This is a genomic window from Achromobacter dolens, assembly GCF_902859745.1.
In the GTDB taxonomy this organism is placed as follows: Bacteria; Pseudomonadota; Gammaproteobacteria; order Burkholderiales; family Burkholderiaceae_B; genus Achromobacter; species Achromobacter dolens.
Map to the genome: position 1 here is coordinate 1 of NZ_CADIJW010000038.1, position 54894 is coordinate 54894.

Below are 54894 nucleotides of genomic sequence, written 5' to 3' on the forward strand. Positions count from 1 at the left end.
GGTCTGCCGGAATCGACGGCAACTCGCGCAGGGGAAGTCTCTTCTTTGTGGCCATACACATGCTCCTTGAGCGGTATGTTAGGCCTCAAACACAAAATTTATGACACTCCCGGAGGGCGCGTCATGCGTAACATGCCGCCGATTCAGCACGAGCAGCCTGGCGGCGTGGGCACATCGCAATCATGCGCCAATGAAACACCGCCCGCACCACGCCTGTTTGTGGTCGGCGCGAGAGGTCGTCACGCGCAACATGTCTGATGCCGCGCCGACCACCACCGCCCCTCCCCCCTGACGTGCGGAACCATTAGAAAACCGCCCGCCGCCAGCGCGCAGCGCACCCGCAACACGTTCAAATGAACAGACGCCAGTTGTGGCCGCCCGGGCGGCCGCAACTGGCAGCCCCGCAGATTCCATTCCCTGCACACAGGTCCAGCAGCGCGGCAAGCCCAGACGCACGCAGCCCCTCGGGCGGGCGGACCCGATGGCGGGCAACCTCGATGCGCCCGAGGGAATCCGAAGGCAGCCGCCGGCAGGCGGCAACGAGGATGACGAAGGGGCAGTCCGGAGCGAACGCTCCGGACCGCAATCGTGGGCGCCCGCCATCGGGTCCGCCCGCCCGAGGGGCGACCTACGAAGATCAAACTCACCCGCCAAAAAAAACCTAAGCCACCACCCGCCGATACTCCCCAGCAGCATGCCCCCCCGCCAGCAACGCCCGCCCCGCCCCAAACAGCTTCTCCCGCAACGTCCCCTCCGCATAAGCCGTCTTGTACACGCCTCGCTCCTGCAACTCCGGCACCACCAGATCGACGAAATCCGCGTAGCACTCCGGCGTCACCGTCCGCGCCAGGTTGAAGCCATCGATGTCCGTCTCTTCGACCCACGATGCCAGCTCATCGGCCACCTGCGACGCGCTGCCCACCAGCGCCGGATAGCGTCCGCCCAGCGCCATGTCGGCCAACAGATCCCGCACCGTGCGGTCGGTGCGCGCCACAGTCAGGTTTTTCACCGCCGACTCGATCGCGTTGTTCTTCACGTAGCGGATCGGTTCGTCCGCCGCATAGCGCGAGAAGTCGATGCCGGTGGAGCTGGCGTAGTGGGCCAGGCCGGCTTCCGGATTGGCATAGCGCAGGTACTCCGCGTGCTTCTCGCGCGCCTCGGCCTCGGTGCGGCCCACCACCGCCGTCACGCCCATGAAGAACTTGATGTCGCGCGGATCCCGGCCCTCGCGCGCCACCGACTCGCGCACGCCCGCCACCAGCTTGCGCAGGCCTTCCTTGGTCTGGCTCGACACGAACACGCATTCGGCGTGGCGGGCCGCGAAGGCCTGGCCGCGGCCCGAGGAGCCCGCCTGGTACAGCACCGGCGTGCGCTGGCGCGACGGTTCCGAAAGATGGTAGCCCTGGACCTTGTAGTACTTGCCTTCGTGATCGATGCGCCGCACGGCGGCCGGGTCCGCGTAGACACGCGCGCGCCGGTCGGCGCGCACCGCGTCGTCGTCCCAGCTCCCCTCCCACAGCTTGTAGGCCACTTCCAGGAACTCGTCGGCACGGTCGTAGCGCTCGTCGTGCGCGATCTGTTCGGACAGGCCCATGGCGCGCGCCGCGCTTTCCAGGTAGCCGGTGACGATGTTCCAGCCGATGCGGCCGTCGGTCAGGTGGTCCAGCGTCGAGAAGCGGCGCGCCAGGAGGTACGGCGCCTCGTAGGTCAGGTTCACCGTCACGCCGAAGCCCAGGTGGCGGGTCGCGGCGGCCATGGCGGAGACGGTCAGCAGCGGGTCGTTGACCGGCAGCTGGATCGACTCGCGCAGCGTCAGGTCGGCCGAGTCCTGGTACACGTCGTAGACGCCAACGATATCGGCCAGGAACAGGCCGTCGAACAGGCCGCGCTCCAGCAGGCGCGCCAGGTCGGTCCAGTAGTCCAGCGTCTTGTACTGCGTCGAGGTATCGCGCGGGTGGGTCCACAGGCCGTGGTTGATGTGGCCGACGCAGTTCATGTTGAACGCGTTCAGGAGGATCTGCTTTTTCGCCATGGCGTGCCGTTCCGAGGAAATCAAGTGGTGCCGACGCGGCCGGGCGCGGCGTCGTTCAGGTAGTAGTTGCCGACCGCGTGGCGCTTCCAGCGCACCGGATCGTGCAGCGTGTGGGTGCGGGCATTGCGCCAGTGGCGGTCAAGATTGAGTTGATCGAGCGTGGCTTGCGTGCCCGCCAGCTCGAACAGCTTGGTGCCGGCGGCCAGGGCCGATTCCGTGGTCAGGGCGCGGGCCTCGGCCACGGCGATGGCGGCGGCCGCCACCAGATGCGGCTGCGGATCGGCGGTGGCGACGTCGAGGATGCGGCCGGCGCGCGCTACCAACGCGCGGGCGGCGTCCAGGCGGATCGACAGGCGGCCGAACTCGCTGATGGTCAATGGATCATCGGCGGCGCGCTCGACGCCCGCGTCGATCCATGGCCGCGAACGCTCCCGCACGAAATCCAGCGCATCGGCCAGGGCGGCCTGGCCGATGCCCAGGTCAATGGCCGCATGGATGATCTGCGCCAGCGGCTTGATGGTGTTGGGCGGCGCGGAAGGGTCGACCAGCACCATCACGTCCTCGTCCGGCACCGCCACGTCCTGGAACAGCACCGTGCCGCTGCCGGTCACGCGTTGGCCGAAGCCCGACCAGTCGTCGATCACCTCCACCCCGGGGCTGTCGCGGCGCACGAAGGCGAGCCGCTGCAGGCCATCCTCGCCCACGGTCGCGGTGGGAATCCATTGCGCGTAAAGCGCGCCGGTGCAATAGAACTTGCTGCCGTTGATGCGCCAGCCGCCGCGGCCATCGGCCGACAATCTCGTGCGGCGCTCGGCGGCGGTGCGCGTGCCGATCTCGGCCAGCGCGTTGCCAAAGCGTTCGCCCGCCAGGGCGCGGGCGTAAAAGCGGCGCTGCTGGTCGGCATTGCCGTTGACCCGCAGCACCTCCAGCGCGTAGTAATGGTTCTGCGGGATCTGCCCGAGCGAGCCGTCGGCGCCCGAGATGATCGCGGTGACCTCGGCCAGCGTCACCCGCGACACGCCGGCGCCGCCGTGCTCGCGCGGCACCGTGATGCCCCACAGGCCGGACTGCGAATAGCGCTCCAGTTCGGGCAGCGGCAGGCGCCGCTCGCGGTCGCGCACGGCGGCGTCGCGGGCGAAGTCCGCGGCCAGTTCACGCGCGACCGCGATCGCTTGCGCGTCGCTGTCGATGATCGCGGCGCGCCGCGGCGCCAGGGTCGAGATGGCGAGTTCGGTCATGGCATCAGATCCAGGAATGGCGGTTGGGGCGGCGCCCGTTCAACAGGTAATTGCCGACCGCGTGGTATTTCCAGCGCACCGGATCGTGCAAGGTATGAGTCCGGGCGTTGCGCCAATGGCGGTCCAGGTTGAACTCCGCCAGCGAGGCTCGGGCGCCGGACAGTTCGAACAGCGTCTCGCTGGCCACCAGGGCGATTTCCGTGGTCAACGCCTTGGCCCGCGCCACCGCGATCGACGCGGCGGCCACGTCGTCGGCATCCAGCGCGCGCGGGGTGGCCTCGTCCAGGTGCGCCGCGGCTTCGGCCAGCACCGCCTGCGCCGCGTGCAGGTCGATGAACAGCCGGCCGACGTCGCCGATCACGTAGGGATCCTGCGTAGCGCGTTCGACGCCGGCCTCGGCCCAGGGCCGGGCGCGCTCGCGCAGGAACTTGACAGTGTCGTTCAGGGCCGCTTCGGCGATGCCGGCGTCGATGGCGGCCTGCATCAGTTGCGCGAACGGGCCCTGCAAGGCTGGCGCTTCCTGCACTCGCCAGGCGGGCAGCACGCTGTCCGCCTCGACCCGCACGTTGTCCAGCAGCACCGTGCCGCTGGCGGTGGTGCGCTGGCCAAAGCTGGACCAGTCGTCCACCACCGTCAGGCCGGCGGCGTCCCGTTCCAGCAACACCGTCACCAGGCGGCCTTCGGTGTCCAGCGCCTTGGTGGGAATCCAGTGCGCATACAGCGCGCCAGTGGAATAGAACTTGCGCCCGGACAGGCGATAGCCGTCGCCATCGGCCACCAGCCGCGCCTGCACGTCACGCGCATGGCGGGTGTGGCGCTCGGGCCCGGCATTGCCCAGCCTGCGGCCGGCCAGCACGCCCTCGTAGTAGCGCCGCTTCTGCCCCGGCGTGCCGACCTGCCGCAGCAGGTTGAGCGAGCCGAAATGGTTCTGCGGAATCTGGCCCAGCGACGGATCGGCCGCGCTGAGGATGCGGAACACGTCCGCCAGCGTCACGTGCGACACCTGGGCGCCACCGTACTCGCGCGGCACGGTGATGCCCCCCAGGCCGCTGGCCGAATAGCGCTCGATCTCGCGCCAAGGCAGGCTGCGGGTCTGGTCGCGGTGCGCCGCGCCCTGGGCGAAATCGGCGGCGAGGATGCGCGCGGCGTCGATGGCTTCGGCGTCATCGCGAATGCGGGCGGCGGGCACGACGCGCGGCGCGTCGTCATCATCGATGGGCTGGGAAGAACTCGCGGCTTGCGGCATGGAAGGGTGCGCACGAAGGGGAAAAGAACAGCCTATCGACGCGCCGCGACGCACGGAAGGACGGATTTCTCATGCGGATATTTGGAATCGGTATATGCGACGCGATCGCACCATGCGCCTCTATTAGCGATCCGCGAGCCGGCATATCCAAATCACGAAAGAGTGTTTGCGGCGCGCTTCGGCGCTTGCTTAGAGTCGAGCTTTTCCTCGAACGCCCCGCGCCGCCCCATGCCCGAACTGGATCTGCCCATTGCCCTGGACTACGACGGCGCCCTGGAAGCGCGCCTGTTCGACGACATCCGCCTGGCGGTGGCCCCCAACATTCCCGCCGCGCGCAACGACCCGCCGCGCGACCTGGCCAGCGCCGAGGAACGGCGCGCGGCCGGCGAGTACGCCGTCTGGAACACCGTGCACGACCTGTTCATCACGCAGGTCGCGGCGCACGCCATCGCCGGCCTGTTCCGCGACGACACCGAGTTCCAGTTCGCGCTGGCGCGCCAACTTGGCGATGACGCGGCCCATGCGGAGTTCTCGCTGGCGCGGGCCACCCTGCTGCTGGGCCGCGATGTCAGGCCCGAGGTCGAGCAGGGCGTGCGCGACGCCTGGGACCTGGTTGGCGGCTTCGCCCTGCGCAACTGGCAGAACTTCCTGGCCTGGCAGTTCCACTACGAGCACTACATCCTGGCACGGCTGTTCGTGAATCGCCGCACCGCGAAGGTGCTGGACTTCGGCCACCGCGAGTTCGGCGAAAACCGCATCCTGCCCGACGAGGAAGCCCACCGCATCCGCATCACGCAATGGTGGCTGCGCAAACTGGCCGGCGCCAGCGACAGCGAGCGCCACGACTGGACCGAAGGCCTGGTCCAGGCCGACGAGGACGTACAGCGCCTGCTCGGCCCCTACCTGCGCGACTCCTGGCAACTGAACCTGCGCGCCACCGGCCTGGACACGCGCAACCACGTGGCGCTGTACGACGCCTGGCGGCGCGAACTGCTCGCCACCCTGCTGCGCGTGGCGCCCGACGACCTGCCTTCCCTGACCAGCCTGGCCGCCTGACGCGGCCGCTCCCCTTACGACCGAAGGAATCCGCATGACCCAGCCCTTGCCCCCGGCGCACGAGACCGACGCGCCGCAGGATACCGTCAACCCCTTGCGCCGCTGGCTGATGGGCGCCGGCGCGCTGATGGGCGTCGGCGCCCTCTTTCCCAACGTGATCATGGCGCCCGCCCATGCCGACACGCAGAGCCTGCCGAACACGCTGGACGGCGCGGTCAAGGGCGGCGTGCTGAACGCGGTGGTGCACCCCGAGCCGCCCACGCTGGCTTTCTACCTGAACTCATCCACCCCTACCGGCGCGGTCGCGAGCAAGATCTTCGACGGCCTGGTGGAATACGGCCCCGACCTGAAGCCGCGTCCGGTCCTGGCGGAAAGCTGGAGCGTATCGGAAGACGGCAAGACCCTCACCTTCAAGCTGCGGCAGGGCGTGCTGTGGCACGACGGCAAGCCGTTCACTGCCGCCGACGTGAAATGGTCGGCCGAAGAGGTCTGGCTCAAGCACGCGCCCAGCGCGCGCCGCGTGTTCCAGTACCTGCAGCGGATCGAGACGCCCGACGACCACACCGTGGTGCTGCACCTGTCGCAGCCCACCCCGGTGGCGCTCAATGCCATCGACTCGCTGGGCGCGCCGATCCTGCCGCGCCACCTGTTAGAAGGCACCGACATCCAGAACAATCCGTACAACAACAAACCGGTGGGCACCGGGCCGTTCGTCTTCAAGGAATGGAATCGCGGCAACTACATCGTGCTCGAGCGCAACGAGCGCTATTGGCAGCCGGAGCGCCCGTTCCTGGACCGCATCGTCTGGAAGATCGTGCCCGACGTCTCCGGCCGCGCAACGGCGCTGGAGACGGGCGCGGTCTCGTATGGCGAGCGCAATCCGGTCGCCTTCACCGACGCCACCCGGCTCGCCAAACTGCCCAAGCTGGCGGTGGACACCGCCGGCTACAACGGCTTCGCGGCCTGGCTATGGCTGGAAGCCAACCTGCGCGACCCGATCCTGTCGAACCTCAAGGTGCGCCAGGCCATTGCGCACGCCGTCAACAAGCAGGCGCTGGTCAAGACCGTGTGGAACGGCTATGCCGAGCCCTTCGTCAGCCCGGTGCCGTCGCTGGTCAAGCCTTATCACAACCCAAACGTGCAGCAGTATCCCTACGACCCGGCGCTGGCCGAGAAACTGCTGGACGAGGCCGGCTACCCGCGCGGCGCCGGCGGCTGGCGCTTCGCGCTGACGCACGACTACATCCCGTTCGGCGACGACTATCGCCGCACCGGCGAATTCGTGCGGCAGGCGCTGCGCAAGATCGGCATCGACGTGACGCTGCGCGGCCTGGACCTGGCCACCTGGACGCGCAACGTCTTCACCGACTACAACTTCCAGCTCATCAGTTCGTGGGGCACGGTATTGATCGACCCGCAACTGGGCGTGGAGACGCGCTACTGGAGCAAGGCGGAGGCGCGCGGCACCCCCTGGTACAACGTGTCCGGCTACAAGGATCCCGACATGGACCGCGTCATCGAGGCGGCCCAGGTCGAGACCGATCCACAGAAGCGCATCGAACACTACAACGAGCTGCAACGGCTGGCGCAGCGCGACCTGCCGCTGATCGGCCTGTTCGAGTTCCGCTGGTTCGGCGTGTGGGACAAGCAGTTGCGCAACGTGACCGACGCCTCGTCGCACTCGCGCAACAACTTCGCCCACGTCTGGCTCGGCAAGGCCTGAGGGGCCGGCGATATGCTTGCGCGCCTGCCCCGTCCCGCCCGCTACCTGCTGCAGATCCTGTTCGTGGTGGCCGCCACGGGGGTCGCCAATTTCTTCCTGCTCAAGCTGGTGCCGGGCGACCTGGTGGACGTGATCGCCGCCGAGAACAGCGGCATCACTCCTGCCCACGTGGCCGAGCTGCGCCAGGCCTACGGCCTGGACCGGGGCCTGCTGGCGCAGCTCGGCTATTACCTTAAGAGCCTGGCTTCGCTGGACCTGGGCTATTCGTTCCGCTATGGCGAACCGGTGGCCGACCTGATCTTCGGCCGCCTGCCGGCCACCCTGGCGCTGATCGGCACCGGTCTGGCCTTGTCGGTGGCATTGGGGGTGCTGCTGGGCGTGCTGGCGGCGCGGCGGCCGCACGGGCTGCTGGACACGCTGCTGTCCGGCCTGGCCACGGCGGGTTATTCGGCGCCGATGTTCTGGACGGCGTTGATGCTGATCGTCGGCTTTGGCGTGCACCTGGACTGGCTGCCGGTCGGCGGCATCCGCGACGTCGGCGCCGCCCATACCGGCGGCGCGCTGTGGCTGGACTACGCGCGGCACCTGGTGCTGCCGGTGGCCACGGTGGCGATCTACTACGTCGCCATCTACGCGCGGCTGTCGCGCGCGTCCATGATCGAGACGCTGCAGGAAGACTACATCCGCACCGCCCGCGCCCGCGGCAATGGGGAGGGCCGGGTGATCTGGCGCCACGCGCTGCGCAACGCCATCCTGCCGGTGGTCACCATGCTCGGCCTGCAGAGCAGCGCGCTGCTGGGCGGCAGCATCGTGGTCGAGACCGTGTTTGCCTGGCCCGGCCTGGGCCAGCTTTCGTTCGAGGCCATCGCCAGCCGCGACGTCAACCTGCTGCTGGGCATCCTGCTGATGAGCGCGGCGTTGGTGGCGGTGATGAACATCGCCGTGGATGCCTGCTACGGCCTGCTCGACCCGCGCGTGAGGAAAGCATGAAGCACGCCTTGACGTTCCTGGCGCGCCTGTTGCGGGCGCCTTCCGCCGCCATCGGCGCGGCTGTGCTGGTGTTGCTGGTGGCCGCCGCCGCCACGGCCGGCTGGCTGTATCCGGACGACCCGCTGGAAATGGTGGGCGCGCCCTTCACCTGGCCCGGCACCGACGCGGAATTTCCGGCCGGCACCGACCTGATGGGCCGCGACATCCTGGCCGGCCTGTTCCACGGCGCCCGAGTCTCGCTGCTGGTGGGCGGCGCCTCCGCCGCCATCGCGCTGGCGCTGGGGCTGCTGGTGGGCGCCATCGCCGGCTACGCCGGGCCGCGCGTGGACGCGGTGCTGATGCGCCTGACCGAGCTGTTCCAGACGGTGCCCTCGTTCCTGCTGGCGATCGTGCTGGTGGCGATCCTCGGGCCTTCGCTGTCGACCATCATCTTCGCGCTGGGCGTGACTTCCTGGACCGGCATCGCGCGCCTGACGCGCGGCGAGTTCATCTCCCTGCGCCAACGCGAATTCGTGCGCGCCGCGCAGGCGCTCGGCGCCAGCCACGCCCGCATCATCTTCCGCGAGATCCTGCCCAACGCCCTGCCGCCCATCATCGTGACCACCGCCGTTCTGGTGGCCAACGCCATCCTGTCCGAAGCCGGCCTGTCGTTCCTCGGCCTGGGCGACCCCAACGTAGTCAGTTGGGGCAGCATGGTGGGCGCCGGGCGCGAGGCGCTGCGCACCGCCTGGTACATGACCGCCCTGCCGGGCCTGACCATCATGGCGGCCGTGCTGGCCCTGAACCTGCTGAGCGACGCCGTCAACGACGCGCTCAATCCCAAGCTGCGGCGGCGCGCCGCCGTGGCGCCCGCCGCCCCGCTACCGACTGCCTCCCCATGAGCACACTGATCGACATCCAAGGGCTGAACGTGGCCTTCCCCGGCCATCAGGCCGTCAACGGACTGGACCTGCGCATCGCCGCCGGCGAGACCCTGGCGCTGGTGGGCGAATCCGGTTGCGGCAAGTCCACCACCGCGTTGGCGCTGCTGGGCCTGCTGCCGCGCCACGCCCGCGCCAGCGGCCGCATCCTGTTCGAGGGCCGCGACCTGCTGGCGCTGCCCGAGCGCCAGCGCTGCGCCCTGCGCGGCGACCGCATCGCCATGATCTTCCAGGAGCCGATGACCAGCCTGAACCCGGTGCTGACGCTGGGCCAGCAGATCGGCGAGGCCCTGCGCCTGCATCGCGGCGCCTCGGCCCGGGCCGCGCGCCAACGCGCGATAGAACTGCTGGACCTGGTGCGCGTGCCCGAGCCGCAGCGGCGCGTCGACGACTACCCCCACCTGCTGTCGGGCGGCCAGCGCCAGCGCGCCATGATCGCCGCCGCCATCGCCTGCGAGCCCGCGCTGCTGGTGGCCGACGAGCCCACCACCGCACTCGACGTGACGGTGCAGGCGCAGATATTGCGGCTGCTGGACGACCTGCGCTCGGAACTCGGCATGGGCCTGCTGCTGATTACTCACGACCTGGCGGTGGTGGGCGACTGGGCCGACCGCGTGGCGGTGATGGTGGGCGGCGAGAAAGTCGAGGAAGGCGCCGCCGCCACGCTGCTGTCGCGGCCGCGCCACCCCTATACCCAGGGTCTGCTGGGCGCTTCGCTGCGGCTGGATGACGCCACCCACTATCGCCAGCGACGCCTGCCGGAAATCCGCTCGCGGCTCGATCCGGCCTCGGGCCGGCCCATATTTGGCCTGGTGACGCCCCCGCGCGTGGCCGCGGCCAATGACGCGACCGCCGGCGATCCTCATCCCCTGCCCTTGATGCAGGTGCGCGACCTGCGTGTCGACTACGCCACGCCCCAGGGCGCCAAGCACGCGGTGGACGGTGTGTCGTTCCAGATCGCCCATGGCGAAACGCTGGGCCTGGTGGGGGAATCCGGCTGCGGAAAATCGACCCTGTCGCGCACCCTGGTGCGGTTGCTGGCGCCCGCCGGCGGGGCAGATCCTGCTGCGCGGACAGGACACCGCCCGCCTGGACCGGCGCGGGTTGGCAGCCTATCGCCAGAGCGTGCAGATGATCTTCCAGGACCCCTACGCCTCGCTCAACCCGCGCCACACCGTCGGCGACATCCTGGAATCGGCGCTGCGCATCCATCGCGTGGCCGAACGCCCGGAACGGCGCCGCCGCATCGCCCACATGCTGGACGCGGTCGGCCTGCCCAGCGGCGCCCTGGCGCGCTACCCCAGCGAATTCTCGGGCGGCCAGCGCCAGCGCATCGGCATCGCGCGCGCCCTGGTGCTGCGGCCGTCGCTGGTGATCTGCGATGAACCGGTGTCGGCGCTGGACGTGTCGGTGCAGGCGCAGATCCTGAACCTGCTGGTCGACCTGAAGGCCGAGTTCAACCTGTCGTACCTGTTCATCTCGCACGACCTGTCGGTGGTGCACTACCTGGCCGACCGGGTGCTGGTGATGCACGGCGGCCGCATCGTCGAGGAAGGCCCCAACGCCACCCTGTGGCGCGAGGCCCGCCACCCCTACACGCGCAGCCTGATCGAGGCGCTGCCGCGCGGCCTGGAGGGGGAAGGGGAAACCCTGCGTCGTCGCGCCTGACGGGGCGGCGCGCCGCGCTCATCCGAATGCGGTACTGGATTGCGGGCAGGGGCGGGCCTATACTGGATTCGCCCTTGCTGGACGTTCCTTTTCTCAAAGGAGACGCAACATGTACAGGCATCTGCTCATCGCCGTGGACGGCTCCCTGCTGTCCGAGTCGGCCTTCAAGAAGGCGCTCGTTTTCGCCAAGGAAATGAACGCCACCATCACCCTGCTGCGCGCCATCCCGGAGGATCACCTGACCGTCTACCAGGCGGAAATGCTGGGCGCCCACCAGCCGCAGCATACCGACCAGGCACGCAAGAACGCCACCGGCTACCTGGAAGGCCTGGAGGCCGAGGCGCGCCACGCCCTGGTGCCTTGCGAGACCGCCGTGGTGGTCAACGACCATCCGCACGAAGCCATCGTCGACACGGCGCAGCAACGGGGCTGCGACCTGATCGTGATGGGGTCGCACGGCCGCCACGGCATGACCGGCTTCCTGCTCGGCAGCGAGACCCAGCGTGTGCTGGCGCGCACCAAGCTGCCGGTGCTGGTGTTCCGCTAGGGATCGCCGCGCGAGCCCGCCCTACGGCATCGCCGCCGTGGCCGGCGCATGCTGGAAGGTGAAGCTGTCGGCGTACACGTGGTCGAGGCTGGCGCCGCGCCCCGCCAGCAGCGTGGTCGCCTCGCTGATCATCGCCGGCGCGCCGCACAGGTAGAAGGCGTGTTCGGACAGGTCGCCGTGGTCCGCCAGCACCGCCTGCTGCACGTGGCCGCGCCGGCCCTGCCAATCGGCGCCCGCGCGCGACAGCACCGGCACGAAATTGAACTCGTACAGGCGCCCGGCCCAGCCCGCGATCTGGTCGCGCAGATACAGGTCGGCCTCGGTCCGCATGCCCCAGTAGAGCGTCACCGGCGGGCAGTCGTCGTTGTCCAGCAACGATTCCAGGATCGCCTTGATCGGCGCGATGCCGGTGCCGGTGGCCATCATGATCATCGGCCGCCAATCTTCCTCGTGATAGCTGAACACGCCCAGCGGCGCCTCGATCTCGAGCGCCGCGCCCGGCCGCGCCTGCCCCAGCCACTGGTCGGTGTAGCGGCCGCCCGGAATGCGGCGCACGTGGAAATCCACCAGGTTGCCGGCGGGCGCCGAGGCCATCGAGAAGCTGCGGGTGGCGCCGTCGGGCAACACCACGTTCATGTACTGGCCCGGCGCGTAATCGAGCGGCGTGTCCGGCGGCAGCGCCAGCGTCAGGTGGATGACGTCGTCGCACAGCGCGGCGATGCGGTGCACGGTGGCGTCCAGGCGCCGCGGCTCGGCGAATTGGCGCGGGTTGGCGACGCTGATGCACAGATCGCTGCGCGGCCGCGCCTGGCAGGCCAGCGCATAGCCCTGGGCCGCCTCTTCCGGCGTCAGCGCCATCGGGAATTCTTCGTAGTCGACCGACCCTTCGGCCAGCTTGATGCGGCAGGTGCCGCAGCCTCCGAAGGTGCATTCGTGCGGCAGCCGCACCGAGGCGCGCTCGGCCGCCTGCAACACGGATTCATCCGGCGCGACCATGAAGGCCTGCCCGGTCTCGAGGATCTGGACACGGTATGCCATGACGACAGCGCCTATTTCTTGATGTCCGCCTGCACCAGCACCTTCAGGCCGCGCGGCTCCAGCATTTCGGCCAACGCCCCCAGCGCGGCCAGGCCGGCCTGGGTGTCCTGCTCGCCGTTGCCGCCGCTCAGGCCCACGCCGCCGATGACCTCATCGTTGACCACGATGGGAAAGCCGCCCACGAACGCGGCGAACCTGCCTTCGAAGCTCCATTGGATGCCGAAGGCTTCGTTGCCGGGCAGCGCCGGCCCGTTGGGGGGGGTGGTGAACAGGTGCGTCGAGCGCTTGTGGCCGGCGGCGGTGAAGGCCTTGTTCCAGGCGATCTGCGGGCCGGTGATGCGGGCGCCGTCCATGCGCTCCAGCGCGATCGGATAGCCGCCGTCATCAACGATGCACACCGATTCCAGCACGCCGATCTGTTCCGAGCGAGCGATGGCGGCGCGCACCATGAGGCGCGCTTCTTCGAGTTCCAGCCGATAGATCTGCTTCATGTTGCTTGACTCCAGGTAGGGCCGTCAGCCTGCGCGGTAGACGGTCTTGATCTGCGTGTAGAACTCCAGCCCGACCCGGCCCGATTCACGGAAGGTCGAGGTGCTGGAACTTTTCAGGCCGCCGAACGGCGCGTTGATGAGATTGCCGGTGGTGGTGCGGTTGATCTTGACGGTGCCGGCCTGGATGTCGCGCGCGAAGCGATGGGCGTAGCGCGCGTCGCTGGTGGCGATGGCGGCGGACAGGCCGTATTCGGTGTCGTTGGCGCAGGCGATGGCCTCGTCGTAGCCGTCCACCGCGATCAGCGCCAGCACCGGTCCGAAAATCTCCTCGCGCGCGATCCGCATCTGCTGCGTCACGTCGGTGAACAGGGCCGGCGTCACGTAATAGCCGCGCTCGAAGCCGGGACCGTCCAGGCGCTCGCCGCCGATCAGATGGGTGGCTTCCTGCTTGCCCAGCACGATGTAGCTCAGCACCGTGTCGAGTTGTTTACGGGTGGCCAGCGGACCCAGGTCGAAATTGCCCTCCAGGCCATTGCCGATGGTCAGCTTGGCCATGCGCGCCAGCAGCTTCTCGGTGAACGCCGCCAGCACCTTGCGGTCGACCAGCAGCCGGCTGGTGCCGGTGCAGGCCTGGCCGCTGAGCGAGAACCCGCCCTTGACCGCCAGGTCCACCGCGCGATCCAGGTCGGCGTCGGCCAGCACGATCAGCGGGTTCTTGCCGCCCAGCTCCATCTGCGTGCGCGTGGTCAGGCCGGCGCCGCGGTGGATCTGCTCGCCAGCGGCGGTCGAGCCGGTGAAGGAAATGGCGCGCACCGCCGGCGCCGTGGTGATGGCCTGGCCCACCTTCGAGGCCGGTCCCGTCACGAAATTCAGCACGCCCGGCGGCAGGCCCGCCTCGACCAGCGCCTGCGCCAGCCGGTAGCCGGACAGCGGCGCGTCCGACGACGGCTTGAACACCACGGTGTTGCCGGTGATCAGCGCGGGCGCGATCTTGCGCGCCGGAATCGAGATTGGGAAGTTCCACGGCGAGATCACCGTCACCACCCCCAGCGGCTCGCGCTGGCTGTAGACCACCATGTCCGGATCGTCGTTGACGAAGGTCTCGCCGGTGAACGACTGCCCTTCCACCGCGTAGAAACGCAGGGTCTGGGCCGAGCGCAGCACTTCGTCGCGCGCCAGCGCCAGCCCCTTGCCTTCCTCGCGGGTCAGTTCGCGCGCCACGCTGTCGGCGCGGTCCTCCAGCAGTTGCGCGGCGCGGAACAGGATGGCGGCGCGCTTGGAGATCGGCGTGTCGCGCCAGGCGGGAAAGGCGGTGGCGGCCGCCGCCACGGCGCGGGCGCCATCGGTGGCGTCCGATTGCTGGAACCGTCCCACCACGTCGGCGCTGTCGGCCGGGTTCAGGTTCGGCACTGTCGCGCCCGAGGCGCAGGCGACCCATTCGCCCCCGATGTGATTCAGAAATTCCTGCTGCGAAAGCTCGTCCACGGAAGTCCTTCCTTTGCCGGGCTGGCCGGGATGCCCGGAAATTGGCCGTCTGAGGTAATTTCTGAACATTGTATACTTTAATCTAAATGATTCGATCCACGTAAACCCGAACCGGCCTCAATGCCAGATCAGCACGGCGCAGATCGTGGACACGAACAGCGCCAGCAGCACGGGCAGCAGCAGCGCCCGCACCAGCGACAGCACGTGGACCCGCGCGAACCCCGCCACCGCGATCAGCGACGACCAGGCGATCAGGGTGCCGCCCCCGGTCCACACCGCGCCCATCTGGCCCACCGCCGCCAGCGTCGCCGGATCCACCCCGACCACCGGCCCCAGCGCGCCCGACAGCGTGCCGGTCAACGGCAGGCCGGCGAAACCCGAACCGTCGATGCCGGTGATCATCCCCACCAGCAGCACGCCGAACGCCACCAGGAAATGGTTCTCCGGGATCAGGTGCTGGCCCGCCGAGATCACTTCGAACAACAGCCCGGGAGCCTGGGCCTGCGGCATGCCCAGGATCTGCGCGGCCGTCTCGTTGGCGCCGACGAAGAAGAAGCCGGCGATCGGCAGCACCGAGCCCATCGCCTTGAAGGCGAACACGAAGCCGTCGGTGACGTGCTCGGGGCAGACGTCCAGCATCTTGCGCGGCCCTTCGGCCGCCAGCGTCACCAGCATCATCACCACGAACGCCACGCCGCCCACCAGCGCCGCCGCGTCGCCGCCGCGCAGCGCAGGCAGCGACGGGAACAGCCGCGGCAGCACCATCACCGCGATCACGCCCAGGAAGGCCAGCGGCGTCACCACCGCGAACACGCGCGACCAGCGCACCCGGCGCCGTTCCTCATCGTTCAGCCCCGGGCCGCGCGGCAGCGCCGGGTTCGCACCCATGGTGCCGCGCGCGAGTTCGGCCTTGTCGAACGATCCTGAGTGCTCGATCTCGGCCAGGCTGCCGTCCTGGGCGCGCGCCTGCCAGGCCGACAACAGGCCCGGGTCGGCCGGCACGATGTGCTTGCGCACCAGCAGGTACGCGACGGTCAACGCCACCGCGCCGGTGATCAGCGACAGCACCAGCGCGCGGTCCGCCACCACCGCGGCGCTGACCGCGGCGCCCGCGGCCTTGGCGCTGATGCCGGGCGCCACGCCAATCACGTAGTCGGACGACAGCGCCATGCCCTGACCGGCGATGGCGATCGCCATGGCCCCCGCCAGCGGCGGCAGCCCGGCCGCGATGGCCGCCGGCAGCAGGATCGCCGAGACCAGGGGCACCGCCGGCGTCGGCCAGAAGAACAGCGAGATCACATAGGTACAGAGGGCGATGATGAGGAACGACGAATGGCCGCCGCGCATCACCCGCCGGAACGGCTGCACCATGCGCACGTCCGCCTGCAGCGTCTTGAGCGCATTGAGCAGGGCGGTCATGAAGGTGATGACCAGGAAGATGTTGAAAAGCTCTTTGGCGGCCACGAAGCTGGCCGAGAAGATGCCGATCAGCGCGCTGATCGGGTTGCCGGTGATGGCCAGCACCACCAGAAAGGTGCCGATGACCGACGGCACCACCACATTGGCCCGCAGGATCATCGTCAGGATGATGGCGGCGACGCTGACCAGGTACATCCAGTGAGCGGCGTTGAGGACGACGTCCGATTGCATGCGCTATTCCCCTTGTGACGTGGCTGTTGAATCGCCACTTCGGTATACTATATTTCGTCATGCGTCATACCAACCGAAATATGCATCGCCTAGGGAAACCGATAATTCTGAAATTTCGATGAATATTCGAGGAAAATCAGTGCATTAAGTTGGCGCATAAGCCCAATCTTGGTGCATGGGCGGTTTTTATTCAGACTACGGTATACAAAAAGAGACTGCTACATGCCCATCGCCGTTCCCGATCTCTGGCATTTCGCCGCCATGGCCGCGGTCGTCTTCGGCGCCGCGCTGGCGCAGGGCGTGGGCGGCATCGGCTTTGCCATGTTCGCCGCGCCGGTGGCGGCGCTGTGCTTTCCGCAGTTGGCGCCCGGCCCGCTGCTGACGCTGGGCGGCTTCATCTCGCTGCTGACCGCGCTGCGCGAACGCGGCGCGATCGACTGGCCGGCGGTCGGCTATGCCCTGACCGGGCGCGCCGCCGGCACCCTGATCGCCATCTACGCCATGGCGCGCTTCGCGCCGCAGGCGCTGGGCCTGCTGTTCGCCGCCATGATCCTGGCCGCCGTCGGACTCAGCGCCGCCGGCCTGCGCTTTGCCGCCACCCCCGGCCGGGTCTCGGGCGCCGGCGTGGCCTCGGGCATCATGGGCACCATGACCTCGGTGGGCGCCCCGCCGATTGCCCTGGTGTTGCAGCACGCCGAGCCGCCGCGGCTGCGCGCCACGCTGGGCATGGTGCTGTTCCTGGGGTCAATCTTCTCGCTGGCGATGCTGGCGCTGGCCGACCGCTACACCGGTTACCACGCCGCGCTGGCGCTCAGCCTGGCGCCGTTCCTGCTGGCCGGCTTCGCGGTTTCCGGCCGGCTGCGCTCGCGGCTGCCGCCGCGCGCGGTGCGCGCCGTGCTGCTGGCCGCCTGCGCCATCGGCGCGCTCGGGGTGATCGCCAAGGCCCTGTGGCTCGGCTGACGCCACTCGCCAACACCGTCGACGCGCCGCCCGGTAATACAATGAAGACTGTATCCATTCCGCCAGACCCGCTCGCCATGACCACTTCGCCCGTCAGCTCGCAAGCCGTAGACATGCAGCAATCTGCTCCGCTGAAGATCGGCGAGCAGCACCCGCAGTTGTTCGCGGTCATCCGCGACAAGCTGCGCGAGCGCATCCTCAGCGGCGAATTCACGCCGGGCGACCGCCTGGTCGAAGGACGCCTGTCGGAGGAAATGGGCGTGTCGCGCATCCCGGTGCGCGAAGCGCTGCGGGCGCTGGCCGCCGAAGGGCTGGTCACCATCGAGCCGCGCCGCGGCGCGTCGGTGTCGGTGCTGTCGGACGCGGTGGCCTACGACATGGTGGAAGTGCGCGCCACGCTGGAAGGCCTGAACGCCAAGCTGGCCGCGCAACGCCGCGACGACAAGACCGTCGAACGCCTGCAGGCGTTCCTGCGCGAAGGCACCGAGGCCGCGCGCAGCGAGCAGTTGGACAAGTTCCTGGCGCTGAATTCGCAGTTCCACGAAATGCTGGCCACCATCGGCGGCAACGTGGTGCTGACCGACCTGATGCGTTCGCTGCGCGACCGCACCGCGCTCTTGTTCGCCCCCAGCAACATGCACCGCGCCAAGCAGAACTGGGACGAGCACTCGCAGATCCTGAACGCCGTCATCGCCGGCAACGGCGACCTGGCAGCGCTGCTGGCCAGCCAGCACGTGCACAACGCCGCCAAGGCCTACACCGAGACGCGCCAGGCGCACTCGTCGGCCGCCTGAGCGCGGGCGCGGCACCCCGGCGCGTTCGCCGCCGCCCGACCGTTGCGATGTGGCGGCCAGCGCGCGACCGTCATGGCGCGGCGGGCGCCGCTTGCGCCGCCGCGTCCGTCACCACGCCCTTGCCGTCGCGCACCACCCACGACACGGCCACATCGCCCAGCACAAAGGTCTGGCAAGCCATGCGATAGCCGGCCTCGAAGTCCTCGGGCCGCAGGTGCTTGCGTTCCTTGGGCTTGATGGCGTCGGTGTTCTCGATCCCCTGCTCGATGCGGCACTTGCAGGTGCCGCACAGGCCGCCGCCGCACTTGAAAGGAATGCCACCTTTTTCCTTCAGCGACACGCGCAGCAGATTGCTGTTCTCCGGGGCCTCGGCCACCTTGCCGCCATTCGATATAAACGTGATCTTGACCATGCTGCTCATTGCTCCGCGGCGACGCGGTCGGGATGCCGCGTCAGGGTGGTATCGATGCTGCCGAAGCGGGTCAGGTGGATAAGCTCCTGGCGCGCGGCGTCCAGCGACGCGAAGGCCTCCAGGAACTTGGACGGCACCCGGTTCACCACATAGGGCGGCGTTTCCTCGGTGACCACCAGCCGGCTCGGTCCGCGCAGCCGCGCGATGCTGAAGACGGCGCGCAGGCGGCCATCGCAGGCGTAGTCGTAGGTCTCGACGATCTCGGCCAGCGCGTCCGCCTCGGTGCGGTACACGCCCGGCTTGGACGTCAGAATCACGAACACGGCGTCATTCGCGTCGCGGGTCATGCGGGGTTCCTTTGCGGATTGTGTTCGGGGAGGGCCTGGCGGCTGCCGCCGTGGACGACGGCTAGCGCTGCTCGGCGGCGGCAACGACCTCGCGCGGCGGCGCCGTCTCGACGTCCTGCCCCAGTTCGATATCGTGGTCGAGCCATAGCTGGCAGGCCAGCCGGTAACCCGCGTCGATGCGCTCGCCCAACTGCTTCTTTTCCTTCCAGTTCACCGGCGGCAGGTGTTCCCCCCCCGACAGCACGCGGCAGGCGCATTTGGCGCATTTGCCCATGCCGCATTCGTAACGCAGGTGCGGAAAGGGAAACTGCCGGATGCCGGCGCGCACCACCAGGTTGGCGTTGTCCGGCACCACCCCGGTATGGGTCTGGCCGTCTTTGTGGAATACGACGGTAGGCATGGATCAGGTATCCGGTAGCGCCCGCCGCCGCCCGCGCGGGCGGACGGCGGCGGGCTGGGGACTCAGGCGGCCAGGCCGAGCTCGGGCAGCGCGATTTCCTGCTGCACGTAGTCGGTATAGAGCGCGGTGGTGTAAAGCAGCCGCATCTGCGCGCCGATCTCGCAGATCTTCAGGCAGCGCTGCTGCAGCTCCACCGTGTTGGCGTGCTCCAGCACGATCTGGTAGCCGCGCTCGCCATGGATCTCGTCGGACACGATGTGCAGATCGAAGAACTCGACTTCCTCGTCGGTGAAGCCATATTTCTCGCGCAGGGTCGGCGTCTGCTTGCGGTAGATCGACGGCACCTGCGATTCCAGTCCCACCACCAGGCCGGCCACGGCCACGATCGGGTCTTCGCGCATCGCCACGGCGTAGCACCAGCTTTGCAGCGCTCGCGTGGTGGGCGACATGTTGTCCGGATTGGTGACCCGTTCGCGGGTGGTGCCGCAGGCCTCGGCGAAGCGGATCAGCAGGTCGGTATGGCGGTCGCCGCCAATTTCCTCTTCATACATGTTGGCCAGCAGAAAATCCTTGGCCTCGGTGTAGGTGTCAGGCGTGCGGGCGTACAGGTAGCCCAGGTAGTCGGCGAACGGGCCGACGTAGTGGTAGTGGTTCTCGGCCCAGCGCGACAGGTGTTCGCGGCTGAGCTTGCCTTCGGCCCAGGCGATCGAGAACGGCGAGGCATTGGCGCTCTTGCCCTTGATTGCGTTTTCCAACGCGGTACGGAATTCATCTCGGTTCATCAGTTCAGCCATGACACGCTCCAGGTCTGGTGAGGGAGGGGCGGCCGAAGTCTTCGACCGATTATGAACATTGTATACCGTCTACCGTTTTGATCGACTAGGGTATTCCCGTTGCGGGTCGCCCATAAAAGGGACGGCCTCCTCTGGTATCAAGGACTTGGCGCCGGTTGCCACGGTTGGCGGCGAGGGCGACCGACTGGTACAATGAATACACTTTCAATGCAATACGGAAATACCATGACCACCCGCCATCCCCTGGGAGACGCCCCCATCGGCCAGCAGTTGCTGGCGCACTACGCCGGCCGCGATGCCGTGCGCCATGCCACGCCCCTGTTCCCCTCGTCGTGGTCGGAATGCCTGGCGCCGTTCCGCAACGCCCGGCTGCGGCCGCAAGCCGCGCCGTCGGCCCAGGCCGACAAGCGCACCCCGGCCATCCAGCCGGGCTGACGCCGGCCGCCTCCGTTCCCGTCACGACGGGCGCGATCCATCCGGGGCGCCTCGCGCGCCCCGTCGCCTGAAAATTGATTGCTCGAGGCCCGACGGGCTAGGTCCCGGCGACCCGGGAGCCGACCGATTGGCGACCCGACTGCCACCGCCGCCGCGCCCCGGCCAGCAGTAGCACCAGGAAGAACCCCAGCGTGTAGGCCAGCACATCCCACCAGTCCGGCACGCTGCCCAGCAGGATGCGCAGCACCGGCTGTTCCAGGCGCCAGCCGAACAGCCGCGCCAGGTACTGTCCGAACTCCACCGCGTAGCCGGTCAACAGCGCGGCGATGGCCAGCGGCAGCACGCCGGCACGGATGAAGCTGCGATACACCAGATAGGCCCACCCCACCGCCACCACATCGCCCACGAACCCGCGCAACAGTGGGTAGGGCTTGCCCAGGGTGGCGATCAGCGCCTCCACCACGGTCACGGCAAGCAGGGCGGCGAACGCCGATCGGTCGAAGGTCAGTCGCATCGGGAGGTCAGGCGCGCGGGGCGCGGAAAACGCGGTTATTGGAACGGCCGACGCAACTGTTAACGCATTTGTCAGGCCGGCGGGCGTAGCCTGATTCGACCACGCCGCAGGCGAGGGTACTAGAAAAACACGAGGAGACATGCATGAGCGCATTCGATACGGATGGGCGCAGGCGCTTCCTGCGCCAAGCCTGTACCCTGGGCGCGACCGGCACACTCGCCGGCCACGCCCTCGCCAGCCTGGCGGCCCCCGCCACCGTCACCCTGCCATTCGCCAATGGCGAACGCGACCTGATCGCCTACCCCCAGAAACGCCCCCTGATCCGCCAGACATCGCGGCCGCCGCAGTTGGAAACGCCGTTCGCGGTCTTCAACGACAGCGTGATCACGCCCAATGACGCCTTCTTCGTGCGCTATCACCTGGGCAACATCCCCACCGCCATCGATGCCGCCGCCTACCGGCTGCGCATCGGCGGGCGGGTAAACACACCGCTGGAACTGTCGCTGGCGGACCTGAAGCAGCAATTCGGCCAGCCGGTCGAGCTGGTGGCCGTAACCCAGTGTTCCGGCAACAGCCGCGGCTTCTTCGAGCCGCGCGTGGGCGGCGGCCAGCTCGGCAATGGCGCCATGGGCAACGCCCGCTGGCTCGGCATCCCGCTCAAGCGCGTGCTGGAGAAGGCCGGCATCCAGGCCGGCGCGCGCCAGGTCACGTTCCAGGGGCTCGACCGCCCGGTGCTGCAGGGCACGCCCGCCTTCGTCAAGGCGCTGGACGCGGCCCATGCGCTGGACGGCGAGGTGATGCTGGCCTACGCCATGAACGGCGCCGACCTGCCGATGCTCAATGGCTATCCCGTGCGGCTGGTGGTGCCCGGCTATTACGGCACGTACTGGGTCAAGCACCTGGCGGACATCCAGGTGCTTGACCAGGAGTTCGACGGCTTCTGGATGCAGAAGGCCTATCGCATCCCCGACAACGACTGCGCCTGTACGCCCGCGGGCAAGGCGCCGGAGAAGACCCGCCCCATCGGCCGCTACAACGTGCGCAGCTTCATCACCAGCCTGGCCGATGGCGCCCGCGTCGCCAAGGGCGCACGGATGCAGGTGCGCGGCATCGCCTTCGACGGCGGCCGCGGCATCCGCGAGGTGCAGTTCTCGGCCGACGACGGCAAGACCTGGAGCGCCGCCACGCTGGGCCCGGATCTGGGACGCTATTCCTTCCGCGAATGGCATGCCGACTTCACGCCGGCCCGGGCCGGCCGCTACGCGCTCAAGGCGCGCGCCACCAACCAGGCCGGCGACACCCAACCGCTGGAACCGCTGTGGAATCCGGCCGGCTACATGCGCAACGTGGTCGAAACCGTGCGCATCGACGCCGCCTGAGCCAGGAGCCCGCCATGATCCCCTTCGCCCGCCTTGCCCTGGCGCTGGCCGCCGCCGGCGCCGTCGCGCCCGCGTACGCCCTGGACATCCAGTTGCCCCAGGAAACCGCCACGCTGCATCCCGGCGCCGGCCCCGGCGCCCAGGCCGCCACCCTGTGCCTGATGTGCCATTCGGTCGATTACCTGTCCTCTCAGCCGCCCATGCCCCTGGGGTTCTGGGATGCCGAGGTCAGAAAGATGGTCGGCACCTACGGGGCGCCGATTCCGGCCGAACAGGTCCCCCTGATCGTCGAGTACCTGAACCAGGCCTACCCCGGCCCGGCCCCCGCCAAACCCTGATCGCGTCCGCCGCGCCGCGCTCGACGGGCGCGCGGCGTCTTGCCTTAACCCGGACCCTCAATAGGCGTACCATTGGACAGCCCCCGCCCGCCGTCGCCGGGCGATCACCGAGGCTTCCATGCTCCAGCCCGTTTCGGCCAACAACGATCTGCCTCCTTCCTCGCCGGGCGCGGCCGCCGCCGCCCCCAAACCCGTCCTGCGGGTCAGCACGCTATCCCCCTTCGCCTTCCCGGCGTTCCGCATCATCTGGATCGCCAACCTGTTCGCCAACCTGGGCACCTGGGCGCAATCGGTCGCCGCGGCCTGGGTCATCACCACAGAGCAGAGCAGCCCGCTGATGGTCGCCATGATCCAGGTGGCCGCCGCCTTCCCGCTGGTGGCGCTGTCGATCCTGACCGGCGTGCTGGCCGACAACTACGACCGCCGCAAGGTCATGCTGGTCGGCATGCTCCTCGAGCTGGCCGGCGGCATCTTCATCACCGTGCTGGCGTTCATCGGCCTGCTGCACCCCATCACCCTGATCGTGTCGGTCTTCTGCATCGCCATCGGCAGCGCCATCGTCACCCCCGCCTGGCAGGCGGCGGTGGGCGAGCAGGTGCCGCGCGAGCACATCGGCAGCGCGGTGCTGCTCAACAGCGTCAACTACAACGTGGCGCGCGCGGTGGGGCCGGCCATCGGCGGCCTGCTGCTGGGCGCCGCTGGCGCGCCTGTCGTGTTCCTGCTGAACTGCGTCTGCTACGGCAGCCTGATCTGGGCCATCTGGCGCTGGCGCCGCGATGTGCCGCCACGGCGGCTGCCGCCCGAACGGCTGCTCGAAGGCGTGGTCGCCGCCCTGCGCTACACCCAGCATTCCACCGTGACGCGCGTGGTGATGCTGCGCGCCTTCGCCTTCGGCCTGTCGGCCAGCGCGCTGTGGGCGCTGCTGCCGCTGCTGGCGTACGCCCACGAAAACGGCAACGCGTTGCTGTACGGCTACATGCTGGGCGCGCTCGGCGTCGGCGCCATCCTCGGCAGCGCCGTGGTGCGTCGCCTGCAGGCGGCCTGGGGCGCCAGCGGGCTGGTGACGGTCGCCGCGGGACTGCTGGCCGCCTGCCTGCTGATGCTGGGCCTGACCAGCACGCTGTGGCTGGCGTTTCCGGCGCTGCTGGTGTCCGGCGCCTGCTGGATCGGCGTGCTGGCCACCTACAACACCACCGTGCAGATGCTGGTGCCCGACTGGGTCAAGGCGCGCTCGCTGGCGCTCTATCAGACGGCGATCTTCGGCGGGCTCGCGGCGGGCTCGTTCATGTGGGGCCACTTCGCCGGCACCATGGGCGTGTCCGGCGCGCTGTCGGCGGCGGGCGTGATGCTGGCCATCACCGTCGCGCTGCTGTACCGCTCGCGGCTGCCGGAGCAGGTCAACACGCAATCGCTGGCGCGCGCCGACGCCACCGAACCGGCGCTCTCCGCCGCCGGCTTCGACACCCGGCACGGCGCCGTGCTGGTGGCGGTGCAATACCTGATCCCCAGGGAAAAGCTGTCGGCCCTGATCGACGCGGCGCGGCCGTTGCGCCTGTTGCGGCTGCGCAATGGCGCGCAGCAATGGCAGTTGTTCCGCGACCTGGAGCGCGACGGCGTCTGGCGGGAAGTGTTCCTGGTGGAAAGCTGGATGCAATACCTGCGCATGATCGACCGCATGACGCTGGCAGACAAAATGGTGCTGGACGGCCTGCTGGCGCTGCATGAGGGCGACACGCCGCCAGTGGTGTCGCGCAACGTCAGCTATCTGGCAATGAACGAGGCGCAGGGCTTCTCGCTGCGCCGGGAACCCGAATCCCTCTGACCCGCGAGGTCCGACCATGGCGATCTCCCTCTGGCGTAAATGGCGCGCAGCGCGCCATGGCGGCCCGCAACTGGACACCCTGCTGGCGAGCGCCGACCCGGACGCGCCCCTGGCGCAGCGCAACCTCTGGATGGTCGACCTGTGCCGCTGGATCGACCGCCCCGCGCGCGACCCGGCCGAGGACGGACGCCATCCGCAACACGCCCGCCTGCGCTACGTGCTGCAGGTGCTCGAGAATAATCCGGCGCTGGCGGCGCCGGTGGCCGCCACGCTGCGCTCGCTCATCACCGACAACGACCCCACTTCGCTGCTGTGCGATACCGGCGTGGCCTCGCACCCCGGTTTCTGGGGCGAGTTCTGGGAACGGGCGCAAGCGCGGCTGCTGCCGCCCCCGCCCAATCGCAGCGACATGTTCGGCCTGTTCTCGCTGATCTTCCGCAAGGCCCACGACGCCGCCTGGATCGAAGCCCTGGACGAGGAGACCCGCGCCCGCCTGCGCCGGCTGCTGCGGCAGGGCGACGGCCTTGCCCACGCCGACCCGATGGCGCCCGAGCCACCGCCGCAGCACCTGGTCGAGGCCCTGACCAGCAGCATCCAGGTCCTGGCCAGCCAGGTGCGCGCCACCGGCCTGAGCCAGGACATCCGCAGCCGCCTGCCGGGCCGGGTGCGCGAGAGTCCATTCTTCGCGTTGGCCGGCGCCGCGGCGGAACTCTGCGACAGCGGCCCGGATACGCCGCGCGACGTCTTCGGCAGGCGGCTGAACGTGTTCCGGGCGCTGCTGGACAGTTGCCGCGACGCCACCCGCGACGTCTACGCCGAGCTGGAACAGAACGGCGTATCGGTCGAAGTGGTGTTCCAGATCGAGCGCATGAAGCTGCGGCTGGCCCGCATCGAACTGCTTCTGGGCGTGTGGGTCGATCCCACCCAGCGCAACAAGTATGCCCACCTGATCGCCGAGCTGGTCCGTTCGACCCAGGCGCGCAGCAGCATCCGTCACCTGGCGGCGTCGTCGTTCGCGCAACTGGCGCGGCGCGTCATGGACCGCACCGCCGAGACCGGCGAGCACTACATCGCCCGCGACGCCGCCGAATACCTGTCGATGCTGAAGGCATCGGCGGGCGGCGGCCTGGTGATGGTGCTGACCGTCTACCTGAAGTTCTTCATCGTCTCGCTGCACCTGGACAAGTTCATCGAGGGCCTGCTGGCCTCGCTCAACTATGCCGGCGGCTTCCTGGCGATCCATTTCGCGCATTTCACGCTGGCCACCAAGCAGCCGGCCATGACCGGCCCGGCGCTGGCGCACCGGCTCGACGAGGCCAACACCCCCGAAGGTCGCGAGGCCTTCCTGGACGACACCCTGTCGATGATCCGCTCGAACGCGGCGGCCATCCTGGGCAACCTGGCCGTGGTGTTCCCGCTGGCGTGGGCCGTGCAGTGGGTGGCGCAGCATTGGCTGCAACGGCCCCTGATCGATGCCGAGAAGGCTCAGGCCACGCTGGACTCGTTTTCCCTGTGGGGACCGACGCCGATCTACGCCGCCGCCACCGCCGTGCTGCTGTGGCTGTCCAGCCTGATCGCGGGCTGGGCCGACAACTGGTTCGCCCTGCATCGCGTGCACGACGTCATGGCCTATGACCGCCGCATCCGCCATCTGTTCGGCGCGCGCGGCGCGGCGCGCTGGGCCGGCTTCTGGCAGCGCAACATCTCGGGCATCGCCGGCAACGTGTCGCTCGGGCTGATGCTGGGCCTGGGACCGGCCATCGTCAGCTTCTTCGGTCCCCACGTCGAAGTCCGCCACGTCACGCTCAGCGCCGGCCAGATCGGTTCGGCCATCGGCGCGCTGGGATGGGAAGTCGTGCACACGCATGCGTTCTGGATGGCGGTGGCGGGCACCGCCGTGACCGGGCTGTTGAATGTCGGGGTGAGTTTCGCGCTGGCCTTCAATGTCGCGCTGCGCTCGCGCAACCTGCGCCGCGGCGATCGGCAGGCGCTGGCGCTGGGAGTGCGCCAACGCATCTGGCAACGGCCGGCCACGCTGTTCTGGCCGGTCAAGCCGCGCGTCGCGCCGCCCGCGGCCTGATGCCGGGCGCGGCGCCACTCAGAAAGTGATGGTGACCAGCACGGTGTCCTTGTAATTGCCGGGGCGAGGCGTCGTCTGCGCGGGCACCCGCCCATACACGGTGAACACCTGATTGGCGCCGGTGCCTGTGCGGTTGAGCGTGGTGCCTCCGGTCACGCCGTCGCCCCAGACCGTCGCATAGTTCGCATCCTGGTAAAGCTGATAGCCGACCGTATCGGCCTGTGTCTCATGCTTCATCTTGCGCGCCGACACATTGTTGGCCACCGAGCCGCCATTGAGCGCGACCGCAAACGCATTGCTGTTGGTGCATCGCACCGTGACCTGCGCATTCCCGGTGACGGCCTGATTGAGCAGACCCTGCGGCGGAAACGCCAGATCGGTGGTGTTGATCGTGCAGTTCTTCTGCACCGTGGCCTGCACGGTCAGCGGGATGGACAGCCGCTGGGTCGGCGCGGCGATCGGGCAATTCACCAGCAGGGAGGCCAGCAACCCGATGGCGATATCCACATAGCCGGTGGTGGTGTAGCTCTCGCTGTAGAGCGTATTGGCGTTGCCGACGGTCGAGACCGTGTTCTGGCCGCCGGGCAGCTTGGCATAATAGGAAAACGTCGCCGACGCGTTGCCCCCCAGCGCGGGCCCGCTCAGCAGCACCGAGGTCGGCGCCGTCGTGCCCGCAGTGCTCCACACCTGAGTGTGGCCGCTGTCCGTGTATAGGTTGTAATTCATGCGCAAGGCGCCCGCGCCCAGGGCCCTTGCCGCGGTGCTGGGGCTGGTGTTGCCCACGCCCATGTAGAAGCACAGCCGCGCGCCCAGCGCCAGCGCGGTGAAATTGCAATTGACGACGACGCTGTTGGCATCCGCGAAGGTATCGGTGGCCAACAGCGGATTGACCGAGCCGAAGTTGATCGTTGACGTCGTGCCCGCCCCCAACGAGCATGAACTGGCCCGCGCATCGACGGTCGCGCCCAGCCCGAGCAAGGCACCCAGAACGAACAAGGCGGATTTCATTGGCCGGGCTCCTTCAACGGCTGGCATACGAACGGCCCCAGCGTGGGCAGCGGGCGCGCCGGATCGTGACGGTACGGAAATTCCGCCACGCACGACACGCCGCTGCCTTTCACGCGCAAATGATTCTCGACCTGCAGGTCTTCGACAAAAGCGATGCCGTCGTAGCCCACCACCGACTGCTTGCCGCTTTCGACGTGCGCGACCCGCGCCCCCACCGGCAACACCGAGCCGTCCGGCAGGTGCAGGATGACCGACGCCGCGGCATAGCGCTGCAACTGGAACTTGACCAGCACGCCGGACCCCGCCTGCGGCACCGCCACCGCCTTGGTCGACTCCAGTTTCATGTCGACCGGCAGTTCGTCCGGATCGATGGACAGGCGGTTGATCTGATAGGAATTCAGGTCCGGCACCAGCAGGTGGCCCGCGCTGTTGGTGCGGCCCAGTTTGCGGTTCTCGTGCAGCACCGCCACGTCCGGCGTGCCGTCGGTGCTGACCAGCGCGAAGCCGTCGTTGATCCGGCGCGACGGCGTCAGCGAACCATCCATCAGCACCACCGCGCCGACGGCCTGCAGCGCCGCCTGATTCTTGCCGCCGTAGTCCTGCCCCAGCGCGGTCAACTGGCCATAGCGGCCCAGGAACTGCAGCTTGCCCTGGTTGTACTGCCTGCCGCCGCTGCGGCCATTCTCCACGCCCCAGCCCCAGCCGCCGTCGTAATCCACATTGCGCTGCGCGCCGACGCTATAGGTATCCTGCTCACCCTGACGGCCGACCGAGGCGTTGAACTGCGTGTTGTCGCCCAGCAGGATGGAAAAGCCGAGATAGACGCCGTGTGAATTGGTCTGCGCGAAATCGTTGTACGCGCTGAGGTTCATGGATACGCGGCTGTGCAGATTGGCGGTGTACGAGGCCGACCCGATCTTGGCGGCCGGCACCTGCGGCATGCGAAAGCCGATGTAGCTCAGCGACACGCTCTGCGACTGGGTCAGCGGCAGCGAGAACGTGACGCGGTCGGTCTGCCGCGGCACCGGCGCGTCCTCGCGCGAGCCCAGGTCGCCGTAATTGCCCAGGGCGCGCACCGTTTGCAATTCGACGCTGAAGGCCGGCTCGACGTATTGGTAGCCCAGGCTGACCTGGCCGCCGTCGTAGTGGCCCGCGCTGCCGGACAGCGCGCCATTGACCACGCCCGCCTGTCCCAGCCTGACGAGCGCGCCCGCGCCGACGTTGTAGACGCCGGCGCTCATTTCACTGTGGCCCTCCAGGGTCAGCGCATCGTCCAGGCCATAACGCCCCGACGCCGTGACGGCGGGCCGCTTGTCGTAGTCGAACGAGCGCACGCTGAACTGGCGCCGCGCGAAGCCGGCCTCGACGGAATAGCTGGACAGGCCGGCCGCCAGCATGCGCGTATCGATGTAGAGCGGCACCGAGGTGCTGACGCTGCGTCCCAGCGCGTCGCGCGTGACCAGCGTGGCCTGGCCCGATCCCGTGACGCCGGGAATCTGGTTGACCACGAAAGGGCCGGCCGGGACGTTGCCCGAATACTGCTGCACGCCATTGACGTACAGGGACACGGAGGAGGGCACCACCGATGAAGCGCTCAGGGACGACACCGGGAATGTCACCAGATCCGGACGCAAGGCGAAATTGCGGCCCCACTGGATTCCGGCCACCCGCACCGAGCGCGACCAGTTCAACGACGAGGTGATGGTGTCGCCGACCCGCAGGGTGCGCAACGTGTCCTGGTCGGAATGGGTCCAGTAGGTGTCATAGCGGATGTAGCGGTCGGCCCGACCGCCGAGGTAGGCCGTGCCGGTGTTGTTGAACGTGCCGCGCGGATCGAAGTAGCGCTGCTCGGTGTACATCGACACCTTGTTGTAGGCATCGGTCTGCGCATAGGCCTCGTAGTTCAGGACCAGCCCGCGGCCCGAGGTGGCGCGCGGCGTCTGCGGCAAGCCGCGGGTATCCACCTGGAATGGGAGGCGCAACGCGTCGGGCACCACCAGATTCACCGTCTGCATGGCGGCGTTGTAGGTGTAGCGCAGGCCGGCAATGTCATCGAGCGGGATCTCGCTGTCGCGGGGCGCGCCGAGCTTGCTCACGTCCACCCCGACGGACCCCAGCGCGCCCGGGCTGGCGGACAGCCGGCCCTGCGCATCCCGGAAACGCAATAGCTGCGCGGTATTCACGCCGTTGATACTTACCTCCAAATACACATCGCGCTCGGCGATATTGCCGAACGACACCAGTTGGATGGGCAAATCCGCCGCCGCCGACGTCGCGCCGGACAGTGCGAGCGCGAGGCGGCAGGCGCAGCGCCCGCAAGCACGGATCGCGCGTACTGCCATGGGCTGCCTTCTCTTACCCCAACGGCCGCCAAAAGGGCGGCGCGGGACGCAATCAGTCAGTCGACTCGCGGCGTGACGGTGACGGTGCTGCCGTTCACCATGGCCCGGATCCTGATCTGGCCGGCCGCGTCCTGTTTGGCGGGAAAGCGCCAGAGCCGCTCGCGGCGGGCCAGCGCATATCCCAGCAGGCCGTCCACTTTCGCCAGCGGCGCGTCGGCGCCGGACAGCAGTTGCAGCGACGCCACCTGCGCATAACGGGTGCCGGAGTTGTCGAGCCGCAGCACCCATTCCTTGCCCTGGCGCGACAGGTGCCAGGCCAGCTCGGGCACCGGCTCGGGCGTGGCACCGGCCACGAAGACCGGCACGGAGTAGCGCATGCGCAGCACCACGCCATTGACCATTGGCGTGGACGGATCGGGAATCTCGTCGATCACCAGCCGGTAACTCTGTTCCAGCGCCGCCAGTTCCTTGCCGGCACGCACCAGACGCACCAGTTGTTCACCTTTGGGCGGCACCTGGATGATCGGCGGGCTGGCCAGGATCTCCTGCGTCGGCGTCAGCACGTCTTCACCCTGCGCCTGGTCCCAGGCGTAGACGCGCACCTGGCCGTAGACGGGCGTCACGCCCGGATTGCGCAGCATGATGCCGGTGGCGCTCTGCTGCGGCTGCAAGTCCACCAGCACGGGGGATATCTGCAGCGTCGCCGCCCGCGCCGGCACGGCCAGGACGCTCCAGGCGAAAACCGCGCCGACCAGTATGCGGAAGATACGACCCACGAATGGGCGGCCCGCGAATGGGCGGCCCACTAGAAATACACCGTCGCGGTCACGGTCGAGGAATAGGTATCGGGCGCCGGCGTACTCTGCACGGGCACCGTGCCGTTCACGGTGAGCGCCTGCGATGAGCCATTGCCGACGCCGCCGACGCGATCGCTGGAGCCGGTATCGCCCCAGACCACCGTCTGGTTGGGCGCGGGCTGGTACAACTGATATCGCACCGTGCTGGCGGTATTGCCCGTCGCGGTCCCGTTCATATAACGGGTGGCGAAGGTGGATCCCGAACCGGTCCCGGCACTCAGGCCGACGGTATAGGGCGTGGTATTGGTGCAGGTCACGTTGACCGTGGTATTGCCCGTGACCGCGGTGGTGAGCAGGCCGTGACTGCCGAAGCTCAGGTTATTCGCGGCGATGGTGCAATTGGCGGTAATGGTCAGCGTCACCGTCATGTTGGCCGTGGTCTGGGCCAGCGCCGCCTGGGGCAGGGAGCCGGCCGCCGCAAGCGTCAAAGTCAGAGTCGTCGCGCACAAGGACAAGCGTTTCATGAATCACTCCCACGAAATACTGCTGCACTGTCAGACCTGCATAACAACCATGGTACGGCGAATAAAGTGGCCGGGCACAATTTGGTTAAATTCAAACTCGCATCGCTTACCACTTCTCACCAGACGGATTAAGAATCCCGGACAACGAATTGAATTATCTCTATGAAAACACGATTAATCCGGGATGGGATATTTTGTTGTAATTCAGCACACAGGACAATTTCAATTAGTAACCGGCGTTCCCAAAAACGAGAGAAATCCCGGCCGCGGGATTATTCATTGATGATTATTCCGACGCCGCCGCGTGACCGCCCGGTCGCATTAATGCCGAGCGGCCGATAATCACCGCGCGTCCGCCATTGCGCGTGCCGTCCCGGCGCGCTGGCCGCCCGGGCGCCCACGGCACGGCCACGTCCGCCCGGCTGACGAAGCGTTGAATCGACATGTCGCACTAGAATCAACGCTCACCCACAGCCGTCGGCCCCGGCGTTTCGCCGCGCGTCTCCTCATGTTCTCCTTCTCAAGCAACACCATCCATCCGGCGGGCCGCGGCCTGCCCGCGTCCGAACGCCTGGGCGCGCTGCTGGCCGTCATGCTGGCGGTCTGCATGGCCAGCCTCGACACCGCCATCGCCAACACCGCGCTGCCCACCATCGCTCGCGACCTGCAGGCCAGCGACGCGGGTTCCATCTGGGTCATCAGCGGCTACCAACTGGCGATGGTCGCGGGTCTCTTGCCGGCGGCGGCGCTGGGCGAGATCCTGGGGCACCGGCGCGTCTACATGGTCGGCATCGTGGTGTTCACCCTGGCCTCGCTGGCCTGTGGGCTGGCGCCCTCCCTGCCGGTGCTGGTGGCGGCCCGCATCCTGCAGGGCCTGGGCGCGGCCGGCGTCATGAGCGTGAACGCGGCCTTGCTGCGCTTCATCTATCCGGCCCCGGTGCTCGGGCGCGGCATGGGCCTGAACGCGATGGTGGTGGGCCTGTCGTTCGCCGCAGGGCCGACCGCGGCCTCCACCATCCTGCTGCTGGGGTCATGGCACTGGCTGTTCCTGATCAACGTGCCGATCGGCCTGCTGGCGGTGGCGCTGGGCCTGCGCGGCCTGCCCCTGACCACGCGCGCGCCGCACGGCTTCGACGGCCTGGCCGCGGCGCTGTGCGCCATGACGCTGGGGCTGTTCGTGCTCGGCTCGAACGAACTGGCGCATAGCGCGCCGTGGCCGCGCGTCACCCTGGAATGGGGCCTGGCGGCGGCCAGCCTGTGGCTGCTGATGCGGCGCCAGGCCGGCCACCCGGCGCCGATCCTGGCGGTGGACCTGTTGCGCCGACCGCTGTTCGCACTGTCCGCCGCCACCGCGGTGTGCGCGTTCGCGGCGCAGGCGCTGGCGTTCGTGTCGCTGCCGTTCCTGTTCCAGACGGTGCTCGGCTACACCCAGGTGCATACCGGCTTTCTCATCACGCCGTGGCCGGTGGTGGTGGCGATCATGGCGCCCATCGCCGGGCGCATGTCCGACCGCTATCCGGCCGGCATGCTGGGCGGCGTGGGGCTGGCGCTCCTGGCCCTGGGCATGGCGTCGCTGGCGCTGCTGCCGGCCGCGCCCTCGGCCTGGGACATCTCTTGGCGCATGGCACTGTGCGGCGCCGGCTTCGGTTTCTTCCAGTCGCCCAACCTGCGCGCCATCATGACCTCCGCGCCGCCCTCGCGCGCGGGCGGGGCCAGCGGCATGATCGGCACGGTGAGGCTGCTGGGCCAGGCCACCGGCGCGGCGCTGGTGGCCGCCTGCTTCAACGTGTCAACCACCCACGGCGCCGTGATCGCGCTGTGGCTGGGCGGCCTGTGCGCCGCGCTGGCCAGCCTGGCAAGCTTCGCGCGGCTGCGCTTTGGCGCGATCGAGCCGGCCGAAACGCCCGCCACGCGATGAAAAGACGCTTTTATTGCGGTTAATGTCGTTATATATCGCTGACAGGCCGACACATACGTAAGATGTGCAACACGCGCTAAATATCAAAGGGGCCGGGCCGTTGTCCGGGGTGAGGCAGTCTCCTACCCCCAAGAAAGACGCGTATGACACAGTTCCTGAAAGACATCACCATCCGCCGCATGATCCTGAGCACGTTGCTCCTGATCAGTGTCCTGTTCGCCGGCCAGGCAGCCATCAGCGTGAACGGGTTGCGCCACGCCAGCGACGCCCTCGAAGCCAGCAACGACCTGCTGAACGAAGTTTCCTCGCTTTCCCTCATCAACGACCAGATCATGCGCGCCCGCCTGCGGCTGGCGCGGCAGCTTGAATACGCCCGCGACGGCCTGGCCGCGCCCGCCGCCGAAGAAGGCCGCGCGATCGACGCGGCGCTGGAGGAAGCCCGCAAGAACCAGCAGGCATTCCTAGAGTCGGCCAAGAACGATACGCCCGCGTCGATCCTCGACCCATTGCGCAACGACTTCGATGCGCTGGTCAATGGCGGCATCGCGGTGCAGCGCAACTTCCTGGCGCAGGACGACATCGAGAAGGCGCGCGCCCACGCCGCCGGACCGGTCGTCACCGCCAGCCGCGCCTTCGGCAAAAGCATCGAAAACTACCAGGCCTACGCCAGGCAGCGCCAGGAGGCCCTGATCGAACGGTCCATGACCGAGCGCCGCGAAGCGTTCGCGGGCATCGGCATCGTGCTGGGCGTCAGCCTGCTGCTGCTGGTGCTGGGCGACCGCTATGTCGTGCACTTCATGCAGCGGCCATTGAACGTGGTCAAGCGCCACTTCCAGCATATCGCCGCGGGCGACCTGACCGCGCCCATTGCCCCGTTTGGCAACAACTGCGTCGGCCAGTTGATCCCTTACCTGCAGGAAATGCAGGCCAGCCTGGTGCGGACGGTGCATTCGGTGCGCGACGGCGTGGCTGAAATCAACACCGGCTCCAGCGAGATCGCCGCCGGCAACCAGGACCTGTCCAGCCGCACCGAGCAACAGGCCGCCGCGCTCGAGGAAACCGCGGCCAGCATGGAACAGTTGCTGTCGACCGTCACCAGCAACGCCGACAACGCGCGCCAGGCCAACGCCATGGCCGCCGAGGCGTCGGAAGTGGCCCGCCGTGGCGGCGCCGCGGTGCAGAGCGCAGTCGCCACGATGCGAGAAATCGCGCAGGACTCGGGGCGCATCGAAGACATCGTCGGCGTGATCGACGGCATCGCCTTCCAGACCAACATCCTGGCGCTGAACGCGGCGGTCGAAGCCGCGCGCGCCGGCGAGCAGGGCAAGGGCTTCGCCGTGGTGGCGGGCGAAGTGCGCTCATTGGCGCAACGCAGCGCCAGCGCCGCCAAGGAAATCAAGCAGTTGCTGGGCGCCTCGGGCGCGACGGTGCAGGCCGGCGCGGCCCAGGTCGAGACCGCCGGCCGCACCATGGAGGAAATCCAGGCGGCGATCGAGCGGCTGACCACGCTGGTCGGCGACATCGCCAGCGCCTCGCACGAACAGGTCACCGGCATCGATCAGGTCAACACCGCGGTGACCCAGATGGACCAGGTGACGCAGCAGAACGCCGCGCTGGTCGAACAGGCCGCCGCCGCCGCGGCCTCGCTGGAATCGCAGGCGCAGCGCCTGCAGCATTCGGTCAGCACCTTCCGGCTGCCGGCTGGCCAGCAGGAATACGCGCCGCCGGCCCTGCCGGCGCGTGAGCGCCTGGCGCTGTCGGCCTGATCCGCGCGCGCGGCGCCGGCCGCGGACCGGCGCCGCCGCGTCAGTCCAGCGCGGTCGCGCAGACCGGCTCGCCGTGGCGGATGACCCGCTTGGGCAGTTCGCCGCCGATCCAGTACGCCAGCTCGGCCGGATGGGCGATGTCCCACGCCACGAAGTCGGCGACCTTGCCCGGCGCCAGCACGCCGTGGCTGGCCTGCAGGCCCAGCGCGCGCGCCGCGTGGACCGTAGCGCCGGCCAGCGCCTCCTGCGGCGTCAAGCGGAACAGGGCGCATGCCATGCTCAACATCAGCCGCAGAGACAACGCAGGCGAGGTGCCCGGGTTGAGGTCGCTGGAGATCGCGATCGGCACGCCGTGCCGCCGCAGCAGGTCGATCGGCGGCAGTTGCGTTTCACGCAGCGCGTAGAACGCACCCGGCAACAGCACCGCCACCGTGCCGGCCGCCGCCATGGCGCGGACGTCGGCCTCGGTCAGGTATTCCAGATGGTCGGCGGACAATGCGCCGTAGCGCGCCGCCAGGCTGGCGCCGTGCAGCGACGACAATTGCTCGGCGTGCAGCTTCACCGGCAGGCCCAACTGGGCCGCGGCCTGGAATACCCGCTCGACCTGCGCCGGCGAGAAGGCCAGGTGCTCGCAGAAAGCGTCCACCGCGTCCACCAGCCCTTCGGCCGCCAGCACCGGCAGCATGCGACGCGCGACCTCGTCGATATAGTCATCGGCGCGGCCGGCGAATTCAGGCGGCAGCGCATGCGCCGCCAGACAGGTGGCGCGCACCGTCAACGGCAGCGTCTGCCCCAGGTGGCGCGCCACCCGCAGCATCTTGCGCTCATTGGGCAGGTCCAGGCCGTAGCCGGACTTGATCTCCAGCGTGGTGACGCCATCGCGCAGCAGATGCAGCGCGCGTCGCCGAGCGCTGGCGTACAACTGCGCCTCGGTGGCGGCGCGGGTGGCGCGCACCGTGCTGGCGATGCCGCCGCCCTGGGCCGCGATCACCGCGTAGTCCACGCCCTGCAGGCGCTGTTCGAACTCCTGGCTGCGGTCGCCGCCGAACACCAGATGCGTGTGACAGTCGATCAGTCCCGGCGTCACCCAGGCGCCGCCCAGGTCGTGCTCGGCCGCCTCGTCGCCGCGCGGCAGGTCAGCTTCCGGGCCGACCCACTCGATGTGCTGGCCGCGCGTCACCAGCGCGGCGCGCTCGACGGCCGCATATTCGCCGCCGGCCATCGTCGCCACGTGGCAGTTGCGCCAGATCTGTTTCATGCGCGTACTCCCCTTATCGTCGATGCGCTCAAAGGCTGGGCAACAGGCCAGCCGGCATCAGCGCGTTCAGGTGACGGCCGGCGATCAACCGACTGGCGGCCTCGATGTCGGGCGCGAAGAAGCGGTCCTTTTCGTAGTGCGCGACCTGCTCGCGCAGCAGGCCGCGGGCGCGTTCCAGCTTGGGAGAGGTCTTCAACCCGGCGCGGAAGTCCAGCCCCTGGCAGGCGCCCAGCCACTCGATCGCCAGGATGTCGCGCACGTTGTCGGCCATCGGCCAGAGCCGCTTGCCGGCATTCGGCGCCATCGACACGTGGTCTTCCTGGTTGGCCGAGGTCGGCAGGCTGTCGACGCTGGCAGGATGCGCCAGCGCCTTATTGTCGCTGGCCAGCGCGGCCGCCGTGACCTGCGCGATCATGAACCCCGAATTGACGCCGCCGTTGCTCACCAGGAACGGCGGCAGTTGCGACATGTGCTTGTCCATCATCAACGAAATGCGGCGCTCGGACAGCGCGCCGATCTCGGCCAGCGCCAGGGCCAGGTTATCGGCCGCCAGCGCCACCGGCTCGGCATGGAAGTTGCCGCCCGACAGCACGTCGCCCTGTTCGGCGAACACCAGCGGGTTGTCGGACACGGCGTTGGCCTCGATCTGCAGCACCTGCGCCACGTGGCGGATCTGCGTCAGGCAGGCCCCCATCACCTGCGGCTGGCAGCGCAGCGAGTAGGGGTCCTGGACCTTGTCGCAGTCCACGTGCGAATGGCCGACCTCGCTGTCTTCGGTCAGCAGGTCGCGGTAGACGGCGGCCACGTCGATCTGGCCTGGCTGGCCGCGCGCCTCGTGGATGCGGGCGTCGAACGGCACGCGCGAGCCGAGCATCGCTTCCACGCTCAGGCTGCCGCAGACCAGGCCCGCGGCGAGCAGGTCCTCGGTCTCGAACAGGCCGCGCAGCGCGTAGGCCGTGGACACCTGGGTGCCGTTCAGCAGCGCCAGGCCCTCCTTGGCCGCCAGCGTCAGGGGCCCCAGTCCGGCGCGGGCCAGCGCCGCCCTGGCCGGCAGCCACTCGCCGTCGCAGCGGGCGCGGCTCTCGCCCAGCAAAAGCAGCGACATGTGCGCCAGCGGCGCCAGGTCGCCGGAAGCGCCCACCGAGCCTTTCAGCGGGATATGCGGATACACGCCGGCATTGACCAGCGCGATCAGGCTGTCGATGACCTGGCGGCGGATGCCCGAGCGGCCGCGCGCCAGGCTGTTGATCTTGAGCACCATGATGAGCCGCACCATGGCGTCGTCGAGCGGCTCGCCCACCCCGGCGGCATGCGACAGCACCAGCGAGCTCTGCAGCGCCTGCAGGTCTTCGCGGGCGATCTTGGTCGAGGCCAGCAGGCCGAAGCCGGTGTTGATGCCATAGGCCGTGCGGCCTTCGGCAATGATGCGCTCGACGCAGGCGACGCTGGCGTCGATCGGGCCGTAGGCGGCCGGATCCAGCGTCACGCGGCCCGCTTGCTGGTACACCTGGCGCAGTTGCGCCAGCGTCAGGTGGCCAGGATTCAAGTGCAGATCCATTTCTTATTCTCCAGGACGGATATCCGATGTCATGCGATGTCGTGTCCGCGCAGGGTCGGGTGGGGCGCAGGCGTGTGCCCGCGGCGGGCGAACACGTAATAGAGCAGGCCTGGCACGATCAGCCCGATGATCCACGAGATGTCCACGCCGCCCAGGCGCGCGACCATCGGACCGGTGTAGAGCCTGGTCGAGATGAAGGGCATCTGCACCAGCACGCCCGCCACGTAGACCAGGATGCCGGGCCAGTTCCAGCGCCCGTAGCGGCCATCGGGATCCGACAGCGCGGCGACGTCGTAGCGCTCGCGGTTGATGAAATAGTAGTCAACCAGGTTGACGGCGCTCCAGGGCGTGAAGAAGGCCAGCAGGAACAGGATGAACGATTTGAACGCGTTCAGGAACGAATGCTGCCCCACCAGCGCCACACAGGTGGCCGCGCCGACGATCAACAGCACGAACACCAGCCGCTGGCGTCGCGAGATCTCCACATGGCCGCGAAAGCCGCTGATGATGGTGGCGATGCACATGAAGCTGCCGTAAGAGTTCAGCGTCGAGATGGTGACCTTGCCGAAGGCGATGCTGAAGTACAACAGCGCAGCGGTGGCGCCGGCGCCGCCCAGTCCGACGATGTAGGCCACTTCGCGGCCGGCGAACTGGCCCGCCGCCATGGCCGCCGCCAGCACGCCGAGCGTCATCGCGATCTGCGCGCCCGCGACCGAACCCAGGCCCACCGCCAGGAAGGTCCTGGACGACGAGGTGCGGCTGGGCAGGTAGCGCGAGTAATCCGCCACGTAGGGGCCATAGGCGATCTGCCACGAGGCCGCCAGCGACACCGCCAGCAGGAACGAGGTCCAGTTGAAATGGCGGATCTGCAGCAACTGGCCCACGTCGCCCAGCGTCATCACACGGCTGAACAGGTAGACGAACGCGATCAGCCCCAGCACGCTGGCCACGCGCCCGATCATGTGGATCGTGCGGTAACCGAACACCGTGACCAGCACGATGACGGCGGCGAACAGCAGGATGCCTGCGCTGTCGCTGACGCCCAGCAACTGGCCGATGGCCTGCCCCGACAGCACGGCGCCTGTAGCCGTGAACCCCAGATACATCAGGCACACCAGCACGATCGGGATGGCCGCGCCGTAGACGCCGAACTGCACGCGGCTGGAGATCATCTGCGGCAGGCCCAGCCTGGGCCCCTGGGCCGCGTGCAGCGCCATGACGGCGCCGCCGAAGACCTGGCCGATGAACAGCCCGACCAGCGACCAGAACACGTCCCCGCCTAGCACTACCGCCAGCGCGCCGGTGACGATGGCGGTGATCTGCAGATTGGCGCCCAGCCACAGCGTGAACTGACTGTAGAGCCTGCCATGGCGTTCGGCCTCCGGAATGAAGTCGATCGAGCGCCGCTCGATCAGCGCTCCGTCGTGCGCCCCATTGCGCGCCTCGCTGTCCTGCTCCATGCGTTGTCTCCTGGCGGGCGCCGCGCGGCGGAGCCCGGTTGTGGTGCCGTGGCCGCCGGCCCCGGATCAGCGTTGCGCGTTGACCATGGGCAGGTCCAGGCCCTGCTCGCGGGCGCAATCGGCCGCGGCCTCATAGCCCGCGTCGGCATGACGCATCACCCCGGTGCCCGGATCGTTCGTGAGCACACGCGCGATACGCTCGGCCGCCGCATCGGTGCCATCGCACACGATCACCATGCCGGCGTGCTGCGAGAAGCCCATGCCGACGCCGCCGCCGTGATGCAGCGACACCCAGGTGGCGCCCCCCGCGGTGTTCAGCAGCGCGTTGAGCAGCGGCCAGTCGGAAACCGCGTCGGAACCGTCGCGCATGGCCTCGGTTTCGCGGTTGGGACTGGCGACGGAGCCGGAATCCAGATGGTCGCGGCCGATCACCACCGGCGCCGACAGCTCGCCGCTGCGCACCATCTCATTGAATGCCAGGCCCAGCCTGGCGCGTTGTCCCAGGCCGACCCAGCAGATGCGCGCCGGCAGGCCCTGGAACCGGATGCGCTCGCGCGCCATGTCGAGCCAGCGGTGCAGGTGGGCGTCGTCGGGGATCAGTTCCTTGACCTTGGCGTCGGTCTTGTGGATGTCCTGCGGGTCGCCCGACAGCGCGGCCCAGCGGAACGGGCCAACGCCGCGGCAGAACAGCGGGCGGATGTAGGCGGGCACAAACCCCGGAAAATCGAAGGCGTTGGCGACGCCTTCTTCCATGGCCATCTGGCGGATGTTGTTGCCGTAGTCGAACGTCGGCACGCCCCGACGATGGAATGCCAGCATGGCCTGGACGTGCACCGCCATCGACTGCTTGGCGGCCTTGACCACGGCGGCGGGCTCGCGCCTGCCGCGCTCGCGGTATTCGGCCCAGGTCCAGCCGGCGGGCAGGTAACCATTGAGCGGATCGTGGGCGCTGGTCTGGTCGGTGACCATGTCCGGGCGCACGCCGCGCCGCACCAGCTCGGGCAATACCTCGGCGGCATTGCCGCACAGCGCCACCGACACGGCGCGACCCGCCTTGGTATAACGCGCGATGCGGGCCAGCGCGTCGTCCACGTCGGCGGCCTGTTCGTCGACATAACGGGTGCGCAGGCGGAAGTCGATGCTGGCCTGCTGGCATTCGATCGTCAGCGAGCAGGCGCCGGCCAGCGTCGCCGCCAGCGGCTGCGCGCCGCCCATGCCGCCCAGGCCCGCGGTCAACACCCAGCGGCCGGCGAGCTTGCCGTCGTAATGCTGGCGCCCCGCCTCGACGAAGGTCTCGTAGGTGCCCTGCACGATGCCCTGGCTGCCGATGTAGATCCAACTGCCGGCGGTCATCTGCCCATACATGGCCAGGCCTTTGGCGTCGAGTTCGTTGAAATGCTCCCAGGTGGCCCAATGCGGCACCAGGTTGGAATTTGCGATCAACACGCGCGGCGCGTTGGCGTGGGTCTTGAACACGCCTACCGGCTTGCCCGACTGCACCAGCAGGGTCTCGTCGTCCTCCAGGCGCTTGAGCGTCTCGACGATCTTGTCGTAGCAATCCCAATCGCGCGCGGCGCGGCCGATGCCGCCATAGACCACCAGCTCCTTGGGATTCTCCGCGACGTCCGGATCGAGATTGTTCATCAGCATGCGCAACGGCGCCTCGGTGAGCCAGCTCTTGGCGGTGAGCTGGTTGCCGCGCGGCGCGCGGATCTCGACGTCGCGGTAACGGTTCGATTGTTCCAAGGCGGTCTCCATGATCGATGGCGCGGCGCGATGCGCGGCCTGCTGACGGAATCATAGGACGCCTATGCTTGTATATACAAGCTGGCCGGACCCGGTTACCGATCAGGGATTTCCCGTACGACGCCGCGCTCGGCGGGCGTCGCACCCCGGCATCAGCCCTGGCGCGGCTGCAGCTCGATCAGGCAGGCGTCCAGCACCGTGGCCGATTCCAGGCGGTATTCGGCCAGCCCTTCCGCGCTCTCCAGGTGCAGGCAGTCGTAGCGCGCCGGCGCCGGCAGCACATGGCCGTCGCGCCGCGCCGTGAGCGCGTCGCCCGCATTGAACAGCAGCACGGTGGTGGCCGCGCTGTGGAAGGTCCAGTCGCGCGCGCCGCCAATCCATTGCAGCCGCGCGTGGTGGTGGCGCGGCGAATAGATCAGGTTGAAATCGCGGATGGGGCCGTCCAGCAGGCGGCAATCGACCCGCGCGTCGCCCGGGAAGGCGTAGGCCTGGCGCGCCCGCAATGGCGCCTGCGCGCGGCCGTCGACGGTCAGCGCGATGCCCGCGCCTTCCAGCACGGTAATGACGCGCTGCAACCCATTGAACGCGGAAAAACCGCCGTCCTGGGCCACGTCGGCGATCGACAGGCGCCAGGTGAACGCGGCGCTGCTGCCTCCGGCGTTGCACGCCACCTCCTGCGTGGTGCCCCCGCCATTGCGCCATGGCATGCGGGGATAGTCCTGTGCCCGGTACAGGCGCACGTCTGGCGAAGTCATGTGGAGAATTTTCCTTCCAGGCGGTGGCGCGAGCCAGGGTGGATCAGGCGCGCCAGGGTGACGGCGCGCTCGCCCGACCAGGTGCGCCGGCGGATCAGCAGGCACGGCTCGCTGCGCTCGATCTGCAGCAACTGGCATTCGCGTGGTTTGGCGACGATGGCCTCGACCACGTGCTCGCCTTCGGTCAGCGGCGCCACGCGCGTCAGGTATTCATAGGGCGTGTGGCGAGTGAAATCCTGCTTGAGGTAGTCGGGCGCCAACCGCACGTTGACGTAGCGGTCTTCGAGCTGGATCGGCACGTCGTCCTCGAAGTGCACAATGAGCGAATGAAACACCGGCTGGCCTTCGCGGATGTCGAGCGCGGCGGCCTGCTCGCTGCCGGCCGCTTCCTCGAGCAGCCGCACCACGCGGCTGTGATGGCGATGGCCGCGGGCCACGATCTCGTCGGCGATGTTGTTGACCGCGAACAGCGCCGAGCGCGTCTTGGGCGGGGCCACGAACGTGCCCACGCCCTGCATGCGCACCAGCAGGCCCTCGGCCGTCAGCTCGCGCAGCGCGCGATTGATGGTCATGCGGGAATAGCCCAGCTCCTGCACCAGTTCGCTTTCCGACGGCACGCGGTAATGCGCCGGCCAGGCGCCGCTGCGGATCTGCTGGGCGATCATCTGCTTGAGTTGCGCATAGAGCGGCGCGGGCAGGGCATTGGCCTGGGCCGGCAGCCGGGGCGGATTGGAAGCCACGGAATATCCTGTGTCGTGCCGTTGGACGAAAACCGATTATAGGGGCCACTAGACATGTACAGACAGGCCGCCCGCATTGGACGCGGACGCCATGCCTGCGTATACTCCCCCCCTGTATCTACCGGAGCCCAGTGTGCCCCATTCCCCCGCAGAGAAAAAGCGCGTCACAACGCGCCTGCGCCGCATCCAGGGCCAGGCGCTGGCGCTGGAGCGCGCCGTCAACGAAGGCACGGAATGCGGCGCGCTGCTGCAACAACTGGCCGCCCTGCGCGGCGCGGCCACCGGCCTGATGGCCGAAGTGCTCGAAAGCCATCTCCGGGAGACCTTCCTCCAATCCGCCCAGGGCGGACGGCCCGGCGCCACGATCGAACCCGAAGCGGAAATCGATCAGATCATGCGCATCGTCCGTTCCTATCTGAAATAACGCCATCGACATCGTGGAGCAAGCTATGAAATCACGCGCAGCAGTTGCATTCGGACCCGGCAAGCCGCTGGAAATCGTTGAAATCGACGTCGCGCCCCCGCAGCGCGGCGAAGTGCTGGTGCAGATCACCCACACGGGCGTCTGTCACACCGACGCCTTCACCCTCAGCGGCGACGACCCCGAAGGCCTCTTCCCCGCGGTGCTGGGCCATGAAGGCGCCGGCGTGGTGGTCGAGGTCGGCGAGGGCGTGACCTCGCTCAAGCCGGGCGATCACGTCATCCCGCTCTACACGGCCGAGTGCCGCGAGTGCAAGTTCTGCCTGTCGGGCAAGACCAACCTGTGCCAGAAAGTGCGCGCCACCCAGGGCAAGGGCGTGATGCCCGACGGCACCTCGCGCTTCAGTTATGAAGGCAAGCCGCTCTACCACTACATGGGCTGCTCGACCTTCAGCGAGTACACCGTGGTCAACGAGATCTCGCTGGCCAAGATCAACCCGGCCGCGCCGCACGAGAAGGTCTGCCTGCTGGGCTGCGGCGTCACCACCGGCCTGGGCGCGGTGCACAACACCGCCAAGGTCAAGGAAGGCGACACCGTGGCCGTGTTCGGCCTGGGCGGCATCGGCCTGGCGGTGATCCAGGGCGCGGTGCAGGCCAAGGCCGGCCGCATCATCGCGGTCGACACCAACCCCAACAAGTTCGTGCTGGCCAGCGCCATGGGCGCCACCGACTGCATCAACCCCAAGGACCACGACAAGCCGATCCAGGAAGTGATCGTCGAGCTCACCGACGGCGGCGTGGACTTCTCGTTCGAATGCATCGGCAACGTGCACGTGATGCGCGCCGCGCTCGAATGCTGCCATAAGGGTTGGGGCGAAAGCATCATCATCGGCGTGGCCGGCGCCGGCCAGGAAATCAGCACGCGCCCGTTCCAACTGGTCACCGGCCGCGTCTGGCGCGGCTCGGCCTTCGGCGGCGTCAAGGGCCGCACCCAGCTTCCCGGCATGGTCGAGGACGCGATGAACGGCAAGATCGACCTGGATCCGTTCGTCACCCACACACTGCCGCTGGACCGCATCAACGAGGCCTTCGACCTGATGCATGAAGGCAAATCGATTCGCACCGTGATCCACTTCTGACACCGGCGGATGTTCCCGAGGGCCCGGCACATGCCGGGCCTTTTTTTCCGGCATGACAGATCTGCGACGGCGACAGGACCCTTGCCAACGTGCCTGCTGCGCGGCGCCAAAGCATCGGCGCGCCGGGCGCCGACGCCTCAGCGCGCGCCGCGCAGCCGCATCAGGCTCAGGATCTCGAACAGGATCTGCGCGCCCGCGTGCGCCGTATTGGCGGTGGCGTCATACGACGGCGCCACTTCCACCAGGTCGCCGCCGACGATGTCCAGGCCCGCCAATCCACGCAGCATGGCCTGGGCCTCGCGCACGGTCACGCCGCCGACCTCCGGCGTGCCGGTGCCGGGCGCGAAAGCCGGATCCAGGCAATCGATATCGAACGACACATACACGGGCGCGTCGCCGACCACGGCCCGCGCCTGGGCGATGATGGCGTCCACTCCCAGGCGCGGAATGTCCTCGGCGTGGATCACCGTCATGCCCGACTCGTACGAGAACTCCCACAGGTACTCGGCCGAGCCGCGGATGCCGATCTGGATCGTGCGGGTCGGGTCGAGCACGCCTTCCAGCACCGCTTGCCGGAACGGCCCGCCATGATGAAAGCGGCTGCCGTCGAACGGACCGCCGGTATCGCAATGCGCATCGAAGTGCACCAGCGCCACCGGCTGCCGCGCCCCCAATGCGCGCAGGATCGGCAGCGTCACGGAATGGTCGCCGCCCACCGACAGCGGCGTGACGCCGGCCGCCACGATCTTCTCGTAGGTCGCGTGGATGTCCTCGTGCGACTGTTCCAGGCTGTAGCGGCTGCGCATCGGCACGTCGCCGATGTCGGCCACGCGCAGCTCGCGCACCGGCGTGCATTTGAGCGCGTGGTTGTACGGCCCGACGCGCTCGATGGCGCGCAGCGCGCGCGGTCCAAAGCGACAGCCGCTGCGATTGCTGGCCCCCAGGTCCATCGGCACGCCCAGCAGCGCCACCTGCAGATCGCCGAAATCCGGCCGGCTCCAGTCGATCTGCCGGGCCGGCGCATCCAGCAGTGTCGGCATGCCGGCATAGGGCGCGCTGCGCGTGCCGCTGTCGTCGATGACGTTGGCCGCCACCGCGCGAAAGTGCGGATCGTGGATGACGGCTTCGTTGGCGCCGCCGAACCGGGCGCGCAACGCGGCCAGCTTCTCGGGGGTGAAACTCATGGGGTGCTCCTGGAAGATGAATCGCCGTGGACCGGCGCCGCCGCCTGTCCCATCAGGCTGACGATGATGAAGCTGACGGCGCTGACGGCCAGGCTGGCGTAGATCGGCGTATTGGCCGCCAGGCCGTCGCGGATCATGAAGCCGATCGCCGTGGCGCAGCCCAGCAGCATGCTGGCGATCGCGCCCGTGGTCGTTCCGCGGCGCCACCAGATGGCACCCAGGATCGGCACCAGCATGCCGCCGACCAGCAGGTTGTAGGCGCAGGTAAGCGCGTCCAGCACGTCATCGACCACCAGCGCGATGCCGAGCGTGGCCACGCCGACCAGCAGTGTCATCAGGCGATGGCTGCGCACATGGGTGAAGCCGCGGCCGCCGCGCAAGGCCGGCAGCAGGTCCTCGGCCAACACGGTGGAAGACGCCAGCATCGCCGCGCTGGCCGTGGACATCATGGCCGCCAGCGCCGCCGCGATCACCAGGCCGCGGATGCCGGCGGGCAGCTCGGCCTGCACGATGGCGGCAAAAGCGTTGTTGACGTTGTCCAGGTCGGGCAGCAAGACCCTCGCCGTCATGCCGATCAGCGCGCCCACCAGGCCATAGACGATGCAATACAGCCCCGCCGCCGCCCCCGCCAGCCTCGCCACCCGCTCACTGCGGGCGGTGAAGACGCGTTGCCAGATGTCCTGGCCGATCAGGATGCCGAAGAAATAGATCAGGAAGTACGTCACGATGGTGGGCCAGCCGATCGCGGTGGGCTCGAAGCTGGCCGCCGGCAGTTTCGCCACCAGTTGGTCCCAGCCGCCGACCCGCGACAGGCAGATCGGCAGCAGCACGGCCATCAGGCCGACCGTCTTGATCAGGAACTGCACGATGTCGGTCAGGGTCAGCGACCACATGCCGCCCACCGCCGAATAGACCACCACCACGCCGCCGCCCACCAGTATCGCCAGCCAGAAGGGCATGTCGAACAGCACCTGCATCACCGTGCCGGTCGCGATCACCGAGGTCGCGGCCAGCATCAGCGCGTAGGCCATCATCACCAGCGCGCTGACATGCCGGGTGCGCGCGCTGTAGCGGAACTCCAGGATCTGCGTCACGGTGAAGATGCGCAGCTTCAGCAGCGGCCGGGCCAGGAACACGTTCAGCACGATGATGCCCAGGCCCAGCATGGCGCACAGCCAGAAACCGGAGATGCCATGCACATACCCCAGCCGCACCGTGCCGACGGTGCTGGCGCCGCCGAGCACCGTGGCCGCCATGGTGCCCATGTAGAAGGCCGGTCCGAGATTGCGGCCCGCCACCAGGAAATCCTCGTGCGTCCTGGCCCGCCGCATGCCGTACCAGCCCAGTAGCAGCATCGCGGCAAGATAGGCCACGACAACGCCTATGTCGACAAACATGTCCTTCCCCTTGTCTCGTCGCGCGCAATCCGCGCGCTGAATGACCGCCGCCGGCTAAACAACTATTTACGTAGAAGTGAATCCGGAAAAAATCGATTCTCCGGGCTGCCGATTGCCTGTTGGCCGCCGACGGCACCGGCGCCAGGTTGAATCGGCAACACCGGTGGAATAATAGGAATCCACTCTTTTTCCATCCATATCTGGTTCGGAAAATTCACATCGATCTTCGTCAATGTTTTGTCGGTAGTTACCCTATGCTCTCGAACGTCTCCGACCTCGACCTGCGGCTGATCCGCGTCTTCCTGACCATCGTCGACGCTGGCGGCGTGTCGGCCGCGCAGGCCCTGCTGGGCGTGGGCCAGTCCACCATCAGCAGCCAGCTCGCCACGCTCGAAACCCGGCTTGGCTTCACCCTGTGCGAACGCGGGCGCGGCGGCTTTCGCCTGACCGCCAAGGGACAGCGTTTCGACAAGCTGGCGCGCCGCGCGCTGGCGTCGCTGGATGACTTCAGCGCGCAGGCGCGCAATATGCATCGGCAACTGGTGGGCAACCTGACGCTGGGCCTGATCGGCAACGCCACCATGGCGCAGAACGCGCGCATCGGCCACGCCATCGAGAGATTCCGCCGGCGCGACGAGGCCGTGCGCCTGTCGGTGCTGATCCGCAGCCCGCGCGAACTCGAAGAGCTGATCCTCAAGGACGAGATGCAGGTCGCCATCGGCTACTTCCTGCACCGGGTGCCGATGCTGGACTACACCGCGCTGTTCCAGGAACGCCAGATCGCTTACTGTGGCGCCACCCATCCGCTGGCGGCGCGCGCCGGCCGCGTCACCGAGCAGGATCTGGCCGACGCCGACTGGACCTGGCGCACCTACCCCTTGCCGGAGTCCTCGTTCGCCGGCCGGCCGCGCCACATCACCTCCGAGGCCGACAACATGGAGGCCGCGCTGATCCTGATCCTGTCGGGCGCGCACCTCGGATACCTGCCCGAGCACTATGCGGCGCCGTACGTGGCCGCCGGCCTGCTGCATGCGCTGGACGCCAACGTCTACCACTACGATGTCGAGATCAGCATGGTGGCGAAACGGCGCAGCCACCTGGACGACATCGCCGCGACCTTTCTCGAAGACATGCGCGCGGCCCTGCTGGAGGCGCCGGCCCCGCCGCCGTGATATACCTGTGCCGCGCGGCGTCCGCACCAGGCACCGCGCGCCGCAGACCAGGAGCCCGCATGTCCACCACCGCCACCTTGAATTCCGCCGCCGCCGCGACGCGCCGCATGACCGTCCCGGCCTTTCGCGCCCGCAAGCGCGCCGAGCCGCTGGTCATGCTCACCGCCTACACCGCGCGCATGGCCGAATTGCTCGATCCCCACTGCGACGCGCTGCTGGTGGGCGACAGCCTGGCGCAGACCATCTATGGGCTGCCGTCCACCGTGCCCGTCACGCTCGACATGATGATCGCGCACGGCGCCGCCGTCGTGCGCGGCGCGCGCCAGGCGCTGGTGGTGGTCGACATGCCCTTCGGCAGCTATGAGGAAAGCCCCGAACAGGCTTTCCGCTCGGCCGCCCGCGTCCTCAAGGAAACCGGCGCCAGCGCCGTCAAGCTGGAAGGCGGCCAGGCCATGGCGCCAGCCATCGCCTGCCTGTCGGCGCGGGGCATTCCCGTCATGGCGCACATCGGCCTCACGCCCCAGGCCGTCAACATTCTCGGTGGCTACGGCGCGCGCGGCCGCGGCGATGCCGAATACGCCCGCATCGCCGCCGACGCCACGGCCGTGGCCGACGCCGGCGCCTTCGCGGTGGTGATCGAGGGCGTGGTCGAGCCACTGGCGCTGGCCATCACCGAAGCCATCGCCTGCCCCACCATCGGCATCGGCGCGTCCGCCGGCTGCGACGGCCAGGTGCTGGTGGTTGACGACATGCTCGGCATGTTCGACCGCACCGCCCGCTTCGTGAAGCGCTACGACACCCTGTCGGCCCGCATCCAGGATGCCGCCCGCGACTACGCCGCCGACGTGCGCGCGCGCCGCTTTCCGGACGCGGAGCACCTGTACGGCTGATCCCGCGTCGGCCGGGCGGTAAGGCCCAGTCGGCGTTTGTCGCTAGAATCGAGCCATATCCGATTCCCGCGCCCGCCGCGCGCCCTGCCCTTGCCAACCATGACTCCGCCCCGCCACGACACGCCCCAGTTGCAGGACGCGATCGCCGATGCGATCAGCACCGCCACGCGCGGCGCCGGCCGCGTCAACATCCTGGTCGCCGGCAAGACCGGCGTAGGCAAGAGCACGCTCATCAACGCGGTGTTCCGCGGCGACCTGGCCAAGACCGGCGCCGGCAAGCCGGTCACGCAGACCACGCAGGAATTCTCGCGGCCCGGCCATCCGCTCACCATCATCGACACCCGCGGCCTGGAAGTTGGCGATTACGCCCGCTCGCGTCAGCAACTGGCCGACCTGATCCGCGAGCGCGCGGCTTCGGAAGACCAGGACCGGCATCTGCATGTGGCCTGGCTGTGCATCCAGGACAGCAGCCACCGTGTCGAAGATGCCGAGATCGAGCTGTGCGCGCTGCTGGCCGATGCCGGCATACCGGTCATCGGCGTGCTCACCAAGGCGCGCAAGAACAGCCCCTTCCTGGAACAGGCGCGGGCGCTGCTGCCGCGCGCGCGCCAGGTGGTGGCGGTGCGCGCGCTGCCCGAACGCATCGAGGAACTGGACGCCGACCTGCCGCCAATGGGGCTGGACGCGCTGATCGAAGCCACCGCCGCGTTCATTCCCGAATCGCAGCAGCGCGCCTACGCCAACGCGCTCTCGACCCGCAACCAGAAAGCGCTGGAAGTAAAAAAAAAGCGGGCTGAAATAGAGGTCAACGTCGCCGCCGGCCTGGCCGCCTCGGCCGCCGCCGCGCCGATCCCGTTCTCCGACGCCGTGGCGCTGGTGCCGATTCAGGTCGGCATGATCGCCAAGATCGGCATCACCTTCGGCATGGAACTGAACACCGCCGCCATCAGCACGCTGGTCACGTCCACGCTGGGCGCGTCCGCGGCCACGCTGGTCGGGCGCTCGGTGGTGTCGGGCCTGCTGAAGTTCATCCCCGGCGCCGGCAGCGCGATCGGCGGCACCATCGCCGCCACCACAGCCGGCGCCATCACCAAACTGCTGGGCAACGCCTACATCGCGGTGTTGTACGACTTCTGCCAGAAGCATCCGGGCCAGGATCTCGACATCCCCATGATCACGCAGGCCCTCAAGCAACGCATGAAACCCTGAGCCTGTTACGCCTGCCCACTCTCAATGATCATCGACCATTCCGACGTCATGTATCGGCACCTCGTGCAAGGTGTCGTTGACTACGCCATCTACATGTTGAACCCCGACGGCACCGTCGCCAACTGGAACGCCGGCGCCGAGCGCGCCAAGGGGTATACGCGGGACGAAATCGTGGGGCGGCATTTTTCCTGCTTCTACAGCCCCGCCGACCAGGCCTCGGGCCTGCCGGGACGCGGCCTGAGCATCGCCCGCGAGCAGGGCCGCTTCGAGGCCGAAGGCTGGCGCATCCGCAAGGACGGCGCGCCGTTCTGGGCCCATGTGGTGATCGACGCCATCCACGACGACGCTGGCGCGCTCATCGGCTACGCCAAGATCACGCGCGATTGCACCGAACGCCGCGAACGCGAACTGCAGGTGCTGCATGCCAAGGAACTGGCCGAGCGCTACAACAGCGAGCTGACCTCGCTGTCCAGCTTCCTGGAAGCCGTGGTCTCGCACATCCCGTCCTGCGTGCTCGTGCTGGACGCGGTGTCGCGCCGCATCCTGCTGGCCAACCGGCAGACCGAAAACGTCTTCGGCGCGCGCCGCGAGCAGATGCAGGGCCGCACCATGCAGCAGTGTTTGCCGCCCGCGGTCCATGAATTCTTCGAGCGCCTGACCAATGACGCCCTGCGCTCCGACGGCGCCCTGCGCGAGGCCGGTCAGGAAGAGGTCGTCACCGGCCGCGGCCCGCGCACGCTGCGCAGCAAGACGCTGGTGTTTCACAGCAGCGACCCGCGTTCGCGCTACGTGCTGCTGATCGCCGACGACATCACCGACGAGAACGCGGCCCAGGCCCAGGTGCGCTACATGGCACACCATGACACGCTCACCGGGATACCCAACCGCCGCCTGTTCCGCGAGCGGCTCCTCAAGGCGCTGTCGCCCGAGGGCCGGGAACGCAGCGCCGCGGTGCTATGCCTGGACCTGGACAATTTCAAGAGCGTCAACGATACGCTTGGCCACCAGTACGGCGATGAGCTGCTGCGTCAATTGGCACGGCGCCTGGCCAAGAACCTGCGCGAGCAGGACACGCTGGCGCGACTGGGCGGCGACGAATTCGCGGTGGTGCTGCCCGGCATCGAGAAGACCGACGACCTGCGCCATATGGCGCAGCGCCTCATCGATGCGGTGCGCGAGCCGTTCCAGGTCGATGGCCACACGGTGCCGGTCAGCGTCAGCATCGGCATCGCCCGGGCCACCGCGCAGGAAGCCAGCGCCGATCACCTGCTGCGCTACGCCGATATGGCGCTGTACGAAGCCAAGCGCAATGGCCGCAACTGCCTGGCGTTTTTCAAGCCCGAAATGGAAGCGGCCGCGCTCAAGCGCCACGAAATGGAAATGGACCTGCGCCAGGCGATCCTATCGCAGCAGCTACAGTTGTACTACCAGCCGATCAAGGACATCACCCACGTCCGCACGGTGGGGCGCGAGGCGCTGATGCGCTGGCAGCATCCGGCCAAGGGCGTGATCATGCCCAACGACTTCATCCCCATCGCCGAAGAGACCGGCCTGATCCACGAGCTGGGCGCCTTCACGCTGCACGAAGCCTGCCGCGAAGCCATGACCTGGGACGCGCACGAAACCGTTGCGGTGAACCTGTCGGCCACGCAATTCACCAACAACGCGCTGGTCTCGCTGGTGGAGTCCGCCCTGGCCACCTCCGGCCTGCCGGCGCGGCGGCTGGAGTTGGAAATCACCGAATCGGTGCTGCTGGCCAATTCGGAGGCCAACCTGACCACGCTCAACCGGCTCAAGCAACTGGGCGTCAAAGTGGCGCTGGACGATTTCGGCACCGGCTATTCATCGCTGGGCTACCTGCGCACCTTCGAATTCGACAAGATCAAGATCGACAAGTCCTTCACGCAGGACGTCGAATCGAGCAAGGAAGCGCTCGCCATCATCCGCGCCATCAACGGCATCGGCCGCAGCCTCGATATCCCGACCACCGCCGAGGGGGTGGAGACCGCGGCCCAACTGGAAAGGCTGACGCAGGAAGGCTGCTCGCACTTCCAGGGCTTCCTGCTGGGGCGGCCGGTGTCGCACGAGCCGGCGCAATCCGAATAGGCCGCGGCGCCCTGGCGCGGCTCAGTCCTTGAGCAGCGCCGGGTTGACGCGGGCCGCGGCCTGCGCGGCGGCCTGGCGGCCACGCACCAGTTCGAACAGATTCTTCGGATCGGCCAGTCTCGGCGCCACTTCCACGCGGGTGCCGATGCCATGCTTGACTGCGCTGTCGCGCAGCCAGCGCAGGGCCGAGAAGTCCTCGAGCGCGAAACCGACGGAGTCGAACACGGTGATGTCGTGATCGCCCTGCCGGCCGGCGCTCTGGCCCGTCAGCACGCGCCACAACTCGGTCACTGCGAAGTCGGCGGGCATCTGCTGCAGGTCGCCCTCGATGCGCGTCTGCGGCTCGTATTCGACGAATACCGGCCCGGCCCGCAGCACGTCGGCGTGCAGCTCGGTCTTGCCCGGGCAGTCGCCTCCCACGGCGTTGATGTGCATGCCCGGCTCGATCATGTCGACGGTCAGGATGGTGGCATAGGCCTTGTCGGCCGTCACCGTGGTCACGATGTCCGCGCCCTTGGCGGCGGCGGCGGTGCTGTCGAAGCGTCGCAGTCGCAGGCCGGGCACGCCGGCCAGATTGCGCTCGAGCTTGTCGGTGGCGGCCGGGTCGACGTCATACAGATGCAACGTGTCGATGCCGAGAATGTGATGGAACGCCAGCGCCTGGAATTCGCTTTGCGCGCCGTTGCCGATCAACGCCATGCTGCGCGAGCCCGGACGAGCCAGGGCGCGGGCGGCCAGCGCCGACGTGGCGGCGGTGCGCAGCGCCGTGGTCAACGTCAGTTCGCTGATCAGCAGCGGTTCGCCGGTGTTGACCTGCGCCAGCGCGCCAAAGGCCATCACGGTGCTCAAACCGGCCGCCGGATTGCCAGGATGGCCGTTGACATACTTGAAGCTGTAAAGATCGTTGTCGGCCGTGGGCATCAGTTCGATCACGCCGGTCGCCGAATGGCTGGCGACGCGCGCGCTCTTGTCGAACTCCTGCCAGCGCAGGAAATCGGCCAGCAGATAATCCAGCAGATCTTCGAATACCTTGCGCGGGCCCTGTGCGGCCACGATCTTCGCGACGTCGGTGGTGGTGAGCAGTGTCGTCATTATTTTCCCCTGATGTTTCGGTACAGAAATTCTGTCCGATGCCCAGGTCAATGCCTAGCGCCCACTTTCCACACAAAATGCAAGGAAGCTGCCATTCTGGCAACGGTCGATGCCACTTGTCGCAATCCGGCCGCGGCGCTGCTGGTAATCCCTGATATGCCGCGATCTGCGCCTAAACCGCGTCACTCGCGCGCAACTCCGCGGGCAGATGCTCGCGCATGACCTCGATGAAACGCCGCAGCCGCGGTGGTTGCAAGCGAGACGGGGCGTAGACCAGATAGACAGGCAAGGGCGGGGCGAACCAGTCCGGAGCCAACTGCACCAGTTGGCCGCTGGCCAGTTCCTCGCGCAGCGCCCAGGCCGACGCGATACCCACGCCCAGGCCTTGCAGCGCGGCCTTGCGCAGCGCGTACAGGCCGTCGGTGGACAGGCGCGGCACGATGTCGATGCGCACCACCTCGCCAGTGCGGACGTGCGTCAGGCTGACTTCGTCCCGGTAGAACGTGCGCAGCGCGAGCCACGGCAGCGCCGCCAGTTCGGACGGATGCCGTGGCAGGGGGCCGCCGCCCAGCAGCGACGGCGCCGCCATGACGCTGCGCGCCACATCGCCCAGCTTGATCGCGACCACCGAAGGATCCTGCACCGGCCCGACCTTGATCGCGCAATCGATGTTCTCGGCGATGAAATCCGGCACCCTGTCATGCAGCAGCCATTCCACCCGCATGCGGGGATACTGGCGCAGGTAATGCGCCAACGCCTCCATGAACTGGTTCTGACCGAACGCGTGCGGCGCCACCACTCGCAACGACCCGGTCAGGTCCTCGCCCGCGCCACTGACCTCGCTCTCGAGCGACTGCCAGGTGGTCGTCAATTCCCGGGCGCGTTCGTAGCAGCGCTGACCATCGTCGGTCAGCCGGATGGCGTGGGTCGAGCGCTGCAGCAGACGCACCCCCAGCGAGCGCTCCAGCAACTGCAGCCGGCGGCTGATCGTCGGCTGCGTCGCTCCCAACTGCAAAGCGGCCGCCGACAGGCTGCCAGCCTCCACGATGCGTATGAAGGTCTCCAGCAACAGCAGGCGGTCTGTTCCAGTTGCGGCGGGCAGGGCGGGCTTGGTCATACGCCTATCGTATAACGGATCTACCCGGGGGACGGCTACCCACGGCCCCCGCGGACGCTCAGAATCTGCCCCGTGCCCCCTTCGCGGCCTATTTCCTGAACGGAACCCCCATCATGTCCTCCGATACCCGGGCGCACCCCGCGCCCACAACCCAAGATCCGTCCGCCGGACTGGTCCTGCTGCTCGCCATCGGCGCCGGCCTGGCCGTTGCGTCCCTGTATTACAACCAACCGATGCTGGGCATCCTGGGCGCGGACCTGCACGCCAGCGCCAGCCAGCTTGGCTGGATTCCGACGCTGACCCAGTTGGGCTATGCGTTCGGCATCCTGCTGCTGGCGCCGCTGGGCGACCGCTACGACCGCAAGCGCATCGTCCTGATCAAGGCCGCCGCCCTCGCCGCGGCGCTGTTGCTGGCCGCCGCCGCCCCCGCCATCGGCGTGCTGCTGGCCGCCAGTTTCGCCATCGGACTGTCCGCCACCCTGGCGCAGGACATCGTGCCCGCCGCCGCCACGTTGGCGCCCCCCGCGCATCGCGGCCGCATCGTCGGCACGGTGATGACCGGCCTGCTGTTGGGCATCCTGCTGTCACGCGTCATCAGCGGCTTCGTCGCCGAACAGCTCGGCTGGCGCACCATGTTCCTGACCGCCGCGGTGTCGATCGTGGCGCTGGGCGCGGCCCTGTGGCGCGGCCTGCCCGCGTTCGCCCCGACCTCCCGGCTGCCCTACGCCGAACTGCTGCGCTCGCTGCCCCGCCTGTGGCGCCAGCACGGCGAACTGCGCCGCGCCGCGACCGCGCAAGGCCTGTTGTCGCTGGGTTTCAGCGCCTTCTGGTCGACCCTGGCGGTCATGCTGCACGAGGCGCCATTCCACCTGGGCGCGGCGGCGGCCGGCGCCTTCGGCCTGGCCGGCGCCGCCGGCGCCCTGGCGGCGCCGCTGGC

48 protein-coding genes and 1 pseudogene are annotated in these 54894 nt (G+C 68.5%); 22 read left to right on the plus strand and 27 right to left on the minus strand.

Going from position 1 to position 54894, the window contains the following annotated elements; translation table 11 throughout:
* Positions 1 to 661: 661 nt before the first annotated feature.
* The 3 genes from HV783_RS21605 to HV783_RS21615 are packed head-to-tail and all read right to left on the minus strand — an operon-like array spanning position 662 to position 4516.
* Entirely contained in the window at positions 662 to 2032 is a 1371-nt protein-coding gene (locus HV783_RS21605; RefSeq protein ID WP_020925504.1) for an LLM class flavin-dependent oxidoreductase, read from the minus strand.
* A gap of 20 nt (positions 2033 to 2052) precedes the next feature.
* Positions 2053 to 3270 (minus strand): SfnB family sulfur acquisition oxidoreductase, encoded by a 1218-nt coding sequence (locus tag HV783_RS21610; RefSeq protein WP_175143678.1) that lies wholly within the window; start codon positions 3268 to 3270, stop codon positions 2053 to 2055.
* 4 nt (positions 3271 to 3274) lie between these two features.
* Positions 3275 to 4516, minus strand: coding sequence for an SfnB family sulfur acquisition oxidoreductase (locus HV783_RS21615; protein ID WP_064527247.1), 1242 nt, complete (start codon positions 4514 to 4516; stop codon positions 3275 to 3277).
* Between the two features lie 228 nt (positions 4517 to 4744).
* On the opposite strand from HV783_RS21615, the gene HV783_RS21620 reads away from it, so the two are divergent.
* The 6 genes and pseudogenes from HV783_RS21620 to HV783_RS21645 all read left to right on the plus strand — a co-directional run bounded on the left by HV783_RS21620 (position 4745) and on the right by HV783_RS21645 (position 11420).
* A complete protein-coding gene (locus HV783_RS21620) occupies positions 4745 to 5572 on the plus strand; it encodes a hypothetical protein (RefSeq protein ID WP_081273589.1) in 828 nt (275 codons plus the stop codon).
* A 34-nt stretch (positions 5573 to 5606) separates the two neighbouring features.
* On the plus strand, positions 5607 to 7295 hold the full coding sequence (locus HV783_RS21625) for an ABC transporter substrate-binding protein (RefSeq protein ID WP_175189846.1): 1689 nt from the start codon (positions 5607 to 5609) through the stop codon (positions 7293 to 7295).
* A 12-nt stretch (positions 7296 to 7307) separates the two neighbouring features.
* Positions 7308 to 8285 carry an ABC transporter permease gene (locus HV783_RS21630; protein WP_064527243.1) on the plus strand — a complete coding sequence of 326 codons (978 nt, stop codon included), beginning with the start codon at positions 7308 to 7310 and terminating at the stop codon, positions 8283 to 8285.
* Positions 8282 to 9166 carry an ABC transporter permease gene (locus HV783_RS21635; protein WP_064527241.1) on the plus strand — a complete coding sequence of 295 codons (885 nt, stop codon included), beginning with the start codon at positions 8282 to 8284 and terminating at the stop codon, positions 9164 to 9166. Before HV783_RS21630 ends, HV783_RS21635 begins: the two co-directional genes overlap by 4 nt.
* Positions 9163 to 10873 (plus strand): annotated as a pseudogene (locus HV783_RS21640) (ABC transporter ATP-binding protein). Before HV783_RS21635 ends, HV783_RS21640 begins: the two are co-directional and overlap by 4 nt.
* A gap of 109 nt (positions 10874 to 10982) precedes the next feature.
* The gene (locus HV783_RS21645; protein ID WP_054503650.1) at positions 10983 to 11420 is read left to right on the plus strand and encodes a universal stress protein; all 438 of its coding nucleotides are present in this window, start codon (positions 10983 to 10985) and stop codon (positions 11418 to 11420) included.
* Positions 11421 to 11441: 21 nt separating this feature from the next.
* On the opposite strand, the gene HV783_RS21650 is transcribed toward HV783_RS21645, so the two are convergent.
* From HV783_RS21650 to HV783_RS21665, 4 genes are all read right to left on the minus strand, one after another.
* On the minus strand, positions 11442 to 12458 hold the full coding sequence (locus HV783_RS21650; RefSeq protein WP_054503651.1) for a 2Fe-2S iron-sulfur cluster-binding protein: 1017 nt from the start codon (positions 12456 to 12458) through the stop codon (positions 11442 to 11444).
* Positions 12459 to 12469: 11 nt separating this feature from the next.
* Positions 12470 to 12949 carry a GlcG/HbpS family heme-binding protein gene (locus tag HV783_RS21655; RefSeq protein WP_054503652.1) on the minus strand — a complete coding sequence of 160 codons (480 nt, stop codon included), beginning with the start codon at positions 12947 to 12949 and terminating at the stop codon, positions 12470 to 12472.
* A 24-nt stretch (positions 12950 to 12973) separates the two neighbouring features.
* Positions 12974 to 14434 carry an aldehyde dehydrogenase family protein gene (locus HV783_RS21660; RefSeq protein WP_175189847.1) on the minus strand — a complete coding sequence of 487 codons (1461 nt, stop codon included), beginning with the start codon at positions 14432 to 14434 and terminating at the stop codon, positions 12974 to 12976.
* A 117-nt stretch (positions 14435 to 14551) separates the two neighbouring features.
* Positions 14552 to 16084, minus strand: a complete 1533-nt coding sequence (locus HV783_RS21665; protein ID WP_054503654.1) for a hypothetical protein — start codon at positions 16082 to 16084, stop codon at positions 14552 to 14554.
* Between the two features lie 222 nt (positions 16085 to 16306).
* Here HV783_RS21665 and HV783_RS21670 point away from each other — a divergent pair, with 222 nt between their 5' ends.
* Both HV783_RS21670 and HV783_RS21675 read left to right on the plus strand, forming a co-directional pair.
* Positions 16307 to 17044, plus strand: a complete 738-nt coding sequence (locus HV783_RS21670; RefSeq protein ID WP_054503655.1) for a sulfite exporter TauE/SafE family protein — start codon at positions 16307 to 16309, stop codon at positions 17042 to 17044.
* Between the two features lie 77 nt (positions 17045 to 17121).
* Entirely contained in the window at positions 17122 to 17838 is a 717-nt protein-coding gene (locus HV783_RS21675; protein ID WP_054503656.1) for a GntR family transcriptional regulator, read from the plus strand.
* A 70-nt stretch (positions 17839 to 17908) separates the two neighbouring features.
* On the opposite strand, the gene HV783_RS21680 is transcribed toward HV783_RS21675, so the two are convergent.
* The 4 genes from HV783_RS21680 to HV783_RS21695 all read right to left on the minus strand — a co-directional run bounded on the left by HV783_RS21680 (position 17909) and on the right by HV783_RS21695 (position 19791).
* On the minus strand, positions 17909 to 18259 hold the full coding sequence (locus HV783_RS21680) for a 2Fe-2S iron-sulfur cluster-binding protein (protein WP_054503657.1): 351 nt from the start codon (positions 18257 to 18259) through the stop codon (positions 17909 to 17911).
* Entirely contained in the window at positions 18256 to 18597 is a 342-nt protein-coding gene (locus HV783_RS21685) for a ferredoxin (RefSeq protein ID WP_081273588.1), read from the minus strand. The genes HV783_RS21680 and HV783_RS21685 overlap by 4 nt, the downstream gene beginning before the upstream one ends.
* Before the next feature lie 61 nt (positions 18598 to 18658).
* A complete protein-coding gene (locus HV783_RS21690) occupies positions 18659 to 18997 on the minus strand; it encodes a 2Fe-2S iron-sulfur cluster-binding protein (protein ID WP_175189848.1) in 339 nt (112 codons plus the stop codon).
* A gap of 62 nt (positions 18998 to 19059) precedes the next feature.
* Positions 19060 to 19791 carry an iron-containing redox enzyme family protein gene (locus HV783_RS21695; RefSeq protein ID WP_006387284.1) on the minus strand — a complete coding sequence of 244 codons (732 nt, stop codon included), beginning with the start codon at positions 19789 to 19791 and terminating at the stop codon, positions 19060 to 19062.
* Between the two features lie 225 nt (positions 19792 to 20016).
* Between HV783_RS21695 and HV783_RS21700 the strand changes: the two genes are divergently transcribed.
* Positions 20017 to 20226 (plus strand): hypothetical protein, encoded by a 210-nt coding sequence (locus HV783_RS21700; RefSeq protein WP_054503659.1) that lies wholly within the window; start codon positions 20017 to 20019, stop codon positions 20224 to 20226.
* A 97-nt stretch (positions 20227 to 20323) separates the two neighbouring features.
* On the opposite strand, the gene HV783_RS21705 is transcribed toward HV783_RS21700, so the two are convergent.
* The gene (locus HV783_RS21705) at positions 20324 to 20740 is read right to left on the minus strand and encodes a ribosomal maturation YjgA family protein (protein WP_054503660.1); all 417 of its coding nucleotides are present in this window, start codon (positions 20738 to 20740) and stop codon (positions 20324 to 20326) included.
* Between the two features lie 143 nt (positions 20741 to 20883).
* Here HV783_RS21705 and sorA point away from each other — a divergent pair, with 143 nt between their 5' ends.
* The 4 genes from sorA to HV783_RS21725 all read left to right on the plus strand — a co-directional run bounded on the left by sorA (position 20884) and on the right by HV783_RS21725 (position 26359).
* On the plus strand, positions 20884 to 22119 hold the full coding sequence (gene sorA / locus HV783_RS21710) for a SorA family sulfite dehydrogenase catalytic subunit (protein WP_175189849.1): 1236 nt from the start codon (positions 20884 to 20886) through the stop codon (positions 22117 to 22119).
* Between the two features lie 14 nt (positions 22120 to 22133).
* On the plus strand, positions 22134 to 22457 hold the full coding sequence (sorB, locus tag HV783_RS21715; RefSeq protein ID WP_054503662.1) for a SorB family sulfite dehydrogenase c-type cytochrome subunit: 324 nt from the start codon (positions 22134 to 22136) through the stop codon (positions 22455 to 22457).
* Between the two features lie 118 nt (positions 22458 to 22575).
* The gene (locus HV783_RS21720; RefSeq protein ID WP_054503663.1) at positions 22576 to 24279 is read left to right on the plus strand and encodes an MFS transporter; all 1704 of its coding nucleotides are present in this window, start codon (positions 22576 to 22578) and stop codon (positions 24277 to 24279) included.
* A 16-nt stretch (positions 24280 to 24295) separates the two neighbouring features.
* Entirely contained in the window at positions 24296 to 26359 is a 2064-nt protein-coding gene (locus tag HV783_RS21725; RefSeq protein ID WP_175189850.1) for a site-specific recombinase, read from the plus strand.
* A gap of 18 nt (positions 26360 to 26377) precedes the next feature.
* On the opposite strand, the gene HV783_RS21730 is transcribed toward HV783_RS21725, so the two are convergent.
* From HV783_RS21730 to HV783_RS21745, 4 genes are read right to left on the minus strand one after another with little or no spacing between them, the layout of a single operon-like run.
* Positions 26378 to 27367 carry a Csu type fimbrial protein gene (locus HV783_RS21730; RefSeq protein ID WP_175143669.1) on the minus strand — a complete coding sequence of 330 codons (990 nt, stop codon included), beginning with the start codon at positions 27365 to 27367 and terminating at the stop codon, positions 26378 to 26380.
* Positions 27364 to 29709 carry a fimbria/pilus outer membrane usher protein gene (locus HV783_RS21735; RefSeq protein ID WP_372413133.1) on the minus strand — a complete coding sequence of 782 codons (2346 nt, stop codon included), beginning with the start codon at positions 29707 to 29709 and terminating at the stop codon, positions 27364 to 27366. Before HV783_RS21735 ends, HV783_RS21730 begins: the two co-directional genes overlap by 4 nt.
* Before the next feature lie 56 nt (positions 29710 to 29765).
* The gene (locus tag HV783_RS21740; protein ID WP_196767563.1) at positions 29766 to 30485 is read right to left on the minus strand and encodes a fimbrial biogenesis chaperone; all 720 of its coding nucleotides are present in this window, start codon (positions 30483 to 30485) and stop codon (positions 29766 to 29768) included.
* A 29-nt stretch (positions 30486 to 30514) separates the two neighbouring features.
* A complete protein-coding gene (locus HV783_RS21745) occupies positions 30515 to 31030 on the minus strand; it encodes a Csu type fimbrial protein (RefSeq protein WP_054503666.1) in 516 nt (171 codons plus the stop codon).
* Positions 31031 to 31538: 508 nt separating this feature from the next.
* Between HV783_RS21745 and HV783_RS21750 the strand changes: the two genes are divergently transcribed.
* Together HV783_RS21750 and HV783_RS21755 are read left to right on the plus strand one after the other, a co-directional pair.
* Positions 31539 to 32948 (plus strand): MFS transporter, encoded by a 1410-nt coding sequence (locus HV783_RS21750; RefSeq protein ID WP_054503667.1) that lies wholly within the window; start codon positions 31539 to 31541, stop codon positions 32946 to 32948.
* A gap of 143 nt (positions 32949 to 33091) precedes the next feature.
* Complete coding sequence (locus HV783_RS21755; RefSeq protein ID WP_054503668.1) at positions 33092 to 34714, plus strand: methyl-accepting chemotaxis protein; 1623 nt, start codon at positions 33092 to 33094, stop codon at positions 34712 to 34714.
* A gap of 40 nt (positions 34715 to 34754) precedes the next feature.
* Here the strand turns inward: HV783_RS21755 and hutI are convergent, their stop codons facing one another.
* From hutI to hutC, 6 genes are all read right to left on the minus strand, one after another.
* The gene (gene hutI, locus HV783_RS21760) at positions 34755 to 35972 is read right to left on the minus strand and encodes an imidazolonepropionase (protein ID WP_175189851.1); all 1218 of its coding nucleotides are present in this window, start codon (positions 35970 to 35972) and stop codon (positions 34755 to 34757) included.
* Between the two features lie 28 nt (positions 35973 to 36000).
* Positions 36001 to 37530: a histidine ammonia-lyase gene (gene hutH, locus HV783_RS21765; RefSeq protein WP_064527223.1), complete on the minus strand. Its 1530-nt coding sequence runs from the start codon at positions 37528 to 37530 to the stop codon at positions 36001 to 36003.
* 29 nt (positions 37531 to 37559) lie between these two features.
* Positions 37560 to 38990, minus strand: coding sequence for a purine-cytosine permease family protein (locus HV783_RS21770; RefSeq protein ID WP_064527221.1), 1431 nt, complete (start codon positions 38988 to 38990; stop codon positions 37560 to 37562).
* A 66-nt stretch (positions 38991 to 39056) separates the two neighbouring features.
* Positions 39057 to 40748 carry a urocanate hydratase gene (gene hutU, locus HV783_RS21775; RefSeq protein ID WP_437341326.1) on the minus strand — a complete coding sequence of 564 codons (1692 nt, stop codon included), beginning with the start codon at positions 40746 to 40748 and terminating at the stop codon, positions 39057 to 39059.
* A gap of 140 nt (positions 40749 to 40888) precedes the next feature.
* Positions 40889 to 41491 carry a HutD/Ves family protein gene (locus HV783_RS21780; protein ID WP_116791699.1) on the minus strand — a complete coding sequence of 201 codons (603 nt, stop codon included), beginning with the start codon at positions 41489 to 41491 and terminating at the stop codon, positions 40889 to 40891.
* A complete protein-coding gene (hutC, locus tag HV783_RS21785; RefSeq protein WP_175189853.1) occupies positions 41488 to 42231 on the minus strand; it encodes a histidine utilization transcriptional repressor HutC in 744 nt (247 codons plus the stop codon). The genes HV783_RS21780 and hutC overlap by 4 nt, the downstream gene beginning before the upstream one ends.
* 133 nt (positions 42232 to 42364) lie before the next feature.
* On the opposite strand from hutC, the gene HV783_RS21790 reads away from it, so the two are divergent.
* Both HV783_RS21790 and HV783_RS21795 read left to right on the plus strand, forming a co-directional pair.
* Positions 42365 to 42655 carry a metal/formaldehyde-sensitive transcriptional repressor gene (locus HV783_RS21790; protein WP_006392430.1) on the plus strand — a complete coding sequence of 97 codons (291 nt, stop codon included), beginning with the start codon at positions 42365 to 42367 and terminating at the stop codon, positions 42653 to 42655.
* A gap of 25 nt (positions 42656 to 42680) precedes the next feature.
* Positions 42681 to 43790, plus strand: a complete 1110-nt coding sequence (locus HV783_RS21795) for an S-(hydroxymethyl)glutathione dehydrogenase/class III alcohol dehydrogenase (protein ID WP_054503674.1) — start codon at positions 42681 to 42683, stop codon at positions 43788 to 43790.
* A 137-nt stretch (positions 43791 to 43927) separates the two neighbouring features.
* Here the strand turns inward: HV783_RS21795 and speB are convergent, their stop codons facing one another.
* The 3 genes from speB to HV783_RS21810 all read right to left on the minus strand — a co-directional run bounded on the left by speB (position 43928) and on the right by HV783_RS21810 (position 46604).
* Positions 43928 to 44974, minus strand: a complete 1047-nt coding sequence (speB, locus tag HV783_RS21800) for an agmatinase (RefSeq protein WP_054503675.1) — start codon at positions 44972 to 44974, stop codon at positions 43928 to 43930.
* Positions 44971 to 46371, minus strand: coding sequence for a sodium:solute symporter family protein (locus HV783_RS21805; RefSeq protein ID WP_054503676.1), 1401 nt, complete (start codon positions 46369 to 46371; stop codon positions 44971 to 44973). Before HV783_RS21805 ends, speB begins: the two co-directional genes overlap by 4 nt.
* Positions 46372 to 46433: 62 nt before the next feature.
* The gene (locus HV783_RS21810) at positions 46434 to 46604 is read right to left on the minus strand and encodes a hypothetical protein (RefSeq protein WP_175143666.1); all 171 of its coding nucleotides are present in this window, start codon (positions 46602 to 46604) and stop codon (positions 46434 to 46436) included.
* 21 nt (positions 46605 to 46625) lie between these two features.
* Between HV783_RS21810 and HV783_RS21815 the strand changes: the two genes are divergently transcribed.
* The 4 genes from HV783_RS21815 (at position 46626) to HV783_RS21830 (ending at position 51748) form a co-directional block, all read left to right on the plus strand.
* Positions 46626 to 47543, plus strand: a complete 918-nt coding sequence (locus tag HV783_RS21815; RefSeq protein WP_054503677.1) for a LysR family transcriptional regulator — start codon at positions 46626 to 46628, stop codon at positions 47541 to 47543.
* A 59-nt stretch (positions 47544 to 47602) separates the two neighbouring features.
* Positions 47603 to 48433 (plus strand): 3-methyl-2-oxobutanoate hydroxymethyltransferase, encoded by an 831-nt coding sequence (gene panB, locus HV783_RS21820; RefSeq protein ID WP_054503678.1) that lies wholly within the window; start codon positions 47603 to 47605, stop codon positions 48431 to 48433.
* Between the two features lie 99 nt (positions 48434 to 48532).
* Entirely contained in the window at positions 48533 to 49642 is a 1110-nt protein-coding gene (locus HV783_RS21825; protein WP_054488422.1) for a YcjF family protein, read from the plus strand.
* 24 nt (positions 49643 to 49666) lie between these two features.
* Positions 49667 to 51748, plus strand: a complete 2082-nt coding sequence (locus HV783_RS21830) for a sensor domain-containing protein (RefSeq protein ID WP_175189854.1) — start codon at positions 49667 to 49669, stop codon at positions 51746 to 51748.
* A 21-nt stretch (positions 51749 to 51769) separates the two neighbouring features.
* Here the strand turns inward: HV783_RS21830 and ocd are convergent, their stop codons facing one another.
* Entirely contained in the window at positions 51770 to 52840 is a 1071-nt protein-coding gene (ocd, locus tag HV783_RS21835) for an ornithine cyclodeaminase (RefSeq protein WP_175189855.1), read from the minus strand.
* Positions 52841 to 53012: 172 nt separating this feature from the next.
* On the minus strand, positions 53013 to 53957 hold the full coding sequence (locus HV783_RS21840; RefSeq protein ID WP_175167253.1) for a LysR family transcriptional regulator: 945 nt from the start codon (positions 53955 to 53957) through the stop codon (positions 53013 to 53015).
* A 113-nt stretch (positions 53958 to 54070) separates the two neighbouring features.
* Here HV783_RS21840 and HV783_RS21845 point away from each other — a divergent pair.
* Positions 54071 to 54894 (plus strand): MFS transporter (locus HV783_RS21845; protein ID WP_175189856.1); only part of this gene is annotated, 824 nt, incomplete at its 3' end.

Excerpts from the sequence above, each read along its gene's own strand:
- HV783_RS21605 (WP_020925504.1), bottom strand. The coding sequence starts at position 2,032 with ATGGCGAAAAAGCAGATCCTCCTGAACGCGTTCAACATGAACTGCGTC.
- HV783_RS21735 (WP_372413133.1), bottom strand. The coding sequence starts at position 29,709 with ATGGCAGTACGCGCGATCCGTGCTTGCGGGCGCTGCGCCTGCCGCCTC.
- hutI (WP_175189851.1), bottom strand. The coding sequence starts at position 35,972 with ATGAAACAGATCTGGCGCAACTGCCACGTGGCGACGATGGCCGGCGGC.
- HV783_RS21665 (WP_054503654.1), bottom strand. The coding sequence starts at position 16,084 with ATGCAATCGGACGTCGTCCTCAACGCCGCTCACTGGATGTACCTGGTC.
- HV783_RS21830 (WP_175189854.1), top strand. The coding sequence starts at position 49,667 with ATGATCATCGACCATTCCGACGTCATGTATCGGCACCTCGTGCAAGGT.
- HV783_RS21720 (WP_054503663.1), top strand. The coding sequence starts at position 22,576 with ATGCTCCAGCCCGTTTCGGCCAACAACGATCTGCCTCCTTCCTCGCCG.
- HV783_RS21745 (WP_054503666.1), bottom strand. The coding sequence starts at position 31,030 with ATGAAACGCTTGTCCTTGTGCGCGACGACTCTGACTTTGACGCTTGCG.
- HV783_RS21680 (WP_054503657.1), bottom strand. The coding sequence starts at position 18,259 with ATGAGCAGCATGGTCAAGATCACGTTTATATCGAATGGCGGCAAGGTG.
- HV783_RS21755 (WP_054503668.1), top strand. The coding sequence starts at position 33,092 with ATGACACAGTTCCTGAAAGACATCACCATCCGCCGCATGATCCTGAGC.
- panB (WP_054503678.1), top strand. The coding sequence starts at position 47,603 with ATGTCCACCACCGCCACCTTGAATTCCGCCGCCGCCGCGACGCGCCGC.
- HV783_RS21725 (WP_175189850.1), top strand. The coding sequence starts at position 24,296 with ATGGCGATCTCCCTCTGGCGTAAATGGCGCGCAGCGCGCCATGGCGGC.
- HV783_RS21840 (WP_175167253.1), bottom strand. The coding sequence starts at position 53,957 with ATGACCAAGCCCGCCCTGCCCGCCGCAACTGGAACAGACCGCCTGCTG.
- HV783_RS21675 (WP_054503656.1), top strand. The coding sequence starts at position 17,122 with ATGACCACTTCGCCCGTCAGCTCGCAAGCCGTAGACATGCAGCAATCT.
- HV783_RS21645 (WP_054503650.1), top strand. The coding sequence starts at position 10,983 with ATGTACAGGCATCTGCTCATCGCCGTGGACGGCTCCCTGCTGTCCGAG.
- HV783_RS21670 (WP_054503655.1), top strand. The coding sequence starts at position 16,307 with ATGCCCATCGCCGTTCCCGATCTCTGGCATTTCGCCGCCATGGCCGCG.
- HV783_RS21780 (WP_116791699.1), bottom strand. The coding sequence starts at position 41,491 with ATGACTTCGCCAGACGTGCGCCTGTACCGGGCACAGGACTATCCCCGC.
- HV783_RS21770 (WP_064527221.1), bottom strand. The coding sequence starts at position 38,990 with ATGGAGCAGGACAGCGAGGCGCGCAATGGGGCGCACGACGGAGCGCTG.
- HV783_RS21825 (WP_054488422.1), top strand. The coding sequence starts at position 48,533 with ATGACTCCGCCCCGCCACGACACGCCCCAGTTGCAGGACGCGATCGCC.
- HV783_RS21620 (WP_081273589.1), top strand. The coding sequence starts at position 4,745 with ATGCCCGAACTGGATCTGCCCATTGCCCTGGACTACGACGGCGCCCTG.
- HV783_RS21695 (WP_006387284.1), bottom strand. The coding sequence starts at position 19,791 with ATGGCTGAACTGATGAACCGAGATGAATTCCGTACCGCGTTGGAAAAC.
- speB (WP_054503675.1), bottom strand. The coding sequence starts at position 44,974 with ATGAGTTTCACCCCCGAGAAGCTGGCCGCGTTGCGCGCCCGGTTCGGC.
- sorB (WP_054503662.1), top strand. The coding sequence starts at position 22,134 with ATGATCCCCTTCGCCCGCCTTGCCCTGGCGCTGGCCGCCGCCGGCGCC.
- hutH (WP_064527223.1), bottom strand. The coding sequence starts at position 37,530 with ATGGATCTGCACTTGAATCCTGGCCACCTGACGCTGGCGCAACTGCGC.
- HV783_RS21685 (WP_081273588.1), bottom strand. The coding sequence starts at position 18,597 with ATGACCCGCGACGCGAATGACGCCGTGTTCGTGATTCTGACGTCCAAG.
- HV783_RS21650 (WP_054503651.1), bottom strand. The coding sequence starts at position 12,458 with ATGGCATACCGTGTCCAGATCCTCGAGACCGGGCAGGCCTTCATGGTC.
- HV783_RS21630 (WP_064527243.1), top strand. The coding sequence starts at position 7,308 with ATGCTTGCGCGCCTGCCCCGTCCCGCCCGCTACCTGCTGCAGATCCTG.
- HV783_RS21815 (WP_054503677.1), top strand. The coding sequence starts at position 46,626 with ATGCTCTCGAACGTCTCCGACCTCGACCTGCGGCTGATCCGCGTCTTC.
- HV783_RS21655 (WP_054503652.1), bottom strand. The coding sequence starts at position 12,949 with ATGAAGCAGATCTATCGGCTGGAACTCGAAGAAGCGCGCCTCATGGTG.
- HV783_RS21700 (WP_054503659.1), top strand. The coding sequence starts at position 20,017 with ATGACCACCCGCCATCCCCTGGGAGACGCCCCCATCGGCCAGCAGTTG.
- HV783_RS21795 (WP_054503674.1), top strand. The coding sequence starts at position 42,681 with ATGAAATCACGCGCAGCAGTTGCATTCGGACCCGGCAAGCCGCTGGAA.
- HV783_RS21750 (WP_054503667.1), top strand. The coding sequence starts at position 31,539 with ATGTTCTCCTTCTCAAGCAACACCATCCATCCGGCGGGCCGCGGCCTG.
- hutU (WP_437341326.1), bottom strand. The coding sequence starts at position 40,748 with ATGGAGACCGCCTTGGAACAATCGAACCGTTACCGCGACGTCGAGATC.
- sorA (WP_175189849.1), top strand. The coding sequence starts at position 20,884 with ATGAGCGCATTCGATACGGATGGGCGCAGGCGCTTCCTGCGCCAAGCC.
- HV783_RS21805 (WP_054503676.1), bottom strand. The coding sequence starts at position 46,371 with ATGTTTGTCGACATAGGCGTTGTCGTGGCCTATCTTGCCGCGATGCTG.
- HV783_RS21730 (WP_175143669.1), bottom strand. The coding sequence starts at position 27,367 with ATGAAATCCGCCTTGTTCGTTCTGGGTGCCTTGCTCGGGCTGGGCGCG.
- HV783_RS21635 (WP_064527241.1), top strand. The coding sequence starts at position 8,282 with ATGAAGCACGCCTTGACGTTCCTGGCGCGCCTGTTGCGGGCGCCTTCC.
- HV783_RS21610 (WP_175143678.1), bottom strand. The coding sequence starts at position 3,270 with ATGACCGAACTCGCCATCTCGACCCTGGCGCCGCGGCGCGCCGCGATC.
- HV783_RS21690 (WP_175189848.1), bottom strand. The coding sequence starts at position 18,997 with ATGCCTACCGTCGTATTCCACAAAGACGGCCAGACCCATACCGGGGTG.
- HV783_RS21615 (WP_064527247.1), bottom strand. The coding sequence starts at position 4,516 with ATGCCGCAAGCCGCGAGTTCTTCCCAGCCCATCGATGATGACGACGCG.
- HV783_RS21625 (WP_175189846.1), top strand. The coding sequence starts at position 5,607 with ATGACCCAGCCCTTGCCCCCGGCGCACGAGACCGACGCGCCGCAGGAT.
- HV783_RS21705 (WP_054503660.1), bottom strand. The coding sequence starts at position 20,740 with ATGCGACTGACCTTCGACCGATCGGCGTTCGCCGCCCTGCTTGCCGTG.
- ocd (WP_175189855.1), bottom strand. The coding sequence starts at position 52,840 with ATGACGACACTGCTCACCACCACCGACGTCGCGAAGATCGTGGCCGCA.